The sequence below is a fragment of the Sphingomonas sp. CROZ-RG-20F-R02-07 genome (assembly GCF_022662335.1).
In the GTDB taxonomy this organism is placed as follows: Bacteria; Pseudomonadota; Alphaproteobacteria; order Sphingomonadales; family Sphingomonadaceae; genus Sphingomonas.
In genome coordinates, this window is record NZ_JAKNQJ010000006.1 from 111,813 (window position 1) to 168,263 (window position 56,451).

53 protein-coding genes and 1 riboswitch (2 of these 54 running past the window's edge) are annotated in these 56,451 nt (G+C 69.2%); of the genes, 20 read left to right on the top strand and 33 right to left on the bottom strand.

Features of this window, described 5'->3' with window-relative positions; all coding sequences use genetic code 11:
- Positions 1-2,179, top strand: the 3' portion of a protein-coding gene (locus L8H00_RS11140; RefSeq protein WP_242097386.1) for a CDC48 family AAA ATPase. 89 nt of this gene lie to the left of the window's left edge; only the last 2,179 of its 2,268 coding nucleotides appear in the window; its start codon lies beyond the left edge, outside the window; its stop codon occupies positions 2,177-2,179.
- Positions 2,180-2,255: 76 nt separating this feature from the next.
- Positions 2,256-3,056 carry a DUF72 domain-containing protein gene (locus L8H00_RS11145; protein ID WP_242097511.1) on the top strand — a complete coding sequence of 267 codons (801 nt, stop codon included), beginning with the start codon at positions 2,256-2,258 and terminating at the stop codon, positions 3,054-3,056.
- A 1,102-nt stretch (positions 3,057-4,158) separates the two neighbouring features.
- Here the strand turns inward: L8H00_RS11145 and L8H00_RS11150 are convergent.
- A complete protein-coding gene (locus L8H00_RS11150; RefSeq protein ID WP_242097387.1) occupies positions 4,159-5,133 on the bottom strand; it encodes an NAD(P)H-dependent glycerol-3-phosphate dehydrogenase in 975 nt (324 codons plus the stop codon).
- Positions 5,130-6,164 (bottom strand): tRNA (adenosine(37)-N6)-threonylcarbamoyltransferase complex transferase subunit TsaD, encoded by a 1,035-nt coding sequence (gene tsaD, locus L8H00_RS11155; RefSeq protein ID WP_242097388.1) that lies wholly within the window; start codon positions 6,162-6,164, stop codon positions 5,130-5,132. Before tsaD ends, L8H00_RS11150 begins: the two co-directional genes overlap by 4 nt.
- Positions 6,165-6,229: 65 nt before the next feature.
- Here tsaD and hemC point away from each other — a divergent pair, with 65 nt between their 5' ends.
- Genes hemC through L8H00_RS11170 form a run of 3 tightly spaced genes read left to right on the top strand, consistent with a single transcriptional unit; the run spans position 6,230 to position 8,725 of the window.
- Positions 6,230-7,141, top strand: a complete 912-nt coding sequence (gene hemC / locus L8H00_RS11160; RefSeq protein WP_242097389.1) for a hydroxymethylbilane synthase — start codon at positions 6,230-6,232, stop codon at positions 7,139-7,141.
- Positions 7,138-7,776 carry a uroporphyrinogen-III synthase gene (locus tag L8H00_RS11165; protein ID WP_242097390.1) on the top strand — a complete coding sequence of 213 codons (639 nt, stop codon included), beginning with the start codon at positions 7,138-7,140 and terminating at the stop codon, positions 7,774-7,776. The genes hemC and L8H00_RS11165 overlap by 4 nt, the downstream gene beginning before the upstream one ends.
- 31 nt (positions 7,777-7,807) lie before the next feature.
- On the top strand, positions 7,808-8,725 hold the full coding sequence (locus L8H00_RS11170) for an MICOS complex subunit MIC60 (protein ID WP_242097391.1): 918 nt from the start codon (positions 7,808-7,810) through the stop codon (positions 8,723-8,725).
- A 142-nt stretch (positions 8,726-8,867) separates the two neighbouring features.
- Here L8H00_RS11170 and L8H00_RS11175 read toward each other — a convergent pair whose 3' ends face one another.
- Both L8H00_RS11175 and L8H00_RS11180 read right to left on the bottom strand, forming a co-directional pair.
- Entirely contained in the window at positions 8,868-10,727 is a 1,860-nt protein-coding gene (locus L8H00_RS11175) for an AsmA family protein (RefSeq protein ID WP_242097392.1), read from the bottom strand.
- Between the two features lie 42 nt (positions 10,728-10,769).
- Entirely contained in the window at positions 10,770-10,931 is a 162-nt protein-coding gene (locus L8H00_RS11180) for a DUF1674 domain-containing protein (protein ID WP_242097393.1), read from the bottom strand.
- Between the two features lie 85 nt (positions 10,932-11,016).
- Here L8H00_RS11180 and L8H00_RS11185 point away from each other — a divergent pair, with 85 nt between their 5' ends.
- From L8H00_RS11185 to purH, 4 genes are read left to right on the top strand one after another with little or no spacing between them, the layout of a single operon-like run.
- Positions 11,017-12,297: a transcription antitermination factor NusB gene (locus tag L8H00_RS11185; protein ID WP_242097394.1), complete on the top strand. Its 1,281-nt coding sequence runs from the start codon at positions 11,017-11,019 to the stop codon at positions 12,295-12,297.
- 36 nt (positions 12,298-12,333) lie between these two features.
- The gene (gene rpe, locus L8H00_RS11190) at positions 12,334-12,993 is read left to right on the top strand and encodes a ribulose-phosphate 3-epimerase (protein WP_242097395.1); all 660 of its coding nucleotides are present in this window, start codon (positions 12,334-12,336) and stop codon (positions 12,991-12,993) included.
- Complete coding sequence (locus tag L8H00_RS11195) at positions 12,990-14,723, top strand: heparinase II/III family protein (RefSeq protein ID WP_242097396.1); 1,734 nt, start codon at positions 12,990-12,992, stop codon at positions 14,721-14,723. Before rpe ends, L8H00_RS11195 begins: the two co-directional genes overlap by 4 nt.
- A 17-nt stretch (positions 14,724-14,740) precedes the next feature.
- Complete coding sequence (gene purH, locus L8H00_RS11200) at positions 14,741-16,303, top strand: bifunctional phosphoribosylaminoimidazolecarboxamide formyltransferase/IMP cyclohydrolase (RefSeq protein WP_242097397.1); 1,563 nt, start codon at positions 14,741-14,743, stop codon at positions 16,301-16,303.
- Positions 16,304-16,306: 3 nt separating this feature from the next.
- Here the strand turns inward: purH and L8H00_RS11205 are convergent, their stop codons facing one another.
- The 7 genes from L8H00_RS11205 to L8H00_RS11235 all read right to left on the bottom strand — a co-directional run bounded on the left by L8H00_RS11205 (position 16,307) and on the right by L8H00_RS11235 (position 25,358).
- Complete coding sequence (locus tag L8H00_RS11205) at positions 16,307-17,824, bottom strand: oligosaccharide flippase family protein (RefSeq protein ID WP_242097398.1); 1,518 nt, start codon at positions 17,822-17,824, stop codon at positions 16,307-16,309.
- A gap of 85 nt (positions 17,825-17,909) precedes the next feature.
- Positions 17,910-20,675 carry a DNA polymerase I gene (gene polA, locus L8H00_RS11210; protein ID WP_242097399.1) on the bottom strand — a complete coding sequence of 922 codons (2,766 nt, stop codon included), beginning with the start codon at positions 20,673-20,675 and terminating at the stop codon, positions 17,910-17,912.
- A 57-nt stretch (positions 20,676-20,732) separates the two neighbouring features.
- Positions 20,733-21,842 (bottom strand): serine hydrolase, encoded by a 1,110-nt coding sequence (locus L8H00_RS11215; protein WP_242097400.1) that lies wholly within the window; start codon positions 21,840-21,842, stop codon positions 20,733-20,735.
- Positions 21,843-21,972: 130 nt separating this feature from the next.
- On the bottom strand, positions 21,973-23,553 hold the full coding sequence (nadB, locus tag L8H00_RS11220; RefSeq protein WP_242097401.1) for an L-aspartate oxidase: 1,581 nt from the start codon (positions 23,551-23,553) through the stop codon (positions 21,973-21,975).
- 182 nt (positions 23,554-23,735) lie between these two features.
- Positions 23,736-24,146 carry a tRNA(fMet)-specific endonuclease VapC gene (gene vapC, locus L8H00_RS11225; protein ID WP_242097402.1) on the bottom strand — a complete coding sequence of 137 codons (411 nt, stop codon included), beginning with the start codon at positions 24,144-24,146 and terminating at the stop codon, positions 23,736-23,738.
- Positions 24,146-24,367, bottom strand: a complete 222-nt coding sequence (gene vapB, locus L8H00_RS11230; RefSeq protein WP_242097404.1) for a type II toxin-antitoxin system VapB family antitoxin — start codon at positions 24,365-24,367, stop codon at positions 24,146-24,148. The genes vapC and vapB overlap by 1 nt, the downstream gene beginning before the upstream one ends.
- Before the next feature lie 67 nt (positions 24,368-24,434).
- A complete protein-coding gene (locus L8H00_RS11235; protein WP_242097405.1) occupies positions 24,435-25,358 on the bottom strand; it encodes an ABC transporter ATP-binding protein in 924 nt (307 codons plus the stop codon).
- A gap of 78 nt (positions 25,359-25,436) precedes the next feature.
- On the opposite strand from L8H00_RS11235, the gene L8H00_RS11240 reads away from it, so the two are divergent.
- Positions 25,437-25,670, top strand: coding sequence for a zinc-finger domain-containing protein (locus L8H00_RS11240; protein ID WP_242097407.1), 234 nt, complete (start codon positions 25,437-25,439; stop codon positions 25,668-25,670).
- 19 nt (positions 25,671-25,689) lie between these two features.
- Positions 25,690-27,111 carry a metalloprotease TldD gene (gene tldD / locus L8H00_RS11245; RefSeq protein WP_242097409.1) on the top strand — a complete coding sequence of 474 codons (1,422 nt, stop codon included), beginning with the start codon at positions 25,690-25,692 and terminating at the stop codon, positions 27,109-27,111.
- Between the two features lie 7 nt (positions 27,112-27,118).
- On the opposite strand, the gene L8H00_RS11250 is transcribed toward tldD, so the two are convergent.
- A complete protein-coding gene (locus L8H00_RS11250) occupies positions 27,119-27,409 on the bottom strand; it encodes a CcdB family protein (RefSeq protein ID WP_242097410.1) in 291 nt (96 codons plus the stop codon).
- Complete coding sequence (locus L8H00_RS11255; protein ID WP_242097411.1) at positions 27,409-27,654, bottom strand: type II toxin-antitoxin system CcdA family antitoxin; 246 nt, start codon at positions 27,652-27,654, stop codon at positions 27,409-27,411. The genes L8H00_RS11250 and L8H00_RS11255 overlap by 1 nt, the downstream gene beginning before the upstream one ends.
- Positions 27,655-27,705: 51 nt before the next feature.
- Here L8H00_RS11255 and L8H00_RS11260 point away from each other — a divergent pair, with 51 nt between their 5' ends.
- The 3 genes from L8H00_RS11260 (at position 27,706) to L8H00_RS11270 (ending at position 29,860) form a co-directional block, all read left to right on the top strand.
- Positions 27,706-27,909, top strand: coding sequence for a DUF2007 domain-containing protein (locus tag L8H00_RS11260; RefSeq protein ID WP_242097412.1), 204 nt, complete (start codon positions 27,706-27,708; stop codon positions 27,907-27,909).
- A 140-nt stretch (positions 27,910-28,049) separates the two neighbouring features.
- Positions 28,050-28,388 carry a P-II family nitrogen regulator gene (locus tag L8H00_RS11265; RefSeq protein WP_242097413.1) on the top strand — a complete coding sequence of 113 codons (339 nt, stop codon included), beginning with the start codon at positions 28,050-28,052 and terminating at the stop codon, positions 28,386-28,388.
- 17 nt (positions 28,389-28,405) lie between these two features.
- The gene (locus L8H00_RS11270; RefSeq protein ID WP_242097415.1) at positions 28,406-29,860 is read left to right on the top strand and encodes an ammonium transporter; all 1,455 of its coding nucleotides are present in this window, start codon (positions 28,406-28,408) and stop codon (positions 29,858-29,860) included.
- A gap of 352 nt (positions 29,861-30,212) precedes the next feature.
- Here the strand turns inward: L8H00_RS11270 and L8H00_RS11275 are convergent, their stop codons facing one another.
- The 5 genes from L8H00_RS11275 to L8H00_RS11295 form a co-directional block, all read right to left on the bottom strand.
- Positions 30,213-30,611, bottom strand: a complete 399-nt coding sequence (locus L8H00_RS11275; RefSeq protein WP_242097417.1) for a hypothetical protein — start codon at positions 30,609-30,611, stop codon at positions 30,213-30,215.
- Positions 30,608-31,036, bottom strand: coding sequence for a TIGR01244 family sulfur transferase (locus L8H00_RS11280; protein WP_242097418.1), 429 nt, complete (start codon positions 31,034-31,036; stop codon positions 30,608-30,610). Before L8H00_RS11280 ends, L8H00_RS11275 begins: the two co-directional genes overlap by 4 nt.
- Positions 31,033-32,802: a DNA helicase RecQ gene (recQ, locus tag L8H00_RS11285; RefSeq protein WP_242097420.1), complete on the bottom strand. Its 1,770-nt coding sequence runs from the start codon at positions 32,800-32,802 to the stop codon at positions 31,033-31,035. The genes L8H00_RS11280 and recQ overlap by 4 nt, the downstream gene beginning before the upstream one ends.
- Before the next feature lie 24 nt (positions 32,803-32,826).
- On the bottom strand, positions 32,827-33,795 hold the full coding sequence (locus L8H00_RS11290) for a hypothetical protein (protein WP_242097422.1): 969 nt from the start codon (positions 33,793-33,795) through the stop codon (positions 32,827-32,829).
- 125 nt (positions 33,796-33,920) lie between these two features.
- Positions 33,921-35,738: an ABC transporter ATP-binding protein/permease gene (locus L8H00_RS11295; protein WP_242097424.1), complete on the bottom strand. Its 1,818-nt coding sequence runs from the start codon at positions 35,736-35,738 to the stop codon at positions 33,921-33,923.
- Positions 35,739-35,840: 102 nt separating this feature from the next.
- Here L8H00_RS11295 and L8H00_RS11300 point away from each other — a divergent pair, with 102 nt between their 5' ends.
- Positions 35,841-36,071, top strand: coding sequence for a hypothetical protein (locus L8H00_RS11300; protein WP_242097425.1), 231 nt, complete (start codon positions 35,841-35,843; stop codon positions 36,069-36,071).
- Here the strand turns inward: L8H00_RS11300 and L8H00_RS11305 are convergent.
- The 5 genes from L8H00_RS11305 to crtY form a co-directional block, all read right to left on the bottom strand.
- Complete coding sequence (locus tag L8H00_RS11305) at positions 36,040-37,017, bottom strand: phytoene/squalene synthase family protein (RefSeq protein ID WP_242097427.1); 978 nt, start codon at positions 37,015-37,017, stop codon at positions 36,040-36,042. The two genes, L8H00_RS11300 and L8H00_RS11305, sit on opposite strands and share 32 nt — an antisense overlap.
- Positions 37,018-37,157: 140 nt before the next feature.
- A complete protein-coding gene (locus L8H00_RS11310) occupies positions 37,158-37,739 on the bottom strand; it encodes a TIGR00730 family Rossman fold protein (protein ID WP_242097428.1) in 582 nt (193 codons plus the stop codon).
- 74 nt (positions 37,740-37,813) lie between these two features.
- The gene (locus L8H00_RS11315) at positions 37,814-38,254 is read right to left on the bottom strand and encodes a PAS domain-containing protein (protein ID WP_242097429.1); all 441 of its coding nucleotides are present in this window, start codon (positions 38,252-38,254) and stop codon (positions 37,814-37,816) included.
- A gap of 41 nt (positions 38,255-38,295) precedes the next feature.
- On the bottom strand, positions 38,296-39,774 hold the full coding sequence (locus tag L8H00_RS11320) for a phytoene desaturase (protein ID WP_242097431.1): 1,479 nt from the start codon (positions 39,772-39,774) through the stop codon (positions 38,296-38,298).
- The gene (gene crtY / locus L8H00_RS11325; RefSeq protein ID WP_242097432.1) at positions 39,771-40,925 is read right to left on the bottom strand and encodes a lycopene beta-cyclase CrtY; all 1,155 of its coding nucleotides are present in this window, start codon (positions 40,923-40,925) and stop codon (positions 39,771-39,773) included. The genes L8H00_RS11320 and crtY overlap by 4 nt, the downstream gene beginning before the upstream one ends.
- Positions 40,926-41,061: 136 nt before the next feature.
- Here crtY and L8H00_RS11330 point away from each other — a divergent pair, with 136 nt between their 5' ends.
- The 4 genes from L8H00_RS11330 to L8H00_RS11340 all read left to right on the top strand — a co-directional run bounded on the left by L8H00_RS11330 (position 41,062) and on the right by L8H00_RS11340 (position 42,908).
- Positions 41,062-41,598 carry a GNAT family N-acetyltransferase gene (locus tag L8H00_RS11330; protein ID WP_242097433.1) on the top strand — a complete coding sequence of 179 codons (537 nt, stop codon included), beginning with the start codon at positions 41,062-41,064 and terminating at the stop codon, positions 41,596-41,598.
- A gap of 10 nt (positions 41,599-41,608) precedes the next feature.
- Complete coding sequence (locus L8H00_RS11335) at positions 41,609-42,355, top strand: sterol desaturase family protein (protein ID WP_242097434.1); 747 nt, start codon at positions 41,609-41,611, stop codon at positions 42,353-42,355.
- Between the two features lie 64 nt (positions 42,356-42,419).
- The gene (locus L8H00_RS18860) at positions 42,420-42,545 is read left to right on the top strand and encodes a hypothetical protein (RefSeq protein WP_267381854.1); all 126 of its coding nucleotides are present in this window, start codon (positions 42,420-42,422) and stop codon (positions 42,543-42,545) included.
- A 78-nt stretch (positions 42,546-42,623) separates the two neighbouring features.
- A complete protein-coding gene (locus L8H00_RS11340) occupies positions 42,624-42,908 on the top strand; it encodes a DUF427 domain-containing protein (protein ID WP_242097435.1) in 285 nt (94 codons plus the stop codon).
- A 54-nt stretch (positions 42,909-42,962) separates the two neighbouring features.
- Here L8H00_RS11340 and L8H00_RS11345 read toward each other — a convergent pair whose 3' ends face one another.
- The 5 genes from L8H00_RS11345 to L8H00_RS11365 all read right to left on the bottom strand — a co-directional run bounded on the left by L8H00_RS11345 (position 42,963) and on the right by L8H00_RS11365 (position 48,885).
- Positions 42,963-43,448, bottom strand: coding sequence for a GNAT family N-acetyltransferase (locus L8H00_RS11345; RefSeq protein ID WP_242097436.1), 486 nt, complete (start codon positions 43,446-43,448; stop codon positions 42,963-42,965).
- 15 nt (positions 43,449-43,463) lie between these two features.
- Entirely contained in the window at positions 43,464-45,404 is a 1,941-nt protein-coding gene (gene thiC, locus L8H00_RS11350) for a phosphomethylpyrimidine synthase ThiC (protein ID WP_277924392.1), read from the bottom strand.
- A gap of 42 nt (positions 45,405-45,446) precedes the next feature.
- Positions 45,447-45,557: riboswitch (TPP riboswitch) on the bottom strand.
- Between the two features lie 93 nt (positions 45,558-45,650).
- Entirely contained in the window at positions 45,651-46,664 is a 1,014-nt protein-coding gene (locus tag L8H00_RS11355) for a ferritin-like domain-containing protein (RefSeq protein ID WP_242097437.1), read from the bottom strand.
- A 24-nt stretch (positions 46,665-46,688) separates the two neighbouring features.
- Entirely contained in the window at positions 46,689-47,762 is a 1,074-nt protein-coding gene (locus L8H00_RS11360) for a ferritin-like domain-containing protein (protein WP_242097438.1), read from the bottom strand.
- Positions 47,763-48,024: 262 nt separating this feature from the next.
- Complete coding sequence (locus L8H00_RS11365) at positions 48,025-48,885, bottom strand: MipA/OmpV family protein (protein WP_242097439.1); 861 nt, start codon at positions 48,883-48,885, stop codon at positions 48,025-48,027.
- 218 nt (positions 48,886-49,103) lie between these two features.
- On the opposite strand from L8H00_RS11365, the gene L8H00_RS11370 reads away from it, so the two are divergent.
- On the top strand, positions 49,104-49,619 hold the full coding sequence (locus L8H00_RS11370) for a ferritin-like domain-containing protein (RefSeq protein WP_242097440.1): 516 nt from the start codon (positions 49,104-49,106) through the stop codon (positions 49,617-49,619).
- Between the two features lie 50 nt (positions 49,620-49,669).
- On the opposite strand, the gene L8H00_RS11375 is transcribed toward L8H00_RS11370, so the two are convergent.
- From L8H00_RS11375 to pheT, 5 genes are all read right to left on the bottom strand, one after another.
- Positions 49,670-50,434 carry a sulfite exporter TauE/SafE family protein gene (locus L8H00_RS11375; RefSeq protein ID WP_242097441.1) on the bottom strand — a complete coding sequence of 255 codons (765 nt, stop codon included), beginning with the start codon at positions 50,432-50,434 and terminating at the stop codon, positions 49,670-49,672.
- Positions 50,435-50,452: 18 nt separating this feature from the next.
- A complete protein-coding gene (gene rlmN, locus L8H00_RS11380; RefSeq protein WP_242097513.1) occupies positions 50,453-51,661 on the bottom strand; it encodes a 23S rRNA (adenine(2503)-C(2))-methyltransferase RlmN in 1,209 nt (402 codons plus the stop codon).
- Between the two features lie 62 nt (positions 51,662-51,723).
- Positions 51,724-53,289, bottom strand: coding sequence for a peptide chain release factor 3 (locus tag L8H00_RS11385; protein ID WP_242097442.1), 1,566 nt, complete (start codon positions 53,287-53,289; stop codon positions 51,724-51,726).
- A 101-nt stretch (positions 53,290-53,390) separates the two neighbouring features.
- Positions 53,391-54,272, bottom strand: a complete 882-nt coding sequence (locus L8H00_RS11390) for an aldose 1-epimerase family protein (RefSeq protein ID WP_242097443.1) — start codon at positions 54,270-54,272, stop codon at positions 53,391-53,393.
- A protein-coding gene (gene pheT, locus L8H00_RS11395; RefSeq protein WP_242097444.1) for a phenylalanine--tRNA ligase subunit beta crosses the window boundary here: on the bottom strand, positions 54,265-56,451 show its 3' portion. 240 nt of this gene lie beyond the right edge of the window; the window shows 2,187 of its 2,427 coding nt (coding positions 241-2,427); its start codon lies off the right edge, out of view; its stop codon occupies positions 54,265-54,267. Before pheT ends, L8H00_RS11390 begins: the two co-directional genes overlap by 8 nt.

Sequence of the window (56,451 nt, forward strand, 5' to 3'; positions counted from 1 at the left end):
CACGCTGCTGGCCGCGCTCCAGATCGGCGAAGGCGACGTGATCGAGATCGTCGGCAAGCAGTCGACACCCGCGCGTGCCGTTTTTCCCTATGACGAAGACGAGGGGCTGGACATCATCCGTCTCGACGGCCTCCAGCGCGCCAATGCCGGCGTCGGCTCGGGCGATTTCGTCGAGGTGCGCAAGGCCGAATCCAAGCCCGCGACGCGCGTCGTCTTCGCCCCCGCCCAGCAGAATCTGCGGTTGCAGGGATCGACCAACGCGCTGAAGCGCACCTTTCTGGGCCGGCCGCTGGCGCAGGGCGACGTGGTGACGACGGCGGGGCACCAGCGCGTCGGCAACGTGCCGCCGCACGTCCGCCAGTTCATGAACGCGCCCGCCTATGCGCTGCAGGAGATCCGCCTGCTGGTGGTGGCGGCCAGCCCCAAGGGCATCGTCCATATCGACGAGACGACCGAGATCGAGCTGCGCGCCGAATATGAGGAGCCCGCCGCCGCGCGCCGCGCCGACGTCACCTATGACGATATCGGCGGCATGGGCCAGACGATCGACCAGCTGCGCGAGATGGTCGAGCTGCCGCTCCGCTATCCCGAGCTGTTCCAGCGCCTGGGCGTCGATCCGCCCAAGGGGCTGTTGCTCTATGGCCCGCCGGGCACGGGCAAGACGCGGCTGGCGCGTGCGGTGGCCAACGAATCGGACGCGCAGTTCTTCCTCGTCAACGGACCCGAGATCATGGGCTCGGCGTACGGCGAATCGGAAAAGCGGTTGCGCGACGTGTTCGAGGAGGCGACCAAAAACGCGCCCTCCATCGTGTTCATCGACGAGATCGATTCGATCGCACCCAAGCGCGGACAGGTGTCGGGGGAGGCGGAGAAGCGCCTCGTCGCGCAGCTGCTGACGCTGATGGACGGGCTGGAGGCGCGCGCGAACCTCGTCGTGATCGCCGCGACCAACCGGCCCGAGGCGATCGACGAGGCGCTTCGGCGGCCGGGCCGGTTCGACCGAGAGATCGTGGTCGGCGTGCCCGACGAGCGCGGGCGGCGCGAGATCATCGGCATCCACACCCGCGGCATGCCGCTCGGCGACCGCGTCGATCTCGACGAGCTGGCGCGCACCACCTTCGGATTCGTCGGCGCGGATCTGGCGGCGTTGGCGCGCGAGGCGGCGATCGAGGCGGTGCGCCGGATCATGCCGCGGCTCAACCTGGAGGAGCGGACGATCCCCGCCGACGTGCTCGACGACCTGTCGGTGACGCGCGAGGACTTCCTGGAGGCGCTCAAACGCGTCCAGCCGAGCGCGATGCGCGAGGTGATGGTCCAGGCGCCCAACGTCGCCTGGACCGATGTCGGCGGGCTGGACGATGCGCAGATGCGGCTGAAGGAAGGCGTCGAGCTGCCGCTGAAGGACCCCGATGCGTTCCGCCGGCTCGGCATCCGCCCGGCCAAGGGGTTCCTGCTCTACGGCCCGCCGGGCACCGGCAAGACGCTGTTGGCCAAGGCGGTCGCGCGCGAGGCGCAGGCCAATTTCATCGCCACCAAATCGAGCGACCTGCTGAGCAAATGGTATGGCGAGAGCGAGCAGCAGATCGCGCGGCTGTTCGCCCGCGCACGGCAGGTGGCGCCGTGCGTGATCTTCATCGACGAGCTCGATTCGCTGGTGCCCGCGCGCGGCGGTGGCCTGGGCGAGCCGCAGGTGACCGAACGCGTGGTGAACACGATCTTGGCCGAGATGGACGGGCTCGAGGAGCTGCAATCGGTGGTGGTGATCGGCGCCACCAACCGCCCCAATCTGGTCGACCCTGCGCTGCTGCGGCCGGGGCGGTTCGACGAGCTGATCTATGTCGGCGTGCCCGATCGGGCGGGGCGGCGGCGGATCCTCGGCATCCAGACGCAGAAGATGCCGCTCGACGGCGACGTCGATCTGGACGTGGTGGCGGAGCGCACCGAGCGGTTCACCGGCGCGGACCTCGAGGATGTGGTGCGCCGCGCCGGGCTCGTGGCGCTGCGCCGCAGCCTGGAGAGCCGCAGCGTGACGATGGCCGATTTCGAGGCGGCGCTCACCGAGGCACGCGCCTCGGTGACGCCCGAGATGGAGCGCGACTATGCGCAGATGGCCTCGCGGTTGAAGCAGGACGCCGCCGCGATCCAGCCGATCGGCTTCGCCTTTCCGGCGCGGACCTAGACGCGGGGGATGGGGGCGCCGCGGCGTTCCCATCCCCCGCGTGGCGGCGCAGCGGCGGCGGCGCTATACCGGCACGATGACGCAGGCAGCGATTCGCATCGGCATCGGAGGCTGGACGTACGAGCCCTGGCGCGGGACCTTCTTTCCCGACAAATGGCCGCAGAAGCGCGAGCTCGACTATGCTGCCACACACGTCACCGCGATCGAGGTGAACGGCACCTATTATGGCAGCCAGAAGCCTGCAACCTTTGCCGCCTGGGCCAAGGCGGTGCCGGACGGATTCGTCTTCACGCTGAAGGCGTCGCGTTACTGCACCAACCGCAAGGTGCTGGCGGATGCGGGCGAATCGATCGCGCGCTTCACCGGACAGGGCATCGTCGAACTGGGCGACCGGCTGGGGCCGATCCTGTGGCAGTTCATGGCGACCAAGGCGTTCGATGCCGAGGATTTCGGCGCGTTCCTCAAGCTCCTGCCCGCCGAGCAGGACGGGATCGCGCTGCGCCATGCGGTGCAGGTGCGCCACGAAAGCTTCGCGGTGCCCGAATTCGTCGCCCTGTGCCGCGCGGCGGGGGTGGCGATCGTGTATGCCGATTCGGCCGACCATCCCGCGATCGCCGACGTGACGGGCGATTTCGTCTATGCCCGGCTGGAAAATGCCGAGGAGCCCATCCCCACCGGCTATGCGCCCGACGCGCTGGACCGCTGGGCGGAGGCCGCGCGGATCTGGGCGGGCGGCGGCCAGCCCGACGGGCTGCCCTATGCCGACCCGACCCCGCCGGAGCAACGCCCGCGCGAGACGTTCCTCTTCTTCATCAACGGCGCCAAGGTCCGCGCGCCGCATGGCGCGATGGCGCTGATCGAACGGGTGTCGGGGTAAGCGGCGGCGGGTTCGCGTGACCTGAAGGGGCGCGGGAGGCGGCGGTGGATCGTGGTCGGTCATCTAGGAGGGTCTCAAGTGGCTGTCGTTACCTGCTCACATCGGCTTGCCTCCTGATGACGCATGGTTCAGCGTCGGCTTTGCGGGTTCGGTTGCGCCTTTCTGCAGCAAGGGTACTTCTTCACTGAGTGGCTATTTGACAAGTCTCCGAACAAGATACGGCGCTCACCTCGTTGTGCTGGTTACCGCGCCGGTATTGCTCAGTGGCTGCTTCGGTAGTCGGTGGGCAAATTTGGATATCCGTTTGCGCCATAGTGGATGGCAGACAAGTCGTCAGCCGAACAATATGGAAGACCCGCTTCTTTGAGTCGTTCCCCACAGGAGGTTATGAGCAAGAGCTCGGCACGGCTTTAGTCGTTCCTGTAGGAAGCCATCAATATGTGTTCGGTCTGTTCAAGCTGTATCTTATGGGGGGCGCTTTCGAGTCTGGCATGGCAACCGCTCTGGACAACTACGAGTCGCTGAGGCGCCAGCGACTGAATTTAGGCTCGGCACCCAGTGGGCGAGAGTCTGAGAGAAACCATACAATTCAAGAACTGGGGTGGCGACGTGCCGCTATTTGTCAAAAACGGAAGATGGTTTTGGCCGGCGAGCTTGCCTTACTTTTGTTTATTTTCGGCAACTCAACGATCCAAAATCGCTTCGCCTCCTTATGCCGGGACAAAGTGCTAATTTAGGCGGACATAAGGTAACGATTAATCGGGTGACAATCGGTTTCAGCCCGGATCCTGCCGCCCCTGCCCGATCCCTGCCAGATCTTCCCGTTTTGCGCGGCAAGCCCTCTACCTTGGTTGGCGTCATCCCGCCAGGAGAGGACTTGTATCATGCAACCCCCGTCCGGGTTTCGGATTTTCGGAGAACAGCAAATGCAGAACAATCTTCTTTATGCGCTGCTCTCCTTGGACGCGTACAACGAGAGAGAGGGCACAGGTTTTCTATAAAAGTCTTGAAAACAAGGCCACATGTCTTTGTTCGTGGCGTAAACCAAATGAGAATACAGCTCGGTAAGGCAATAAGCGACGTCCAGCCCCCCCCCCGCCCCTCACCCCTCCGCGCGGAGCGGGCGCGCCAGCAAATCGCCGATCACGTCGCCGATCGCCGTGCCTTCCAGCAGCCGGCACACGGCCTGCGTCACCGGCATGTCGACGCCGGCGTCCGCGGCGGCCTCGCGCAGCACGGGGGCGGTGAAGGCGCCCTCCGCCACGGTGCGGCGGTCGGCGAGCAGCGCGGCGGCCGATCCGCCGCGGCCGAGGCCGAGGCCCAGCGAGAAGTTGCGCGAGGCGGTGGACGAGCAGGTGAGCACGAGATCGCCGAGCCCCGACAGGCCGCCGAGCGTCTCCGCCCGGCCGCCGCGCGCGAGGCCGAACCGCGTCATCTCGGCAAAGCCGCGCGCGATCAGCGCGGCGCGCGCGTTCTGGCCGAGCCCCGCGCCCTCCACCACGCCGCAGGCGATCGCGAGCACGTTCTTCACCGCGCCGCCGATCTCGGCGCCCACCACGTCGCTGCTGGCATAGGGGCGGAAATGCGGCGCGGCGAGCCGGTCGGCCAAGCGTTCGCGCAACGGTCCGTCGGCGCAGGCGAGCGTCACCGCGGTCGGCAAGCCGGCCGCCACCTCGTGCGCGAAGGTGGGGCCCGACAGCACTGCGATCGGCGCCTGCGGGTGCGCCGCGCGCGCGACCTCGCCCACCAGCCGCTTGCTGCCCGCCTCGATCCCCTTTGCGCACAGCACCAGCGCGGCGCCGTCCACCGGGGTTTGCGCCAGCACCGCGCCGACATGCTGCGCTGGCGCCACCACCAACAGCGCATCATGGCCGGCGAGATCGGCGAGATCGCCGGTCGCGCGGATCATGGGGGAAAGCGGCACGCCGGCCAGGAACGCGCGATTCTCGTGCGCGGCGTTGATGCCCGCCACCACCTCGGGCTCGCGCGCCCAGAGCAGCACGTCGCGCCCGCCATTCGCGGCCACCTGCGCCAGCGCGGTGCCCCAGGCGCCGCCGCCGATCACGCCGATCCTCATGCCTTCACTCCTGCGCCACGCACCGCCTCGGCCTCCGGATCGAGCGGCCAGCGCGGTCGCGCGGGCGTGTCGAGCGGGTCGGTCAGGCCTTGGGCGAAACGCTCGGCGCCCGCCCAGGCGATCATCGCGGCATTGTCGGTGCACAGCCACAGCGGCGGCGCGACGAAGCGCAGCCCGTGCGCCTGCGCCAGCGTCGCGAGCGCCGCGCGCACCGCGCCGTTCGCCGCCACCCCGCCGGCGACCACCAGCGCGTTCACGCCGCCGGCGCGCGCCAGCGCCCGCGTGGTGCGGTCGATCAGGCAGTCGATCACCGCGGCCTGGAACGACGCGGCGAGATCCTCGGGGCTATGCTGTCCGGCGGCGCGCGCCACCGCGCTCTTCAGCCCAGCGAACGAGAAATGCGGCTCGGCCGAACCCTTCAGCGGTCGCGGCAGCGGCACCGCGGCCGGATTCCCTCGCGCGGCGGCGCGCTCCACGGCGGGGCCGCCGGGGAAGCCCAGGCCCAGCAGCTTGGCGGTCTTGTCGAACGCCTCGCCCGCCGCATCGTCGATCGTGGTGGCGAGCCGGCGATAGCGGCCGACGCCCTGCACCAGCAGCAATTGGCAATGGCCGCCCGAGACGAGCAGCAGCAGATAGGGAAAGGCCAGATCGGGATCGGAGAGGCGCGGCGAAAGCGCATGGCCCTCCAGATGGTTGACCGCGACGAACGGCTTGCCCGCGGCATGCGCCATCGCCTTGCCGGTGACGAGCCCGACCATCACCCCGCCGATCAGCCCCGGCCCAGCGGTGGCGGCGATCGCGTCCACCTCCGCCAGCGCCATCCCGGCGTCCCGGAGCGCGGCGACGATGAGCGGCTCCAGCGCCTCGACATGCGCGCGCGCCGCGATCTCGGGCACCACGCCGCCGAACGGCGCGTGCGCCGCCTCCTGCCCGAGCAGCCGATGCGCCAGCACGCGGCCATCGCTGCGCACGAGCGCGGCGGCGGTTTCGTCGCAGGAGGACTCGATGCCCAGGATCACGGAAGGTCGCATGCCCAGCGACATAAGCGCTCGCCGCGCGCTTGTCGAAGCGCCCCGTGCTGGTCCATGGGCGGATCATGGTTCGGTTCAGGCTCGGCACGCGCGGTTCGGCGCTGGCGCTCGTACAGGCGGAGATGGTGCGAAGCGGGCTGTGCGCGGCGCATGGCTGGCCGGCGGACGGGGTCGCGATCGTGCCGATCCGCACCACCGGCGATCGGGTACAGGATCGCGCGCTGGCGGAGATCGGCGGCAAGGCGCTGTGGACGCGCGAACTCGATCGCGCGCTGCTCGAGGGCGAGGTGGATGCGTGCGTCCATTCGATGAAGGATGTCGAGACGGTGCGGCCGGCGGCGATCGCGATCGCCGCGATGCTGCCGCGCGCCGATGTGCGCGACCGATTGATCGGGGCGGATTCGGTCGCGGCGTTGCGCATGGGCGCGGTCGTCGGCACCAGCAGCCCCAGGCGGCGCGCGCAATTGCTGCGCCAGCGGCCCGACCTGCAAATCGTGCTGTTCCGCGGCAATGTGGGCACGCGGCTGGCGAAGCTCGCGACGGGCGCGGTGGATGCCACGCTGCTGGCGGCGGCAGGGCTCGACCGGCTGGGGCACGGCGCGACGGGCACGCCGATCGATCCGGCGGCGATGCTGCCCGCACCCGCGCAAGGCGCGGTGGGGATCGAGGTGCGCGCGGACGATGCGGCGGCGCTGACGCGGGTGGCGGCGATCGACGATGCGGCGACCAGCGCCTGCGTGGCCGCGGAGCGCGCGCTGCTCGCCGCCCTTCGCGCGGATTGCCACTCGCCGGTGGGGGCGCTCGCGACGCTTGTGGACGGGCGGCTGACGCTGCGCGCCGAATTGCTGGCCGAGGGTGGCGAGGCGCAGGTCGAAGGCGCGACGACGGGCGTGGTCGGCGACGATTCGGGCGCGCGGCTCGCCGCCGAACTGCTCGAACGCGCGCCTTTGGCGGTGCGGCGGCTGTTCGCGGCGTGAGCCGTGCGCTCGCGGTGCTGCGGCCGGAGCCGGGCAACGCGCGCACCGCGGCGGCGATCGAGGCGGGGGGGCATGTCGCGATCCGGCTGCCGCTGTTCGCGGTCGTGCCGCTCGCCTGGCAGCCCCCCGACCCGCACGATTACGACGCGCTGCTGCTCACCAGCGCAAATGCCGTGCGGCATGGTGGGCCGGGGCTCGACCGGCTGCGGGCGCTGCCCGTGCTGGCGGTGGGCGCAGCGACCGCGGCGGCGGCGCGCGCGGCGGGGTTCCGCGTCGTGGCGACAGGGGCGGGCGGGATCGACGCGCTGCCGGACGCGCGCGGGCGGTTGCTCCATCTGGGCGCGCGCGAGCGAATGACCCAGGCGGACCTGCCGGCCATCGCGGTCTATGCCGCCGAGCCGCTGCCCGTGGCGCCGGCGACCTTGGCGGCGCTGGCGGGGCAGGTGGCGCTGCTCCACTCCGCCCGCGCCGCGCGGGCGTTCGCGGCCCTGCCGCTCGATCGCGCCGGGGTTCGTGTTGCGGCGCTCAGCGCGGCCGTGGCCGCGGCGGCCGGAGCAGGGTGGGAGCGGGTGGCGCACGCGGCGCGGCCCGACGATGCGACCCTCGTCGCGCTGGCCCGGACGCTCACCGATTGACCGTGACGCCCGCGGCGGAGATAAGCGGGCCATGAGCGATGCCCGATCGATCGAGACCCGCCGCGCCAAGCGGCCAGGCGCCGCCGTGCTGATCGCGATCGGGATCCTGGGGCTGCTGGTCGGCATCGTGGCCGCGCTGCTGGCGGTGAAGGCCTGGCCGACCGCGCATGGCGCCGCGGCCGAGACGTCGACGACGCGGACGGTGAGCGGTTTCACCCCCGCGCAGCCGCTGGGCGTGGGGGAAAGCGCGCCGGCCAATCCCGCGGTCGATCCCGCCTTGCTCGCCACGCGCGAGACGGCGCTCGCCGCCGCACTGACCACGCTCGAGACGCGCACCGCGGCGGTCGCTGCCGATGCGGCCGCGGCGGGCGGCGAGGCGAGTCGGGCCGAAGCGCTGCTGATCGCGTTCGCCGCGCGTCGCGCGGTCGATCGCGGCGCGCCGCTCGGCTATCTGGAGGAACAGTTGCGCCAGCGCTTCGGCGCCGCCCAGCCGCGCGCGGTGCTCGTCATCGGCCAGATGGCGCGCGCGCCGGTGACGCTGGAGGATCTGCGCGTCGGGCTGGACGGCATCGGCACGGCGATCGCCACCGGCCATGGCGGCGAGGGCATCTGGGCGAGCCTGCAGCGCGAATTGGGCAGCCTCGTCATCCTGCGCTCGACCGGCTCGGCCTCGCCGCTGCCGGCCGACCGGCTGGCACGCGCGCGGCGCCTGCTCGACGGGGGCCAGGTGGAGGCGGCGCGCGCGGAGGTGGGCCGGCTGCCGGGCGCCGCGGTCGCGGTCAACTGGCTGGCGATGGCGAAACGCTATCTGCTCGCGCGTCAGGCGCTCGATGCGATCGAGAGCGCGGCGATCCTGGGGCAGGGCAACCCGCCCGTCCCGGCGGTGTCCACGCCGGCGGTCGCGCCCGCGGCTTCCACGTTGCCGGCGACCACCCCGCCGACGCCTTGAGGCGCGGCGCCCGGTTGGATAACGTGACGTCGATCCGTTTGCCCTGAGCTTGTCGAAGGGCCTGTGCGGACCGCGAAGGCGTGCACCGACAAGCTCAGCGCGAACGGATTTGGTGATCCGGTCACGCTCATGGCATCCCGTCCTAGCGCAGCGCGCGGGCGGCGAGCGCGGCGCAATCGGCATTGCCCGCGATCGGCCCCTGAGTCCCCTTGATCGCACGGCCGATCGCCTTAAAGATGTTGCCGACCGACTTGACTTCGGGCGGCACCACGATGGCGGGCGAGCTGATCGTGCCCCGCAGATAGGCCTCGCCCGGCAGGCGAAGGACGGCGCCCTGTTTGGGCGCGCCGGTCAGCACGACCGCGATCGTCTCGCCCGGAAAGGTGACCGTGCCGCGCCCCTTCATCTGGCTCTGCGTCGTATCGAGGATCAGCGGATCGACGCGGCCGGTGCCGCCCCGCATCGCCAGCCGTGCCACGACGCAGCGCAGCCCGGCGCTCTGGTCGCTCTTGGCCAGCAACGCGCGTCCGGCGTCGAAGCCCAGCGCGTCGGCGATCCGCCGGGGCAGCGTGCCGTCGCGCGCGACGAAGCCGACCGTGCCGTCCGCATGGCCGATCGCCGCGCGGATCGTCTCGCCCGGACCGCGGAGATGCGCGGTGGCGTCGATATGGCCGGTGAACGATCCCATGTCCGACGCGATCGCCACCGGCATGCTGCTCGCCAGCTTCACGTCGACGCGCACGATCGGCACCGCGCGGCCGCCTCGCTGGTCGACGCTCATCCGCCCCGTCACCAGCCCGTGCGGCAGCCGCAGCCGGAGCGGCGCGATGGTGAGCAACTGGTGGTCCATCGTCGCGGTGCCCGACAGCGCGACCAGCGACGAATCTCCGGTGTCGCTGACGATCCGGTCGACCGCGAAGCGGATCGTGCCGTCGGTGCGATCGATCTTGCCGATATCGACGGGCGTGTTGGGCACGATCCGCGGGCCGATCCGCGCTTCGAGCGCGGCGGCCTGCGCGCGGCCCTCCGACGACGACAGGTCGTTGAAGTCGAGCTGGCGCGAGGCGATCTGCCCCGTCAGCTTGGTGCGCCCGTCCTGCTTGTCGACGTTCAGCCAGCCGGACAGTTGCGAACGGCCGATCGTGCCGTCCAGCCGGGTGATCTCCCATTTGGGCCGATCGTGGCGGACATGCGCGGAAAGCGTCACCGCGCGCGTCTTGAACAGCCCGGCCTCGATCACCGCGTCGATCAGCTTCAGATCGGCGGCACGCGCCTGAACGTCGAGGCTCATCGCGTTGGTATCGAGCGGCCGGTCCATCGTGCCGCGCGCCGTCATCGCCAGCCGGTCGCCCGCAAGGCTGGCGGTGAAGGGCCAGGGCCGGGTGTCGGGGCCGATCGCCGGGCCGGCGAAATGCACCGCGATCGCGGCGCCGCGCACCGATCCGCGGCCATCGGCGCGCACCCCGCCCTTGGGATCGGACGCGACGTTCAGCGTCACCCAGCGGTCCTGCTTGCCGTCGCGATAGTCGATCACGCTGTTCGCGATCGTGAGGCCGCGTAGCGCATCGGAGCCGCTGCCGCCCTTTTTCTGCCCGCCGCGCTGCCAGTTGGTGCGGCCCTTCGCATCGCGCACCAGCACGAGATGCAGCCCCGAGAGCGTCACGTCGCGCGGCGCGAACCGCCCGATCAGCAGCGGCCATACCGAAAATGTGGCGCGCGCGCTGTCGAGCGTGACGAAATCGCCTTTGCCCGCCCATGCCGCCTGCGGGATGCGCACGCCGCGGATCGCGACAATGGGGGTGAAGCCGGGGCCGCCCACGCGCGTGATCTCCGCGATCGTCACCGGGCGGTCGAGCCGGGCGGACAGACGCCGCTCGATCAGCCCCTTCAACATTCCGAACGGAAAGAACGCGACGCCGACGATCGCCAGCAGGACGAGGCCGGCGAGCGCCAGCCCCAGGATCGTGGGCCAGCCTTTGGTGGCGAAAGCGCGCATGTGCATGGCGCGCCCGACGCTTCGGCGCGCGAAATCGTTCCGGATGCGTCAGAAATCGATCGCGATGCCCTTCAGCTCCCAATCGCCATAGCGGGTGGGATCGAGCCCCTGGGGATCCTTCGCCGGGCGTTCCATCGGCTCAGGCTGCGGCACGGGGGTATTCTTCGCCAGATGCGATGGCGGCTTCACATGGGCGGGGCGCTTGGCCATGGCGGGTCTTTCGGTTGCGGCGGTGTGTCGCCACATCGGTGCGTGCACCCGCTTTGCCAAGGACTCTCCGCCATGATCGTCGCTCGTGCCTGACCATACGCACGCTCCCGAGCCGCTGGGCGTTCCCACCAGACGGGCTGCGATCCGCCTGCTCGACGCGGTACTGCGGCGCGGCGAGCCGCTCGAATCGGCACTGGCGGGGGCGACGCGGATGATCCACGGGCCCGATCGCGGCCTGGCGCACGCGATCGCCGCGGAGACGCTGCGGCGGATCCCCGACCTCGATTCGCTGATCGATTCCGCCACGCAGCGCCCCCTGCCCGACGATGCGAAGGCGCGGATGGCGCTGCGGATCGCGCTCGTCCAGGTGCTGGTGCTGGGCACGCCCGCGCATGCCGCGATCGCGACCGTGCTGCCGCTGATGGACGGCGGCCCGCGCAAGCTGGTCCACGGCGTGTTCGGCACCTTGGTGCGCAGCGGCGTGCTGCTGCCGGAGGTGCCGACCCTGCCCGAGGCGGTCGCGCTGCGCTGGGATGCGGCCTGGGGGTGGGACATGGTGGAGGGCACCGCCGCGGCGATCGCCGCGCCGCCGCCGCTCGACCTGACGCTCGCCGATCCGGATGCAACCGAAGCCTGGCGGGAACGGCTGGGCGGCGAAAGCCTGATGCCGGGCCATCTGCGGCTGCGCGACCATGCGCCGGTGCAGGAGATGGAGGGGTTCGCCGATGGCGCCTGGTGGGTGCAGGACATCGCGGCCTCGATCCCCGTGCGGTTGCTGGGCGAGGGGGCGGGGCAGGTGCTCGACCTGTGCGCCGCGCCGGGCGGCAAGACGCTGCAACTCGCCACCGCCGGCTGGCAGGTGACGGCAGTGGATTCGTCGCAGGGGCGGATCAAGCGGCTGCGCGAGAATCTCCACCGCACACGCGCCAAGGCCGAGGTGGTGCGCGCCGACGTGCTCGAATGGGCGCCCGCCGCGCCGGCCGATGCGGTCCTGCTCGACGCGCCGTGCAGCGCGACCGGGATCGTGCGGCGCCATCCCGACGTGCTCCACCGCGTGCGCCCGTCGATCATCCGCGAGATGGCCGAGACGCAGGCGAAGATCCTCGCGCGGGCGGCGGACTGGGTGAAGCCGGGCGGCACGCTCGTCTTCGCGACCTGTTCGCTCGAGCCCGCGGAGGGCGAGGCGCAGATCGCGGCGTTCCTGGCAGCGCGCGGCGATTATGCGCTGGGGGCGCCCGATCCGGCGGCGCTGCCGCCGGGGATCGCGCCCACGGACGGCGGCGCGATCCGCACCTTTCCGGGCATGCTCGAAAAGGCGGGCGGCTGCGACGGGTTCTTCATCGCCAAGCTGGTGCGCAATGGCTGACTTGCCGCATCGCGGCCGGATGGTAGAGATAACCCCATGAATCCAGTCCGCATCGCGCCCTCGATCCTCTCCGCCGATTTCGCCCGGCTGGGCGAGGAGGTGCGCGCGATCGACGCGGCGGGCGCCGACTGGATCCATATCGACGTGATGGACGGGCATTTCGTGCCCAACATCTCGTTCGGGCCGGTGGTGATGAAGGCGATCCGCGGCGTCACCGCCAAGCCGTTCGACGTGCATCTGATGATCGCGCCGGTCGATCCGTATCTCGACGCCTTTGCCGAGGCGGGCGCGGACACGATCAGCGTGCATGTCGAGGCGGGGCCGCACATCCATCGCTCGCTTCAGCACATCAAGGGGCTGGGCAAGCGCGCGGGCGTGGTGATCTGCCCGGGCACGCCGGCCAAGGCGCTCGATTACCTGCTCGACAGCGCCGATCTCGTGCTGGTGATGAGCGTGAATCCGGGCTTTGGCGGGCAGAGCTTCATCGAGAACCAGTTGAAGAAGATCGAGGCGGTGCGCCGGATGATCGATGTGAACGGCCGCGCGATCGATCTGGAGGTGGATGGCGGTGTCGATCCGCGCTGGGCGCGCCGCTGCATCGATGCCGGTGCCGACGCGCTGGTGGCGGGCACGTCGGTCTTTCGCGGCGGCCCGGCGGCCTATGCCGCCAACATCGCCGCGCTGCGGGGCGGATGAACGACCTGACCCCCGATGCCGCGACCGACGGCATCCAGGAGGGCAAGCGGCTGATCCGCCTGGGCGGCGACAAGGCGTTGAGCCTGGCCGAGCGGCTGTCCGAACGCTTCCACCGGCTGACGTGGCGCACGCCGATCCACGGCATGCGGCTGAAGGGGCGCTATCCGCTGAAGCTGATCGCGGTGCCCGAGGACCCGATCATAGGCGACGTGCCGCGCGGGCGCGCGCTGATCGAGGGGATGCTCAGCCACCGCGGCGAACATCATGCGATCGAAACGCTCGATCTGGCCCGGCCCGTCTATGGCAAGGCGTTCGGCGACTATCTCCACGGCTTTGGCTGGCTGCGCGACCTGTCGACCGTGGCGACGCGCGCGCAAGGCGCGCCGATCGCCGAATATCTGATGGCGCGCTGGCTCGACCAGCATGCCGACAGCGTGGGCGGCGCGGCGTGGCGCGCGGATCTGTGGGGGCGGCGCATCCTCGCCTGGACGAGCCATGCGCCGCTGATCCTGTCGTCGACCGATCTGGTGTATCGCTCGAGCGTGCTGAACGCGCTCGCCCGTGGCGCGCGGCACCTCGATCGCGGCGCGGACAAGGCGCCGGCCGGGCCGCCGCGGATCGCGGCGTGGTGCGGCGTGGTGGCGGCGGGGCTGCTGATCCCGGGCGGCGATCCGCGCCGCGCGTTCGGCGAGGCGGGGCTGGTGCGCGCGCTGGCGGCGTCGCTGTTCGACGATGGCGGATCGGTGACGCGCAGCCCGGCGGCGTTGCTCGATTCGATCCAGTTGCTGGCGTCGCTGCGCGAGACCTATGCAGCGCGGCGGATCGACCTGCCCGAGCCGATCGGTGCCGCGCTCGGACGGATGGTGCCGGCGCTGCTGGGCGTCGCGCATGGCGATCGCGGGCTGTCGAGCTGGCAGGGCGGCGGCCCGGTGCCCGCGGACAGCGTGGCGGCGGTGATCGAGGCGACGGGCATCCGTACCCGGCCGCTGCGCCAGGCGCGCGACTGGGGCTATCAGCGGCTGGCGGCGGGATCGGCGGTGCTGATCGTCGACGCCGCGCCGCCGCCCGTGGCGCGCGTGGTGGAGGGTGGCTGCGCCTCGACGCTGGCGTTCGAATTCTCCGATGGTCCGGCGCGGATCGTCGTCAATTGCGGCGGCGCGCAGGCCGGATTGGCCACGCTGCCGCCAGCGCTCACCGCCGCGCTGCGGTCGAGCGCCGCGCATTCGACGCTGGTGGTGGCGGACAGCAATTCGACCGCGATCCATGCCGACGGCACACTCGGCCGCGGCGTCGCCGAGGTGGAGCTGAGCCGGCAGGAATCGGATGCCGCCAGCCGGATCGAGGCCACGCATGACGGCTATGTGCGCCGCTACGGCTTTCTTCATCGGCGGCAGCTGATGCTGACGGGCGACGGGCGCGAGCTGCGCGGCGAGGATGCGCTGCTGCCGCAGGGCCGCCGGCACCGCGGCGGCGCGACGCCGTTCGCGATCCGGCTGCATCTGGGCGCGGGTGTCGAGGCGTCGCCCACCGCGGACGGCATGGCGGCGATCCTGCGGCTGGCCGGCGGCGCGCTGTGGCAGTTCCGCTGCCGCGGCGGCAATCTCGCGATCGAGCCCTCGCTGTGGATCGACGGCGACGGCCGTATGGTGCCGACGCAGCAGATCGTCGTGTCGGGCGAGGCCGCGGCAGGCGGCGCGAGCGTGAGCTGGGCCTTGAAGCGCGCGCTCTGAACGGCCAGAGGGCGCGCATGACCAGCATCCCGATCCGCCGCGCGCTCCTCTCCGTCTCCGACAAGACGGGCATCGTCGAACTCGGCCGCACGCTTGCGGCGCACGGCGTCGAGCTGGTCTCGACCGGCGGCACCGCGGCGGCGCTGCGCGAGGCGGGGCTGGCGGTGATCGACGTGTCCGAGATGACCGGTTTCCCGGAGATGATGGACGGGCGCGTGAAGACGCTTCACCCGACCGTGCATGGCGGTCTGCTCGCGGTGCGCGACGATCCCGCGCATGCCGCCGCGATGGCCGCGCACGGCATCGGCGCGATCGATCTGGTGGTGGTGAACCTCTATCCGTTCGCGCAGACGGTCGCCAAGGGCGCCGACCGCGACACGATCATCGAGAATATCGACATTGGCGGGCCGTCGATGGTGCGCTCCGCCGCCAAGAACCACGCCTATGTCGCGATCCTCACCGACCCTGCGGATTATGCGCTGGTGGAAGGCGGCAGCACCAGCCTGGCGGACCGTCGCCGGCTGGCCGCCAAGGCGTTCGCGGCGACCGCGGCCTATGACGGGATGATCGCGCACTGGTTCGGCACGGTCGATCAGGGCGAGGCGTTCCCGGAAACGCTGCCGATCGTGCTCAAGCGCGGCGATGCGCTGCGGTATGGCGAGAATCCGCACCAGGCCGCTGCCTTCTACACCGCCGACAGCGGCGTGCGCGGGATCGGCCAGGCGAGCCAGATCCAGGGCAAGGCGCTGAGCTACAACAATCTGAACGACGCTGATGCCGCGCTGGAGCTGGTCGCCGAATTCCGCGACGCCCAGCCCACCTGCGTGATCGTCAAGCACGCCAATCCGTGCGGCGTCGCGACCGCATCCAGCCTCGCCGACGCCTATGCCGCCGCGTTCGCGTGCGACACCGTCTCGGCGTTCGGCGGGATCGTCGCGGTCAACCGGCCGCTCGACGGCGCCACCGCGCGCGCGATCGTCGAGATCTTCACCGAAGTCGTGGTGGCCCCCGATGCCGACGACGAGGCGCGCGCGCTGTTCGCCGCCAAGAAGAATCTGCGGCTGCTGCTGACGGGCGAGCTGCCCGATCCGGCGCGCGGGGGGCTCGCCGCCAAATCGATCGCGGGCGGCTGGCTGGTGCAGGGCCGCGACAATGGCACGCCGGACGACCTGCGCGTCGTCACGAAGCGCGCGCCGACCGCGCAGGAGCTGGCCGATTGCCGCTTTGCCTGGACGGTCGCCAAGCACGTCAAGTCGAACGCGATCGTCTATGCCAGGGACGGCAGCACCGCCGGAATCGGCGCCGGCCAGATGAACCGGCTGGAATCCGCGCGCATCGCCGCCTGGAAGGCCAAGGACGCGGCGGACAAGGCCGGCTGGGCCGCCCCGCGCACGATCGGCTCGGCGGTGGCGTCGGATGCGTTCTTCCCGTTCGCCGACGGGCTGATGGCGGCGGTGGAGGCGGGCGCCACCGCGGTGATCCAGCCGGGCGGATCGATCCGCGACGCCGACGTGATCGCGGCGGCCGATGCGGCGGGGCTGGCGATGGTCTTCACCGGCATGCGCCACTTCCGCCACTGATCCTCAGCGGGTCGGCGAGCCCTCGTACGGCAGCGTCGCCTCGTCCGCGCGCGGCACCGATCCGAACAACGCGCGATCGGCGGGGGCGAAGGCGAAGCGCCACAGGATGAACAGATAGGTGGCGGCGATGGCGGGCTCGCCGATCGCGAGCTCTGCCCATTCGTAGCGATGGGGCAGCGCGGTGAAGCAACTGCCCACTGCAATCGCCGCCAGCACCGCCCACAGCATCGGCCAGCGCCAGGGCGACACCGCGGCGGCCAGCAGCCGCGAGAGCAGCCGCATCTTGATGAGGCTGGTGCAGCCGAGCGACAGCATCAGCGCGACCGCCGGCCCCGCCGCCTGCCAGGCGGGCGGCCAGCCGAGCCGGCGCATCGCGAAGATCAGCGCCAGGCTCAGCGCGATCTGCACGCCCAGCATCGCCACCGAGATCATCAGGTTGCGGTGCCGCGCGATATAGACGAGCGCCGATTCGCTGACCGCGCCCGCCGAGGCGAGCACCTCGGCGATCAGCAGGAAGGCGAGCGCCGCGGTGCCCGCCACGAACTGGGGCCCGACCACGCCCATCACCGCTTCGCCCGGGATCGACCCCATGAGCGCGAGGCACCCCTGCGCCGCCATGATCCAGAACGCGACCTGGCGCACCTGCCGCGCGATCGCGCCGCGGTCGTCCACCGCCAGGCTCTGCGTGATGACCGGACCGAGGATCGGATCGAAGCTCGTCTTCAGCTTCTGCGGCAGCGAGGCGACCTGTTGCGCCATATAGTAGATGCCGACGATCTTGGGCGCGAACAACAGCCCGAGGATGAAGCGATCGACGTTGCGCGTGCCCCATTCGAGCGCATCGGCGCCCGCGAGCGGCACATTGGCACGCGTCAGCCGGGCGAGCGGCGCGATCCGCGGCTTCCAGCCCCGCGGCAGGCCATAGCTGCGCAGAAAGGGAACGAGGCTCGCGATCAGCGCCGCGCTCATCGAGGCGACATAGGACAGCACGAGGCCGTTGCGGATGGTGACGAACGAAAACGCCCAGGCGGCGATCGAGATCGTCCAGGGCTCCACCACCGCACGCGCGGTGACGGTCGCCTGCACGTTCAGCCGATAGGCGAGCGCGGCGAGGCTCACGTCGGACCAGGCGACCGCGACGATGATGCACGGCAGATAGCGATCGAGCCCGCGCACCGCGGTGTTGGGATACATGATCTGCGGAAACAGCCACAGCACGAAGCTGGCGGCGATCGCCGCCAGGAACGCGACCGCCATCGCATCCCACACCACCATGTTGGCGGGCTGGTCGCTCGATGCGAGCGCCTGGGCGAGCCCGCGCTTCAGCCCCAAAGTCGCGACGAGCGCGGCGAGTTCCACCACCACGACCGCGATGGCGAAGCGCCCGACCAGATCGGGGCCGTAGATGCGGCCGGCGATGAACAGGAACGGGATGCGCGCGGCGAGGCGCAGCACGAACCCCGCGATGTTCGTCCGCCCGCCCTTGGCGAGCGTGTCGATATCCCCCTTGGCTTCGGTCATCGCCGCGCGGTCGCCACCGCAAAGCCGCGCCGCCGGCCGGGCTCGCGCGAGTCAGCCGGACGCGGCCGGCCGCCGCGCTGCGCCGTCAATGCGCCGCGCCCCAGCTCGCGCCGGTGCCGATCTCGATGCCGAGCGGCACCGACAAGGTGACCGCGGGTTCGGCCGCCGTCGCCATCACGCGTTCGATCACCACGCTTGCCGCCGCCACGTCCGCTTCGGGCAGTTCGAACACGAGTTCGTCGTGCACCTGGAGCAGCATGCGGACGTGACCCAATCCCGCCGCCTCCAGCGCGGGTGTCATCCGCACCATCGCGCGCTTGATGATGTCGGCGCAGGTGCCCTGGATCGGCGCGTTGATCGCGGCGCGCTCGGCGCCCTGGCGTTCACCCTGCACCTTGGACTTGATCCGCGGGAAATGCGTCTTGCGGCCGAACAGCGTCGTCGTGAAGCCGCGCGCGCGGACCTCTTCCAGCGTTTCGGCGATATAGCGGTTGATGCCGGGGAAACGCTCGAAATAGGTGTCGATCATCGTCTGCGCCTCGTCCGCGCTCACGTCGAGCCGGCCGGCGAGGCCCCAGCGGCTGATGCCGTAGAGGATGGCGAAGTTGATCGTCTTGGCGCGCCCGCGCGTGTCGCGATTCACCTCGCCGAACAATTCCATCGCGGTCAGGCTGTGGATGTCGTCGCCGTTCGCAAAGGCGTCGCGCAGCGCGGGCACGTCGGCCATGTGCGCGGCCAGACGCAATTCGATCTGCGAATAATCCGCCGACAGGATCACATGGCCCGGCTCCGCCACGAACGCGTCGCGGATCTGGCGGCCGGTCTCGGTGCGGATCGGGATATTCTGCAGATTGGGATCGGTCGACGACAGCCGCCCGGTCTGTGCGCCGGTCAGGCTGTACGAGGTGTGCACGCGGCCCGTGGCCGGGTTCACCTGCGCCTGGAGCGCGTCGGTATAGGTGGATTTCAGCTTCGAGAGCTGGCGCCATTCGAGCACCTTGCGCACGATCTGCGCGCCCGGCTCTTCGGTGCCCTTCAGGTCGCGCGCGATGCGTTCGAGTTCGGTGACGTCGGTGGAATAGACGCCCGATTTGCCCTTGCGGCCACCCTTCAGCCCCATGCGCTCGAACAGCACGTCGCCCAGCTGCTTGGGGCTGCCGATCGTGAACGCGCTGCCCGCCAGCGCATGGATCTCGGTCTCCAGCCCGGCGATCTGCTCCTGGAAGGTGGCGGACAGGGTAGCGAGCTTCGCGCTGTCCACCTTGATTCCCAGCATCTCCATGCCGGCGACGACGGGGACGAGCGGCCGATCGACCATCTCGTACACGCGCGTCGCCTGCTCGTTCGGCAGCCGCGCGCGAAAGCGTTTCCAGAGGCGATAGGTGACGTCGGCATCCTCGGCGGCGTAGCGCGTCGCCGATTTCAGATCGACCTCATGGAAGCCGCGCTGCGTCTTGCCGGTGCCGACCACGTCCTTGAACGCGATGCAGCTGTGCGACAGATGCGTGGCGGCGAGTTCGTCCATGCCGTGGCCGTGCAGCCCGGCATCGAGATCGAAGCTCATCACGATCGTGTCGTCGAACGGCGCGACCGCGATGCCCAGGCGGCCGAGCACGATCATGTCGTATTTGAGGTTGTGCCCGATCTTGAGGACCGCCGGATCCTCCAGCAACGGCTTTAGCCGAGCGAGCGCGACGGCGCGGTCGAGCTGGACCGGCGTCTCGGCGAGCAGGTCGGTGGTGCCGTGGCCGAGCGGGATATAGCAGGCCAGATTGGGGTGAAGCGCCATCGACACGCCGACCAGCTCGGCACGCGTCGCGTCGACGCCCGTCGTCTCGGTATCGACCGCGATCCAGCCCTGGTGCCGCGCGACCGCGATCCAGCGATCCAGCGCATCCTCGTCCACCACCGTCTCGTACGCATCGTGATCGCAGGGCGGATCGGCCGCGATCGGCACGTCCGCGGGTGCGGCGACCGGCGCGTCGGCAACCTGCCCCAGCTTGGCGAGCAGCGTCTTGAAGCCGTGATGTTCGAGGAACGCACGCAGCGGCGCGTCGGGAATGCCCTTCAGTTCGAGTTCGTCCAGCGGCTCGGGCAGCGCGACGTCGCAGCGCAGCGTCACCAGCGCGCGGCTGAGGCGCGCCATATCGGCATGCGCGATCAGATTGTCGCGCAGCTTGCCCGGCTTCATGCCTTCGGCCGCCGCCAGCACCGCGGTGAGGTCGCCATGTTCGAGGATCAGCTTGGCGGCGGTCTTGGGGCCGACGCCCGGCACGCCCGGCACGTTGTCGACGCTGTCGCCCATCAGCGCCAGAACGTCGCCGAGCTGGCCGGGCGCGATGCCGTGGAATTTCTCCGCGACATGCTCCGCGCCCAGCCGACGGTTGTTCATCGTGTCGTACATGTCGAGCCCGGGCTCGATCAGCTGCATCAGATCCTTGTCGCTCGACACGATCGTCACCGCCCAGCCCTGCGCCAGCGCGGCCTTCGCATAGCAGGCGATGATGTCGTCCGCCTCCAGTCCCTCGGTTTCAATGCAGGGGATGGAGAAGGCCCGCGTCGCGTCGCGGATCATCGGGAATTGGGGGACGAGATCCTCGGGCGGGGGCGGGCGGTGCGCCTTGTACTGGTCGTACAGCTCATTGCGGAAGGTCTTCGACGATTTGTCGAGGATCACCGCCATGTGGGTGGGGCCGTCGGCCGCATGCACCTCGTCCGCCAGCTTCCACAACATGCTGGTATAGCCATAGACCGCGCCGACCGGCTCGCCATGCGTGTTGGTGAGCGGCGGCAGCCGGTGATAGGCGCGAAAGATATAGCCGGAGCCATCGACGAGATAGAGGTGGGGCATCGCCGCCGATCTAGCGGATCGCGGCGCGCAGGACCACCCGATCCGAGGGGCCGCGGCTCAGTTCGCCGAACCGCCTCCGCCGGCGGCATAGCCCGCCACCGCGCTCGCCACCGCCTGGATCAGCAACTGGCGGTCGTGCATCGGGCGCCGCGTGTCGCCGATCATCACCGCCAGCGCATAGCGGCGGCCGTCGGGCGCGGTGAGCAGGCCGACATCGTTGAAGCCGGCGTTGCGCGCGCCCAGATCCTGGCCCGTGCCGGTCTTGTGCGCGATGCTCCACCCGGGCGGCAGCGCGGCACGCAGCCGGGCGCGGCCGGTGAGCGAGGCGCCCATCGTGTCGAGCAGGATCCGCGTCGAGGTTTCCGACAGCAACTCGCCGCGCGCCAGCCGCGCCAGCGCATCGGCGATCGCCACCGGCGCGGCGCCGTCGGGCGGATCGCCGACATAGGCGTCGAGCGCGGCGGCGCGCGCCTCGGGCGTCAGGCGCGCGCGCGCGATCTCGAAATTGTTGCCCTGCGCATAGGAGGGCTGCCAGGTCAGCCCCGCCGTCCGGCTTTGCAGCAGGCGCTCGCCGGGGCCGAAATGGATGTCGCCCAGCCGCTTGGCGGCGATCATCGCGCGCACCGCCGGGGGCCCGCCGACATAGGTGAGCAGCCGGTCGTTCGCGGTGTTGTCGCTCTGCGTCAGCGCGCGCGTCAGCAGGCCGCCGACGGTGGTGTGATAGCCATCGCCCTTCACCAGCATCGCCACCGGCTGGTGGAACAGCGTGATGTCCTCGGGCCGGACGACGATCGGATCGTCGAGCCGCGCCTTGCCCGCGTCGCGCAGGCTGAGCAGCGTGATCGCCACCCACAGTTTCGAAACCGATTGCTGCGGCAGCAGCTGGTGGCCGCCTGCCTCCACCGTCCAGCCGGCATCGACCGCGCGCACCGCGATGCCCACCTTGCCCCCGAAATCTTGCCGCAACTGCGCGATCTGGCGCGCGAGCTGTTCGGGCGCGCGCGGGCCGGTGCGCGGGGCGGGCGGCGGCACCGGGATCGACACGACGACGGGTGTGTCGCGGCCGGGCGCGGCGCCACTGGATCCCGGCCGCGACGACGATCCGCACGCGCCAAGCAGCGCCAGCATTCCGATCAGACCCAGACGGCCGAAGCCCTTCGACTGCATAATATTCCCGACGCAGCGCAACGTGGGATCGATCCTTATCGGTGGATCGACCATCCGGAACATGGCGTTGCGCCACTTGCGGCGAACCGCGCCACGCACGGGCTCAACCGAGGATCCGGCGCCCATGGCCTTATGGCACCAGCACGGTATCCACCGCCTCCGCCGCGGTTTCGGGCCAGTCGAGCGTATAGTGGAGCCCGCGGCTTTCGTGGCGGTGTAGCGCTGATCGCACGATCAGCTCGGCGGTCTGCAGCAGGTTGCGCAGCTCGATCAGATCGGGCGTCACGCGGAAATGGCCGTAATAATCCTCCACCTCATGCGTCAGCAGGCGGATGCGGGCCTGCGCGCGCTGCAACCGCTTGGTGGTGCGCACGATGCCGACATAGTTCCACATGAACCGGCGGATCTCGGTCCAGTTCTGCTTGATGACCACTTCTTCGTCCGAATCGGTGACGCGGCTTTCGTCCCATGGGCGGATCACGGGGACGGGCGGCAGCGCGTCCCAATGCGCGGCGATATGATCGGCGCAGGACTCGCCGAAGACGAAACATTCGAGCAGCGAATTCGACGCGAGGCGGTTGGCGCCGTGCAGCCCGCTCTCGGTGCACTCGCCCGCCGCGTACAGGCCGGGCAGGTCGGTGCGGCCGTCGCGGTCGATGACGATGCCGCCGCAGGTATAATGCTGCGCGGGCACGACCGGGATCGGCTGCGTCGTCATGTCGATGCCGAGCCCGATCAGCTTCTCGTAGATGTTCGGGAAATGCGCCCTCACGAATTCGGGCGGCTGGTGGCTGATGTCGAGATGGACGTAATCGAGGCCATAGCGCTTGATCTCGGCGTCGATCGCGCGCGCCACCACGTCGCGTGGCGCGAGCTCCATGCGCTCGGCGTCGTAATAGGACATGAAGCGCTTGCCCGTGGTCGGGTTGATGAGTCGCCCGCCCTCGCCGCGCACCGCTTCGGTGATGAGGAAGTTCTTGACCTCGAGATTGTAGAGGCAGGTCGGGTGGAACTGCATCATCTCCATGTTGCTGACCCGGGCTCCCGCCCTCCACGCCATCGCGATGCCGTCCCCCGTCGCGCCGCGGGGCGCGGTGGAGAAGAGATAGGTGCGGCCCGCGCCGCCGGTGGCGAGGATCGTCGCCTTCGCGGTGTACAGATTGACGTGCCCGGTGCCGCGATCGACCGCATAGACGCCCCAGACATTGCCCGCGCCCGAATAGCGTTCCTCATGCCGCCCGGTGGCGAGATCGATCGCGACCTGATCGGGGACGAGGGTGATGTTGGGATGCGCCTCAGCCGCGCGTTGCAGCGCCTCCTGCACCGCCCATCCCGTCGCGTCGGCGACATGGACGATGCGGCGGTGGCTGTGGCCGCCCTCGCGGGTGAGGTGGAGCGCGTTTCCTTCGGTGGCGAAGGGGACGCCGAGCTGCGTCAGTCGCTCGATCGCGGCGGGCGCGCCCTCGACGACGAACTCGACGATGTCGCGGTCGTTGAGGCCGGCGCCGGCGACCATCGTATCCTCGACATGATGCTCGAACGTGTCGCCGGGTTCGAGCACCGCGGCGATCCCCCCTTGCGCCCAGGCGGTGGAGCCCTCGTTCAGCGCGCCCTTGGCGAGCACGGTGACCTTGAACCGGTCCGCCAGATTGAGCGCCGCGGTAAGCCCCGCCGCACCCGAGCCGACGATCAGGACGTCGCTGGCGCTCATGCCCGCGCGCCCGAAGTGGAGGGGGCGAAGTGGAGGAAGTGGAAGAAGTGGAGGACCGAACGCATGGTTCGATATGCCCCCGGAAGGAGCGCGGATGCGGGGGTGCGGCGACGGCGTGGAGCGACGGTCATCGCGTCACCCTGCCACAGCGGAGGGTGCGTAGGACAGAGCGGAGATGGGGCTCACGCGGCGGCGGGCAGCCAATCCTCGCAGCGCAGCCCGTCCACCCGGCGGAATTCGCCCAGATTGCCGGTGACGACGATAAGGCCGCGGCTGCGCGCATGCCCGGCAATGAGCACGTCGTAACCGCCGATCGATCGGCCTTCGCGTTCCAGCGTCGCGCGGATGTCGCCGGCATGCGCTGCCGCCTCGGCATCGAACGCCATGACCTCCAGCCGGCTCGCGAACCGCTCCACCTCCGTCCGGTTGTCGATCGGCCGTGCCGACTTCGCGGCGCCGTGCAGCAGCTCGGTCAGCACGATGGTCGAGATCGCCAGCCCGTCGGTTTCGGCGTTGAAGCGCGCACGGATGCTCTGCGGGCGATCGCGCAAGACCCGGATGCAGAGATTGGTATCGAGCATGTAGCGGAGCATCAGAAAGCTTCGCGATCCTGGGCCTCGGGCTGTTGGCGCTCGCCCAGATCGATGCCCGACGCGGCGAAGAAATCGTCCCATGTGCGATCGGCCGGAACGATGATCCGTCGCACCCCGTCGCGAAGGACGGCGACCTCGCGCACGCCATCGGGGAACGCCACATCCTTGGCGAGCCGCACCGCCTGGGATCGGTTGGAGAGAAACACCGTCGTCCGCGTCATCGTCTGCCTCCTCGCGTAATGTGGGACGCGCAAGGGGATATGTCAATGGGATATACTTCGTGGATGGTTACCCGTTCGATGCCCGCGTCAGGCTCAGGAACACGTCTTCCAGATCGGCTTCCTTGGTCGACACGTCGACGATCCCGAAGCCGCTGCCCTGCACCGCGGCGAGCACCTCGCCCGCGTTCACGCGGTCCTTGGCATAGGTGATTTCCAGCGTGCGCATGCCCTTCAGCGCGATCTTCTGGAAACAGGCATTGGCGGGCACCGTCTCCACGTCGCGATCCACCGTCAGCGAGACGATCTTCTCCTGCGCCTTGCCGACCAGCTCGCGCGTCGGCTCGTTGGCGATCACGCGGCCATGGTTGATGATCGCGATCCGGTCGCAAAGCTGTTCGGCCTCTTCGAGATAATGCGTCGTCAGCACCACCGTCACGCCCTGGTCGTTCAACGCGCGGACATAGGTCCAGAGCTGCTGACGCAGTTCGATGTCGACGCCCGCGGTCGGCTCGTCGAGCACGAGCACGGGGGGCGAATGGACCATCGCCTTGGCCACCATCAGCCGCCGCTTCATGCCCCCCGACAGCGTGCGGGCATAGGCGTTGGCCTTGTCCTCCAGATGCACCGCGCGCAGCAGCTCCATCGAGCGGCGCTCGGCCTTGGGCACGCCGTAGAGGCCCGCCTGGATGTTCAGCGTCTCGACCGGGGTGAAGAACGGATCGAACAGGATCTCCTGGTTGACGATCCCGATCGACGCTTTGGCGTTCCTGGGATGCGCGTCGATGTCGAAGCCCCAGATCGCGGCGCGGCCGCTCGTCTTGTTGACCAGCCCGGCCAGGATGTTGATGAGCGTCGACTTGCCCGCGCCATTGGGGCCGAGCAGCCCGAAGATCTGCCCGCGCGGCACGTCGAAGCTCACCCCGTCGAGCGCGCGCTTGCCGCCCGCATAGGTTTTGCACAGATTGTCGATGGCGATCGCGGCTTCGGTCATGACGGGGGGAATAGGCGCGTGGGCGGGCACCCTCAACCGGTTATTGCCCGGCGGATGCACGCTTGCTATCGCGACGCCATGCTTCCGCCTCCCGAACTCTCCCGCGTCTCGCAACCCCGCGTCGCCTGCGACGGGGCGACCGACATTCCCGGCGGCGCCGCGCTCGGCCATCCGCGCGTGTGGCTGCAGATCGACGAGAGCGGCTATGTCGATTGCGGCTATTGCGACCGGCGCTTCGTGCTGATCGGTGGGCCGGCGGACGGGGTGGATCCGGCGACGCTGCCCGATCACGGGGATGGCGCGGGGCGCTGAGCCGCCTATATCGGCGGGCATGACCGATCCCCGCAGCTTTCTCTACCGCGACGCGCTCGATCCCGAGCAGGCGCAGGCGCTGACCGCCAAGGCGCTCGCCAACGCCGACGACGGCGAACTCTATCTCCAGTATCGCCGCTCCGAAGCCTTCGGGTTCGACGACGGCCGGTTGAAGACCGCGAGCTACGACACGCATTCGGGCTTCGGCCTGCGCGCCGTATCGGGCGAGACGACTGCGTTCGCGCATGCCAACGAGCTGTCGCCCGCCGCGATCCGCCGCGCTGCCGAGACGATGACGCTGATCGATCCGGCGAAGGGCGCGCGGCCCGCCCCGCCGCGCGGCACCAACCGGCGGCTCTACACCGATGCCGATCCGCTCGACCTCGTGCCGTTCGCGGACAAGGTGAACCTGTGCCAGACGATCGACGCCGCGGCGCGCGCGCGCGATCCGCAGGTGGCGCAGGTGTCGGTCAGCCTGTCGGGCAGCTGGAGCGTGGTCGAGATCGTCCGCGCCGACGGCTTCGTCGCGACCGACGTCCGCCCGCTGGTGCGGCTGAACGTGTCGATCGTGGTGGAGCGCAACGGCCGCCGCGAAACCGGCAGCTACGGGATCGGCGGGCGCTATCTCTATGACGACCTGTTCGCGCCCGAGACCTATGATCGCGCAATCGATGCCGCGCTGGCGCAGGCGCTGACCAATCTCGACGCGATCGCGGCGCCCGCGGGCGAGATGACCGTGCTGCTCGGGCCGGGCTGGCCGGGCATCCTGCTGCACGAGGCGATCGGCCACGGACTGGAAGGCGATTTCAACCGCAAGGGCACGTCCGCCTTTTCGGGCCGGATCGGCGAGCGCGTCGCGGCACCGGGCGTGACCGTGGTGGACGACGGCACGCTGATGAACCGCCGCGGATCGCTGTCGATCGACGACGAGGGCACGCCGACGCAGGAGAATGTGCTGATCGAGGACGGCATCCTGAAGGGCTATATCCATGATCGCCTCAACGCGCGCCTGATGGGGGTCGAACCCACCGGCAATGGCCGGCGCGAGAGCTTCCAGCATGCGCCGATGCCGCGGATGACCAACACCTTCATGAAGGCGGGCAACGACGATCCCGCCGAGCTGCTGTCCCGCATGAAGCGCGGCATCTTCGCGCGCGCGTTCGGCGGGGGTCAGGTCGATATCGTCTCGGGCAAGTTCGTGTTCAGCTGCACCGAGGCGTTCCTGGTCGAGGACGGCAAGCTGGGCGCGCCGATCAAGGGCGCGACGCTGATCGGCGATGGTCCCAGTTCGCTGACGAAGGTGCGCGGCATCGGCAACGACTTCGCGCTGGACGAAGGCATCGGCATCTGCGGCAAGGGCGGGCAGAGCGTGCCCGCGGGCGTGGGCCAGCCGACCCTGCTGGTGGACGGGCTGACGGTGGGCGGCACGGCGACCGGGTGAGCGCCGCTCAGTAACCCGAGATCAGCATGTCGAGCGCGGCCTTGATCCGATATTCCTCGGCGGTCAGATTGGCGACGATGCTCTCGATATCGCGGACCGCGATGCTGCGGGCGAGCGGCGTCACCATCGCGAGGCGGCGGCCATCGATCGTGAAGACCGGCAGCAGGCGGTCGGGTGCCGCCGGATCGGGTGTTCGAAGCGGCACCACGAGGCGCGTCGCCAGACCGCTGAGCAGATCGGACTGACAATCGATCACGAGAACGTCGCCACGCACGCGACAGACGTCGAATTGAGCCACTATAGCGGCTCCAGATGCGCGAGCGGATCGCCCTCCGCTTCGTACCGGCGATTGAAGCCTTGGAGCCATTCGCGGTTGTCCTCGCGCCACATCTGTTCGCGTCGCCGCTTCGTCTCGATCCGCAACGCGTCTTCCGTGATCCGCGACAGGTTGAGCCCCGCCTCGCGCGCTGCGGCGATCACGCCCGTATCGATCGACAGATTGACCGATTTGCGCTTGCCGGCCGTTATGGGATCATGCTTCATGCGCTCGATGTATGCGCACGGTCTGCGCGCGTCAATCGGAGCGCCGACCCTATGAGCATCGCCGAACTCGGCCGTTTCAGCCGCAACGAAGCGCATATCCTTGTCGGACGGCTGGCCAGCGAAGGGATTGAGGCGATTGCGTTCGACGGCGAGACCTCGATCGGGGACGGCAGCTATCTGCTGATCCCGGTGCGCGTGATGGTGGACGATGCGGATCTCGCGGCGGCCAAGCGGATCGTCGCCGACGCTGCCTGATTTTCGGGCAGACCCGTCCGCCTGCCTAAAAAATTTACCGATCGTTCACGAATCCGCCGACGCTACGCCCCGAATCCCGGTCTGTCCCACTTGGCACGATGGTTGCTGGAGATATTCCGGGACATAGGGAAGGGGCACCGGTGAAGCTGGTCATCGCCATCATCAAACCGTTCAAGCTGGACGAAGTGCGCGAGGCGCTGACCGAGATCGGCGTCGCGGGCATGACGGTCACCGAGGTCAAGGGGTTCGGTCGCCAGAAGGGCCAGACCGAGATCTACCGCGGTGCCGAATACAGCACCAACATGGTGCCGAAGATCAAGATCGAGGTCGTCTGCGCCGAGGCGCTGGCCGACCGCGTCGTCGAGGCGGTGCAGGCATCGGCCAACACCGGCGCGATCGGCGACGGCAAGATCTTCGTGCTCGACGTGGGGCAAGCGGTGCGCATCCGCACCGGCGAAACCGACGATTCCGCACTTTGACAGGATTGGGGGGACCAATGAAGCCGACACAGAAGATCGCGCTCGCGCTGGGCGGCCTTGGCGCTGCGGCGCTGCTGGCGCACCCGGCCTTTGCGCAGACGCCCGCCGGCGCGGTCGCCGGCCAGATCCCGAAGGCCAGCGTCGACAAGGGCGACACCGCCTGGATGCTTGTCTCCACGCTCCTCGTGCTGATGATGTCGGTGCCGGGGCTCGCGCTGTTCTATGGCGGCCTCGTGCGCACCAAGAACATGCTGTCGGTGCTGACCCAGGTGCTGATGATCGTCTGCCTGGTTGCGGTGATGTGGGTCACCTTCGGCTATTCGATGGCGTTCACCGGGCATAACGCGTTCTGGGGCGGCCTGTCGAAGGCGCTGCTGATCGGCGTCGACGCCAACAGCCAGGCGGCGACGTTCTCCAACGGCGTCTACATCCCCGAATATGCCTATATCTGCTTCCAGATGACGTTCGCGTGCATCACGCCCGCGCTCTTCGTCGGATCGGTGGCGGAGCGGGTGCGGTTCTCGCCGCTGATGCTCTTCGTCGCGCTCTGGGTCACGTTCGTGTATTTCCCGATCGCGCACATGGTCTGGTATTGGGGCGGCCCCGACGCGATCGCCGCCGCGGCGATGAAGGGCACCGCTGCGCTCGACGCGCAGAATCTCGACGCCGGCTGGCTGTTCCAGAAGGGCGCGCTCGATTTCGCAGGCGGCACCGTGGTGCACATCAACGCCGGCATCACCGGGCTGGTGATGGCGCTGCTCCTCGGCAAGCGCACCGGTTATCCCCGCGAGCCGATGCCGCCGCATTCGCTGACCATGACGATGATCGGCGCCTCGCTGCTGTGGGTGGGCTGGTTCGGCTTCAACGCCGGCTCCAACCTCGAATCCAACGGCGTCACCGCGGTGGCCTTCATCAACACCTTCGTCGCCACCGCCGCGGCCGGCCTGTCGTGGCTGCTGTGCGAACAGATCGTCCGCGGCAAGCCGTCGCTGCTGGGCGCGGCCTCGGGCGTGGTCGCCGGGCTCGTCGCGGTGACGCCGGCCAGCGGCTATGCCGGGCCGATGGGGTCGGTGGTGCTGGGCCTGATCGTCTCGCCGATCTGCTTCTTCTTCGTCGCCAAGGTGAAGACGAAGTTCGGCTATGACGACAGCCTCGACGTGTTCGGCGTGCACTGCGTCGGCGGCATCACCGGCGCGATCCTGACGGGCGTGCTCGTCTCGCCGAAGCTCGGCGGCCAAGGTATCGCCGATTATGCGAGCAAGCCCGGCACGCTCGCGGTCGGCAGCTACGACATGCTGGCCCAGGTGTGGATCCAATGCCAGGCCGTGATCGTGACGCTCGCCTGGTCGAGCATCGGCGCGACCGTGCTGTACCTGCTGATCGACAAGACCTGGGGCATGCGCGCGTCGGTCGAGACCGAATATGACGGCCTCGACATCGCCGAGCATGGCGAGCGCGCCTACCATTATTGAAGCCATCGGGCGGGCGCCCCGCAAGGCGCCCGCCCCACGATGTTCCTCCTGCGGACACACCTGGCCGGTGCGGCGACGCACCGGCCTTTTTTTGTGGCGCGGCGGTGGGCTGGCCCGATCAGGGCCTCGCGAGCGATCGGGTTCACGCGAAGGCGCGAAGACGATGCGTTTTGGGCCATCGGTCCTCAAACCCCTGGGCTCGTGACGATCATGACCGGGCGCAACAGTTTCGCGTCTTCGCGTCTTTGCGCGAACCCGGCGTCTTGGCCGGCATGCGCCGCGAGAGAAACGTCGCCGTGCCGGCCGCTGCGCAATATCCGAGCACGCATCGCGCCTGGGCGATGACGTCAGATCAGGGCGCCATCCGCCGCACGTCGAGCACGTCGACGCCCGCCAGCGCCACGTCGCCCAGCCGGCGGTCGCCCGTTTCCACGACGATCCCGCCGGCGGTCGAGCGGACCGCGCTCCAGCCGATTTCGTGGACCGCATGGCGCCGGCCCCGGCGGCGCAGCACGGCGAGGCGCGCATCTTCGCCCACCACCAGCGCGGCGGCGCCGTCGGCGCCCACCACCGCGTTGCGCGCGGCGAAGCGGGGCAGCGCGCTCTCGGCGGCGCTCGCCGCCTCTTCGGGGCTGTCGATCCGGTCGCCGCCGCGGCGCAGCGCCATGCGGACAAGGAGCCCGATCGCAAACAAGGCCGCCACCGCGAGCACCGCCAGCGCCGCGATGCTCGCACTGGGCGGCGCGGTCATTGGCCTCCCGCCAGCGCGTCGAGCGTCGGCCGGATGCCGGACAGGTCGTAGCCGGCCTGCTGCGCCTGCGTCACCAGCAGCTCGGGATTGCGCCCCGCCTTGGCCGCGGCCAGCGCCCACAGGTTGCACGAGCGCGTGCCCGAGCGGCAATAGGCGAGCACGGGACCCTCGGCCGCGACGAGCGCGTCCGCCATTGCGTCGAGCTGCGGGTGCGAGAAGCCGGCATGGGTCACGGGAATGGCGGTATAGGCGAGGCCCGCGGCCTCGGCCGCGGCGCGGATTGCGGCGCCGCTCGGCTGGCCGGGCTCCTCGTCGTCGGGCCGGTTGTTGATGACCGCCTTGAAGCCCGCGGCGGCGATTGTCGCCATATCCTCGGGCGCGATCTGCGGCGCGACGGCGATGCTCTCGTTGATGGTCCGGATCATGCCGCGTCTCGAATGACGTTGAGGAAGGCCTCGCCATAGGCGTCGAGCTTGCGCGCGCCAATGCCCGAGAGCACGCCCAGCGCCGCGCGGCTGGCGGGGCGCTGCGCCGCCATGCCGCGCAACACCGAATCGTGGAAGATCACATAGGGCGGAACGCCCGCCTCCTTGGCCAGCTCGCGCCGGCAGGTGCGCAGCGCCTCGAACAGCGGATCGTCGACCGGGTTGGGCACCGCGCCCGCCGCGCCGCGCTTGCGGGGCACGCGCTTGGGCGGCACCACCACCGAAAGCTGCGCCTCGCCCTTCAGGATCGCGCGCGCGGCGGGGCCGAATTCCAGCCCGCCATGATCGTTGGCGCGCAGCGCGTCGCGCAGCAGCAGCGCGCGCGCGACCGGCTTCACCAGCGCCGCCTCCTCGCCCGCGGCGATGCCCCAGACGGACAGCGCCTCATGGCCGTTCATCAGGCTGCGCTCGGTCGAGGCGCCGGTCAGCACCTGTTCGATATAGCCGACGCCAAAGCTCTGGCCCGTGCGAAACACCGCGGAGAGGAATTTCCTCGCCACCTCCGTGACGTCGACGGCATCGGGGCTGCCCAGGCAATTGTCGCAATTGCCGCAATCCTCGGCACGGTCCTCGCCGAAATGCTTCAGCAGGATGCGGCGGCGGCAGCCGGCGGTCTCGACCAGCGCGCCGAGTGCCGCCAGCCGCACGCGCTCGCCCGCCTGGCGTTCGGGCTCCACCTCGGCGATGCGCTGGCGGGCACGGACGAAATCCTCCGCGCCCCAGAACAGATGCGCCACCGACGGATCGCCGTCGCGGCCCGCGCGGCCGGTTTCCTGATAATAGGCCTCGATCGACTTGGGCAGGCCGGCATGCGCGACGAAGCGGACGTCGGGCTTGTCGATCCCCATCCCGAACGCGACCGTCGCGCAGATCACCATGTCTTCGCTGGCGACGAAATCGGCCTGGTTCTTCTGGCGGATGTGCGGCTCCAGCCCGGCATGATAGGCGCGCGTCGGGCGGCCGGTGCGGCCCAGCGCCTCGGCCAGCTTCTCGGTGGCGGCGCGGGTCTGCGCATAGACGATGCCGGGGCCGGGCTGCGCCGCCACGATCGCGGCGATCTGCTGGTTGGTGTTGGCCTTGGGGCTGATCGCATAGCGGATATTGGGGCGATCGAAGCCCGAGACGATCAACCCGTCCTGCGGCAGCCCGAGCTGTTGCAGGATGTCAGCACGGGTATGCGCGTCGGCGGTGGCGGTCAGCGCGAGCCGCGGCACATCCGGAAACGCGTTCATCAGCGGCGCGAGCAGCCGGTAATCGGGGCGGAAATCATGGCCCCATTCGCTGACGCAGTGGGCCTCGTCGATCGCGAAGAGGTTCAGCGGCGCGCTGGCCAGCAATTCGCGGAACGACGCGGTCGAGGCGCGCTCGGGCGCGATATAGAGCAGATCGAGCGCGCCCGCCTTGAACCGCGCGATCGTCTCGCCGCGATTCTGGTCGACGCTCGTCAGCGTGGCGGCGCGGATCCCCACCGCCTCGGCGGCGCGGAGCTGGTCGTGCATCAGCGCGATCAGCGGCGAGACGACGACGCACGTCCCCTCCATCATCACCGAGGGCAATTGGTAGCAGAGCGACTTGCCCGCGCCCGTCGGCATCACCGCGAGCGTGCCCTGATGCGCCAGCACGCGATCGACCACCTGGCGCTGGACGCCGCGAAAATCGGGAAAGCCGAACACGCGCTGGAGCGTGGGAAGGGGATCGGGGTGCATCACAGGCTTAGGTAGCGATCCGCTTCACGATGTCGAGCGGTGCACGGCCGAGAGAATCGGATAGCCGAGCCGGTCGAGTACCGCTTCCGCCTCGTCGGCGAAATCGCGGTAGCGCGTCTCGGCCAAACAGCGCGGGGGTTCGGTGTGCTCGAATTGCGTGCATCGCGTCACCGGCGCGCCGCCGATTCGGCGGCGCAGGACCGCCATCGCTTCTGCTCCCGCGCCGATCCGGCTTGCGTCGGCGACATAGGCGATACAGGCACCCTTCGGCTCGGGGTTGCGCGTGTTCTCGCATGCGGCGCGGGCCTTGACCGCGTCATCGGCGAACAGGGATTTGAGGTTCGGATCTGCCGAGACGTCGCGGCTCGTGCCATGGTCGAACGCGAAGACCCGCGGCGGCGCCCAGGTGCTCGCACACGATCCGAAACCGCAATCGAAGCGATCGTCGGCGAGGACGAAATCGGCGGTCCCGTGCCCCGAGCGATCGGTGGGGAAGGGCACGCGCGATACCGGATCCACGCGGCAGAAGGTGGCGTTGCCGCTCCCGGCAGCGCCATGGTTCAGCCGCGCCGCGGCAAACCCTTTGGGCTCCGCATAGGCAATCTGGATCGACACGCATCCGCCGGATCCGCCGGCGTCCGTAAGGATGACGAGCGAAGGATGCGGATCGTGCGGCGACAGCCGGCCAACCGCATAGCGGAAACCCAGCCCCGGATCGCTGGTGATCCGCAGAGGCGGCGCGCCGTCCCGCGAGCGGACCATGGCGACGAGGTAGCGCGTATCGCCATCGGCATCGCCGAAGCAGGCGGGATGCCCCAGCCGCTGCGCGCCGCAGCTTGTCTCCGCGATGTCGATCCACGTCCCATCGACCGCGATCCGCCGATCCATGCCGGGCTCCGCTTCGACGAAGCGGTCGAGGGGGAAGGGTTCGGGATTCGGCGCTGCGCCGAGTAGAAGGCCGATCGAAAACAGCGCCGACCGACCACGCCACATTGCACCGCTCCTGAGGATCAACATGGCTTAACCGCGTGCCCGCTTCGGTTCAACCGCGGAACGGCGCGGTCATCCCGGTTTCGATCGACGCCCGCGAGCCAGCGTTTCCTCGCGGCGCGCCGGACCTACTCCGCCGCCAGCGCCTCCTCGCGCTCGTGCGCCTGGCGCGCCCACATTTCGGCATAGAGGCCGCCGCGGCGCAGGAGTTCGGCGTGGCTGCCGCGTTCGGCGATGCGGCCGGCGTCGAGGACGACGATCTGGTCGGCATGGACCACGGTCGACAGGCGATGCGCGATCACGATCGTGGTGCGGCCGCGCTCGATCCGGCGCAGCGTGTCGAGGATGTCCGCCTCGGTCCGGCTGTCGAGCGCGCTGGTGGCTTCGTCGAGGATCAGGATCGGCGGGTTCTTCAGCAGCGTGCGCGCGATCGCCACGCGCTGCTTCTCGCCGCCCGACAGTTTCAGCCCGCGCTCGCCGACGCGGGTGTGATAGCCCTGCGGCTGGCGTTCGATGAAGCCGGCGATCGCGGCGCCGCGTGCGGCCTCCTCGATCTCGGGCATCTCGGCGCCTTCGCGGCCATAGCCGATATTGTAGCCGATCGTGTCGTTGAACAGCACCGTATCCTGCGGCACGATCCCGATCGCGGCGCGCAGCGACGCCTGGGTGACGTGCGCGACGTCCTGGCCGTCGATCGTCAGCCGCCCCGCGGTCAGGTCGTAGAAGCGGTAGAGCAGCCGCGCGAGCGTCGACTTGCCCGCACCCGACGGCCCGACGATCGCGACGGTGGTGCCCGGCCGCACCTCCAGATCGATGCCGCGCAGGATCTCGCGGCCGGGATCATAGCCGAAATGCACGTCCTCGAAGCGGATCGCACCACGCCCTACGACCAGCGGCACCGCGTCCGGCGCATCCACGACGTCCGCGGGCGTGTCGATAAGGTCGAACATGCTGCCCATGTCGATCGCGCCCTGGCGGATGGTGCGATACACCATGCCGAGCAGGTCGAGCGGGCGGAACAGCTGCGAGAGCAGCGTGGACACGAACACCACGTCGCCCGCCGAGAACCGCCCCTGCGACCAGCCCCAGGCGACATAGGCCATGCCGCCGCCGAGCATCGCGTTGGTGATGAGCGCCTGGCCGACGTTCAGCCACGCGAGCGAATTCTCCGATTTCGTCGCGGCCTGCGCATAGGCGGACACCGCGTCCTCGTAGCGCTTGGCCTCGCGCGCCTCGGCACCGAAATATTTGACCGTCTCGAAATTCAGCAGCGAATCGACCGCATGCGCCACCGCGCCGGTGTCGAGATCGTTCATCCGCGTGCGCAGTGCGTTGCGCCAGTCGGTCACCCAGCGCGTGAAGGCGATATAGCCGATCACCATCACCACGGTGACCGCCGACAGCCCGATGCCGAAGCTATGCCAGAAGATGCCGAGCACCAGGGTGAGCTCGAGCACGGTGGGCGCGATGTTGAAGAGCAGGAAATACAGCATCGTATCGATGCTCTTGGTGCCGCGCTCCACCACCTTGGTGACCGCGCCGGTGCGGCGCTCGAGATGGAAGCGCAGCGACAGCGCGTGGAGGTGGCGGAAGACGTTGGCGGCCAGACGGCGCGTCGCCTCCTGCCCGACGCGTTCGAAGACCGCGTTGCGCAGATTGTCGAACAGCGTCGTCGAGAAGCGCGAGGCGGCATAGCCGATCACCAGCAGGATCACGAGCGTGGCGAGGCTGCGGTCGCCGCTCGCCATCCGGTCGACCGCATATTTCAGCGTATAGGCCGAGCCGAACACCTGGACGAGCTTGGACGCCACGACGAAGACCATCGCCACGACGATCCGCGCGCGGAGCATCGGTTCTCCGGCGGGCCAGAGATAGGGCAGGAAACGGCGCAGCGTCGGCAGCAGCGGCTGGTCGGCGCGCGAAGAGGGGTGGGTTTGCGGTGGCATCTTCCGCCCATGTAGGGCGCGACGGCCCGTGGCGAAACCGTGACCGGCGGAACATCGCGCGCCGACATGCGCTTTTACCGACAGGCGGCGGGAGTTGGTGCGATGGGACCGATGGTCTTCGTGATGGCGATCATGGGCTGCGGCGACGGCAACGCCGCCTGCACCCAGGCCAGGATCGTCGCGACGCATTATGCCAGCATGGCGCAGTGCCGCGCCGCGCTGCCCGCACAGCTCGCGGAAAACAGCGATCTCTCCTATCCCGTGATCGCTGCCGATTGCCGCGCGAACGGGCCCTTGCTCGTCAAGGCCGAGGCGAAGACGAACCGGGGCTGAGCACCGGGCGGCGCCAGAGGTCCGTCGGTCGTGGTGTCGGCGGATAGGCGCGCCGTCGGGCCGCCGCCTGGCGCGCGGCAGTGGCGATGAACCCGATCTTGGCAAGCGTCGACGTTCCCACCCGCTCGTCCCAGGCGCGCTCGCCCCGATCGGCCACATGGCGGCCGATCGCCCCATAGATCCCGGCGGCGGCCAGCACCGCCCAGGCCGAGCGGAACGGCAGGGCGGGCGTCCCGTAGCGCGCGCTCCGCTCGAAGGCCGCGGCCCGGTCGGCAAGACGCCGGGCGAGGATGGCGAGCGCGGGGCGGTGCTCGGGCGCCATGATCCGGTCGGCCGGGATCGCCATTTCGGCCAACCAGTCTGCGGGCAGATAGCAGCGGCCGACCGCGGCATCCTCGCCGATGTCGCGCGCGATATTGGCGAGCTGGAAGGCGAGCCCGAGATCGCAGGCGCGGTCGAGCGTGGCGGCGTCGTCGGGACCGACGCCCATCGCCACCGCCATCATGCAGCCGACCGCGCCGGCGACATGGTAGCAATAGCGGTAGAGATCATCCTCGGTGCGCGGGCGCCAATCCGCGGCATCGAGCGCGAAGCCGGCGATCAGGTCGCGCGCGAGCGCGGGCGGCATCCGCGTTTCGGCGGCGACGATCCGCAGCGCGTCGAACGGCGCATCGCCGACCACCCGCCCCGCCAGCGCGGCTTCGGTCTTGGCGGTCAGTTCGGCAAGCCGTGCCGGCGCGTCATCGACGCGCGTCATGCCATGGCCGTGATCCTGCCCGTCGGCGATGTCGTCGCACGCGCGGCACCAGGCATAGAGCAGCCATGCGCGTTCGCGGGTCGGGGGATCGAACAGCCGGCTGGCCGCGGCGAAGCTCTTCGACCCGCGCGCGATGGATTCGCGCGCGGCGGCTACGGTCGCTTCGCGAGTGGGGAGAGGGCTGGTCACCTACCTCGCACTTCGAACCACCCCGGCGGAGGCCGGGGCCCAGTGGGGAGACGGAGCTTGGTTGGCGATGCGGCTCGTTCCCAAAGCCTTTCCAACTGGGCTCCGGCCTCCGCCGGGGTACGGCCCTGGTGTGGGGCGCCTCACAGCTCCGCCGCCTTCATCGCCACGATCGGCCGCGCGGGCACATGCGCAGCCATGCGTTCCAGCAGCACCGCCAGCGTGTCCGCCACGATCAGCAGGTCGCGGTGTTGCGCACGCAGGAAGCCAACATCGCCCATCTTTTCCCAGAAGGCGACAAGGCCATCATAATAGCCCGCGACGTTCAGCAGACCCACCGGCTTGGCGTGATAGCCGAGCTGCGCCCAGCTCAGCGCTTCCCACAATTCGTCCATCGTACCGGTGCCGCCGGGGATCGTGACGAACCCGTCCGACAGCTCGGTGAACGCGGCCTTGCGCTCGTGCATGCCCGCCACGACGTGCAGTTCGGTCAGGCCGCGATGTGCCACTTCGGCATCCACCAGCGCCTGCGGGATCACGCCGATCACGTCGCCCCCGGCGGCGAGCGCGGCATCGGCGACGGCGCCCATCAGCCCCAGCCGGCCGCCGCCATAGACGACGCCGATGCCGCGCTCCGCCAGCGTGCGGCCGATCGCGCGCGCGGATTCGATATAGACGGGATCGGCAGGGGTCGCGGATCCGCAATAGATGGCGAGACGTCTCATCGAGGCTGCGCTGGTCATGGCCGCAGCGCTAGGCGAAGCGTCGACGCCTCACAAGCGGCGCACGGCCGGGGCCGTCATCGGTACAGCGCGGTCACGTCCTGTTTGATGCCGTGCAGCCGGACGGTGCGGCCGTTCTCGCAGGCCGGGACCGCGATCAGCCGCATCCAGCGTTCCGGCCCGGTGACGGGCCGGATCCGCGCGTCGAGCGTGAAGCCGCGCCGGTGCCGGATGGCATGCGCGCGCAGCCGCTCAAGGACGGCGCGCGATTCCTCGGCATAGAGCGCCAGCGCTTCCTGGCGCCGCACCGCGATGCCGCGGGGCAAGCCGAAGATGTCGTACACCGCATCGGACCAGGTCAGCGCATCGTCGGGCAACGCGCATGTCCACGGCCCGGTCGTGGCCGCCTCCACCGACGCCGGGCCCGATCCGCCATGCACCAGCCCCAGCGCAAACCGCTGCCCCGATTCGGCGAGCGGCCAGCTATGGTGGAGCGGCAGGGGTTCGATCGGCTTCACCGGGGGTTTGTACCCGCAAAGGTCTTAACGGCGGGTTTGGCCTATCGTCCCTCTTCCAGCATCAGCGCCGCGGTGGCCTTCGCGCTGCCCACCACACCGGGGATGCCGGCGCCCGGATGCGTGCCGGCGCCGACGAAATAGAGGTTGGGGATCGCATCGTCGCGGTTGTGGACGCGGAACCACGCGCTTTGCGTCAGCACCGGCTCCAGGCTGAAGGCGCTGCCGAGATGCGCGTTGAGGTCGGTCGCGAAATCCTTGGGCGCATAGCTGAATTTCGTCACGACCCGCTCGTGGATGTCCGGGATCAGGCGGCGGCCGATCTCGTCCAGGATGCGCTTTTCGAGGATCGGGCCCACCTCGTCCCAGTCGACCGGGAACTTGCCCATGTGCGGCACCGGGGCGAGCGCGTAGAAGGTCGACATGCCCTCGGGCGCGAGCGCCGGATCGGTGACGGTCGGATGGTGGAGATAGAGCGAGAAATCCTGGCTCAGCACGCCGTGATCGTAGATGTCGGCCAGCAGCCCTTTGTAGCGCGGGCCGAACAGGATCATGTGGTGCGGGATGCCGGGCCAGGTGCCCTTGATCCCGAAATGCACGACGAACAGCGACGGGCTGTACCGTTTGCGCTCCAGCCGCCCGCGCGTGCGCTGCGCGCTGCGCGAGGTCTTCAGCAGGTCGCGGTAGCTGTGCATCACGTCGGCGTTGGTCGCCACCGCATCCGCCGCGCCGTGCCAGCCGCTCGCGCACGTCACCCCCGTGGCACGGTCGCCGAGCGTGTCGATCGAGACGACTGGATCGCCCAGCCGCAGCGTGCCGCCCAGCCGCTCGAACTGCGCGACGAGGCCCGCCACCAGCCGGTTGGTGCCGCCGCGCGCGAACCACACGCCGCCATCGCGCTCCAGCTTGTGGATCAGCGCATAGATCGCGCTCGTCGTCATCGGGTTGCCGCCCACCAGCAGCGTGTGGAACGACAGCGCCTCGCGCAGCTTTTCGGACTGAACGAAGCTCGACACGATCGAATAGACCGACCGCCACGCCTGATATTTGGCGAGCGCCGGTGCGGCCTTTATCATCGAGGCGAAGTCGAGGAAGGCGACATGGCCGAGCTTCTCGTACCCCTCCTTGAACACGCCCGCCGAATAATCGAGGAACTTCAGATAGCCCGCCCAGTCCTCCGGGTTGAGCTTCGTGATCTCCTGGCGCAGCAGCGTGTCGTCGTTGGTATAGTCGAAATTGGTGCCGTCGGCCCAGTTGAGCCGGTAGAAGGGGGTAACGGGCTCGAGCGTCACGTCCTCGGCCATGTCGCGGCCCGAAAGCGCCCATAATTCGCGCAGGCACTCGGGATCGGTGATGACGGTGGGGCCCGCATCGAAGGTGAAGCCGTCGCGCTCCCAATAATAGGCGCGCCCGCCGGGCTTGTCGCGCGCCTCCACGATGGTGGTGGCGATGCCGGCGGATTGCAGCCGGATCGCGAGCGCCAGCCCGCCGAAGCCCGAACCGATGACGATCGCGGTCTTCATGCCCGGATCGCCTTGATCGCGCGGGCGATCGGGACCGGCGGCTTGCCGGTGAGGATGCGTGCCTTGTCCATCAACGTCGATCGTCCTGCATAGAAGCGCCCGATAAGCCCCGGCGACAGGCGGTAGAAGCGCTCGAGCACACGGTATCGCTCCGCGGGTTCGGCCGCCTTGAACAACATCGTGTCGAGCATGCGGTAAAAGCCGCGGCGCTGCCATGTCTGCCGCGCGAAGCGGTGCGTCGTGTCGTGAAGATCGAGCCCGGCGAAATCGCGCCGCGTCGCGATCAGCCGCGCGGTGCGCACCGCATCGGGCAGCGAATAGCCGGTCGTCGGATGGAACAGCCCGGCGCGCATCCCCGCCTTGGCGACGCGCGCACCGCCCGATCGCCAATAGGCCTCGAAATCGCCGCCCATCGCCACCGGCAGCACGCCCGATTCGGCATGGCCGCGCGCGGTGACGGTCCAGCCGGCGGCGGCGGCATAGGCCTCGATCCGGCCGTCCAGCGCGTCATGGTCGATCGCGGTCGTGTCGCTGTAATAGGTGTCCTCGACGAACATCCGGTCGGGCCCGAACGGCAGCAGATAGACGAAGCGATAGCCGTCGATCTGCGCCACGCGCGCGTCCATCACGGTCGGCCGTTCATGGCCGTGGGGCTCGGCCAGCACCAGTTCGCGGCCGACGAATTTCTGCCAGCCGCAATCGAGCAGCGAGAGATCGGCGGGGCCGCGGGCGTCGATCACGCCCGTCGCCTCCACCCGGTCGCCGTCCGCCAGCACCACCGCGGTGGCCGATGCGCCCAGCACCTTGCGGCCCAGCATCAGCGCGTGCGCCGGCAGCGCGGCGCGCACCGCCTGGTCCAGCCCGGCGCTGTGGACCGAATAATAGGTCGCATCCACGCGGCGCGCGTGATGCGGGAACGCCACCTCGTAGCCGCGCCAGGCATGCGCGACGATCGGCGCCAGCAGCGGCCGGTCGCGCGCGTCGATGTCGCTGCCGAAGAACGACCAGACATGGTTGCCGCCGATCCGGTCGTCGCCCTCGATCAGCCGCACGTCGAGGGCGGGATGGCGCGCCTTCAGCGCCAGCGCGATCAGCGCGCCGGCAAGCCCGCCGCCGACGATCGCGACGTCGCAAGGAAGCGTGGAGGCCATGCGCCCGTCTAGCGCGCGCGGGGCGGCTTGCGCAGGCCCAATCGTACGCGCCGGTGACTCAGGTTATATTCGCACCGACCAGACCCGGTTCCGGCGGGGGATGGCGCCGGCGCCGCGCCGCGCTAGCATGACGCCGATGCACGCGCCGACGCTCACCACCGCCCGCCTGACGCTGACGGCCTATACGCCCGACGACCTGGAGGAATGCGCCGCGATGTGGGCGGAGCCCGCGGTCTATACGATGATCGGCGGGAAGCCGCGATCGCGCGAGGAGGTGTGGATCCGGCTGTTGCGGTCGATCGGGCAATGGGCGGCGTTCGGCTATGGCTCCTGGGTGGTGCGCGCGCGCGACGACCGTCGCTGGATCGGCGAGATGGGGCTGATCGAGGCGCGCCGCGCGATCGTCCCCGCGATCGACGATGCGCCCGAGGCGGGGTGGACGATGACCGGGGCGGCGCACGGCCGGGGCTATGCGCGCGAGGGGCTGGCCGCCGCGCTCGGCTGGGTCGATGCGCGGGGCCTGGCGCGGACGCGCTGCATCATCGATCCGGGCAACGCGCCCTCGCTCCGCCTGGCGGCGCATCTCGGCTATGCGCCCTGGGCGGAGGGGCAATATCACGACAAGCCGATCCGCATCCTCGAACGGATGGCGGGCGCGGGCGCAAAGGCGTAAGGGCGCGGGGATGACGCTCGCCCTGATCCTCTCCGCGCTGGCGATGACGGTGATCGTGGGCGTGCGCTATCTGATCGTCTCCGGGCTCTTCGCCTGGGGCACGCGGGCGCGGCATCCGGGGCTCTATCGCGGGCTCGATCGGCAGATGCGGCGCGAGATCGGCTGGAGCCTCGCCTCGGCCGCGATCTACGGCGTGCCCGCGGGGCTGGTCGCCTGGGGTTGGCAGAATCGCGGATGGACGCGGATCTATGCCGATCTCCACGCCTGGCCGCTCTGGTACTGGCCGCTGTCGGTGCTGCTCTACCTGCTCGCGCACGATACGTGGTTCTACTGGACGCATCGCTGGATGCACCGCCCCAAGCCCTTCCGCATGGCGCATGCGGTGCATCATGCGAGCCGCCCGCCGACCGCCTGGGCGGCGATGGCGTTCCATCCGATCGAGGCGCTGACGGGGGCGTTCGTCATTCCCGTGCTGGTGTTCCTGATCCCGATCCATATCGGCGCGCTGGCGGTGGTGTTGAGCGTGATGACCGTGATGGGCGTCACCAACCATATGGGGTGGGAGCTGTTTCCGAGGGCGCTGTGGGCCGGGCCGCTCGGCGGCTGGCTCATCACCGCGAGCCACCACCAGCGCCATCACGAGCAATATGGCTGCAATTTCGGCCTGTATTTCCGGATCTGGGACCGGATCTGCGGCACCGACAAGGGATTGGGCGATTTCGCCCGCGCGCATGCCAGGGCCCGCGACCGGACCTGATTGGGCTTTCACCGGCGAAGCGTGTAGGCCGGACACGGGCTTCCCGCCCGCGAAGGATGCCGCCATGGCCAAGGGCCAGATGAAATCGAACAAGGAAGTGCGCAAGCCCAAGGCGGTCAAGCCGCCCAAGGGCAACGCCTCCAACCCTACCACCAAGGGCAAGCCCGCGACGCCGCCGACGTCCGACTGATCCGCCGGACACCCGGAGCCCTGCGGTGCGTTCCCCTCCGACGGCGCGCGTACCGCGTCGCCGGGCAGGAGGAACGTCATGGCCGAGGCACGCTGGAACGACATGCTGATCGCGCGGAGCGACGACATCGTGGTCGTGGAGGGCAATTCCTATTTCCCGCGCGACTCGGTCGAGCCGGACGTCCTGCGCCCCAGCGCCACGACGAGCATCTGCCCCTGGAAGGGCACCGCGCATTACTACACGCTAGCCGTGAACGGCGCCGAGAACCCCGACGCCGTGTGGTATTACCCCGATCCCAAACCCGCCGCCGCCGAGATCGCCGGGCGGGTGGCGTTCTGGAAAGGCGTGGTGGTGCGGGATTGAGCGGGCGCACCCACGTACACGGTGATGCGCGCCCTTTGTCACGACGTGGGTTCGTTACGTCCGGACGAGAGGCAGGCGCATCGCCACGTCGCAGCGATCGTAGCTGTGGCCGAAGCGCGCCATGATCGCCGCGTCGTGTAGAAAGCCGGCGCGCTCATAGAGGTGGATCGCCGCTTCGCAGGCGTGGTTGGTGAGCAGGTACAGCGTCTCGATGCCGGGCAATTCTTTCGCCCGTTCGATCAGTGCCGCGAGCAGCAACGCGCCTGCCCCCGATCCGCGTGTTTCGGCACGGACGCCCATTTTGGTGAGCTCATAGGCGCCGGGTTCCGTTTGCATCAGCGCGCCCGCGCCCACGATCCGGCCATCGGGCGCGGCGATGAAGAGGATCACTCCGCCTTTGTCGACGATCGCCTCGCGCGGGTGCGCAAGGACGTGGCGGTCATGGTCCTCGAGCACGAACATATCCTCGATCCACGCCGCGTTGATGGCGTGGAAGTCCGCGGCGCGGGCATCGTCATAGGGCAGGATCGTGAAAGCCATGGTGTTGGGGTCCCCTTACTCCGCGGCTGGCAGATACACTTCGCTGCCCCTCGCGCGAAAGGTTTCGCGCATCTGCGCCATGCCGGCTTCGGCCTCTTCGACGGGGATGAACATGGCGTCTGCCGGGCCGGGCTTCGCGGCGAAGTCGCGGCGGGCGGGGCCGCCGTCGTCGCCCAGCGCGGCGTTGTGCGCGGCGCGGCCGGCGGCGAAGTCGCGCACCTCCTGCGTGATCTTCATCGAGCAGAATTTCGGGCCGCACATCGAACAGAAATGCGCGGTCTTGGCGCCCTCGGCCGGCAGCGTCTGGTCGTGATAATGCTCCGCCGTGTCGGGATCAAGCGACAGGTTGAACTGGTCGCGCCAGCGGAATTCGAAACGCGCGCGGCTCAGCGCGTCGTCGCGCATCCTCGCGGCCGGGTGGCCCTTGGCGAGATCGGCGGCGTGCGCGGCGAGCTTGTAGGTGACGACGCCCGTCTTCACGTCGTCGCGGTCGGGCAGGCCCAGATGCTCCTTGGGGGTGACGTAGCAGAGCATCGCGGTGCCGTACCAACCGATCATCGCAGCCCCGATGCCGCTGGTGATATGGTCGTAACCGGGTGCGATGTCGGTGGTCAGCGGCCCCAAGGTGTAGAAGGGCGCCTCGCCGCAGACCTGAAGCTGCTTTTCCATATTCTCCTTGATCTTGTGCATCGGTACATGGCCGGGGCCCTCGATCATCACCTGCACGTCCTGCGCCCAGGCGCGGTGGGTCAGTTCGCCCAGCGTGTAGAGCTCGCTGAATTGCGCCTCGTCGTTCGCGTCGGCGATCGAGCCGGGGCGCAGCCCGTCGCCGAGACTATAAGCGATATCGTACGCCTTCATGATCTCGGTGATCTCGTCGAACCGTTCGTAGAGGAACGACTCGCGATGATGGCTGAGGCACCATTTCGCCATGATGCTGCCGCCGCGGCTCACGATCCCGGTCACGCGCCTGGCGGTCATGGGGATATAGGCGAGGCGGACGCCGGCATGGATGGTGAAATAATCCACGCCCTGCTCGGCCTGCTCGATCAGCGTGTCGCGGAAGATGTCCCAGGTCAGTTCCTCGGCCACGCCGCCGACCTTTTCGAGCGCCTGGTAGATCGGCACGGTGCCGATGGGCACCGGCGAGTTGCGGATGATCCATTCGCGCGTGTCGTGGATGTTGCGTCCGGTCGACAGGTCCATCACCGTGTCCGCGCCCCAGCGGATCGACCAGACGAGCTTGTCGACCTCGGCCGCGACGTTGCTGGCCACCGCCGAATTGCCGATATTGGCGTTGATCTTGACAAGGAAGTTGCGACCGATCGCCATCGGCTCGGATTCGGGATGGTTGACGTTGCTGGGGATGATCGCCCGGCCGCGCGCCACTTCGTCGCGGACGAATTCGGGCGTGACGAAATCGGGGATGCTCGCGCCGAACGACTCGCCGTCGCGGACGTGATCCTTGCGCATCGCGCGGCCGAGATTCTCGCGCGTGGCGACATATTCCATCTCGGGCGTGACGATGCCGCGCCGGGCATAGTGCATCTGGCTGACATTGGCGCCGGCGCGCGCGCGCAGCGGCCGTTTCACCACCTGGGGGAAGCGTGCCACGCCGCCCGAACGATCGGGCCCGATTCGACCATTGTCCTCGGGCCGCAATTCGCGTGCGCCGTAGGGTTCGACGTCGCCGCGCGCCTCGATCCAGGTGCGGCGCAATGGCGGCAGGCCGGCGGCGATGTCGATCGTTGCCTTCGGGTCGGTATAGGGGCCGCTGGTATCGTAGACGCGCAGCGGCGGCTCGGTGCAGGAGGGATCGAGTATGATCTCGCGCATCGCCACGCGGTGTTCGCCGACATGGATCTTGCGGCTGCCGCGGATCGGGCCGGTGGTGACGCCGATCGGCGCGTCCGCCGCGTGGATAGCGGCCCCATCGGCTTTGTTCGAGACAGGCATAAGTCGCGCTCCAATAGGTCGGAGCGAGGACGATGGCGGCGGGAGCCGGAACCGCTCCCTCCCTCCGCCGGTGTCAACCGGATCAGGTTCAGCGGGTCATGGGCTCCTGCCCAATTCTCAAGCGCGGATCGAAGCGCTCCCCCGGGGATGGTCGGAGCATAAGCGCGCGACCGCGCCCACGCCAACGAAAAAGAGCCGCGCGATCCCGGGATCGCGCGGCTCGTCTCGAACGCGGTGGCGGGGCGATCAGGTGTTCGCCGTGCTCGCCACGATGTTGCCGTTCAGGCCGTTCGGGAAGAACCCGCCCGAACTGGAGATGGCGGCGTTCAGATAGACGATGTGCAGCACCTGGCTGGTCGTGCGGCCGAACACGATGCTGTTCGAATCGGTCGGCACGATGTTGGCCGAGCCGTCCGCATTGGTGATGCCCTGATCGTCGTCGCTCGATCCGTCGACGGCGTCGCGGACGTCGCTGATCTTGTTGGCATAGGTGACGAGCGCGGGGACGGTGAGCCCCTTGCGGTACAGCACGGTGCGGATCAGGCCGGCGTGATAGGCCTCGACTGCGAGGATGCCGGCGGCGGCCTCGGTATAGGTCTTGTTCACCAGCAGCGGGGCGGCACCCTTGTACGCGCTGACGCCGACGTCCTCGAAGATGAACGCGCCGAGCAGGAAGCTTTCGTCCGACGCATAGGGATCGAAGGTGGTCGCGTTCGGGTTGGGGCTCCCCGGGCCGATGATCTTGGCCGCCAGCGCCGCCTGGCTGAAGGCGCCGGAGGAGGTGCTGCCATCGATGTTGATCGACGGCAGCGAGACGGCGGCCGAACCGAGCGCGGAACGAAGGAAATTGACGTGCGCCACCTCGTCCGCCGCGATTTCGCGGGCATAGGCCGCCACGATCGGATCGGTGAACGTCACCGCGCGGCCGCCGGTCACGGTGCCGACCGTGCCCGTGCCCGAGATGCTCGCCGACGACAGGCCGGTGCCGTACACCGCAAAGGAGTAGAAGCTTGCCTCGAGATATTCGAGGTTCAGCGCGAAGTTCAGCACGTCGATATCGACCTGCGCCGTGGTGGCGGTCGCCGTCGGGGTGGGCGTGGGGGTCGGCGTCGGATTGTTGTCGTCACCGCAGGCGGCGAGCAGCGACAGGCCGCCGACCGCGGCGGTGGCGCCGCCGGCATATTTCAGAAAGGTGCGGCGTTCGGCGCGACGCTTCTCGGTCGCCGCCATGATTTCCATCATCGTGTTCGTATCGGTCATCGGATCTCTCCCGAATGCAAGGGCTTACGACTGCAGCGTGCTGGTCTTGATGTTGCCGTTCACGCCGTTCGGGAAAAACCCGCCTGCGGTAATGGCCGCCTTGGACAGGTAGACGATGTTCAGCACCGAGCCGGGCGTGCGGCTATAGGCCAGACCATTGGAGTCCGTCGGCACGATGTTGGTCGCGTTGGCACCGTTGATCGTGGAGCTGGCGATGCCCTGGTCGTCGTCGCTCGATCCATCCAGGCTGTCGCGTGCGTCCGAAATCGCCGTGGCGCTCGTGATGAGCGCGGGGATGGGGGTGCGCGCCGGATAGGTGCCGCCACCATAGGCCGCCGGGATCGCCGTGCCGCCGCTGCTGGTGCCACGTGCGTACAGGACGGTACGGACCAACGAGGCGTGATAGGCCTCCACCGCCAGGATGCCGGCTGCGGCCGACAGATAGGTGGCATTGGAGATCAGCGGCGAAGCGCCCTTATAGGCGGTGACGCCGACGTCTTCGAAGATGAACGCACCGAGCAGGAAATTGTCGTCCGATGCGTAGACGTCGAAGAAGCTCGTCTGGGTGTTGCCGGTGCCCGCATCCGGGATGAGCTTGGCTGCACGCGCAGCCGTGCTGAACGCGCCGGTCGGCGTGATACCGACGTCGATCGTCGGTTGCGCGACGGCGGCCGAGGTAAGCGCCGAGCGCAGGAAGTTGACGTGGTTGATCTCGTCCTGCGCGATTTCCTTGGCATAGGCCGCAACGACCGGATCCTGGAAGTTCACCGCACGCGCGCCGGCATTGTAGGTCGCCGACGTGGTATAGCCGTTCGTGCCCGTGCCCGTCGTCATCGACGCGGCGATAGGGGTGCCGAACACCGCATAGGAATAGAAATTCGCCTCGAGATATTCGAGATTCAGCGCGAAATTCAGGATGTCGAGATCCTGCTGCGCGCCGATGTTCGCCGCCGACTGGGCGGATGCCGCACTGGCGAAGGCGAAAGCACCCGCGCCAACGGCCGCGGCGCCTAGCGCGGTAGTGAAGAAAGCGCGGCGATCGTTCCGCCGTTCGACGCGCGCGTCAAAGGCCTCGATCAGTTTCTGACTGTCGGACATACTGGCAACCTCCCTCTGGGATTTCGTTGTGAGTCGCAGACTAGTTGAATTTCAATATGTTGCAAGCAGGAGATGCAGCTAGATACTTGAAAAACATCTACGATTACTTGGAGAAAACACGAATGCCCATGCCGCAAAGCGATGCGGGGACAGGGCGGGGACCGATCATCCTGCGCAGATACGCATCGACCCGCCATGCGGATGCATGACGGGTCGAACTTATTTTCGAAATCCACGCGCCGCGTCGGCGGCGGCGGAAAAATCAGAAGGTGTAGGCCAGGCCCAGCGCGCCGTACCAATTGTTGCGGCTGCCCTCGATGCTGACGAGCGGGCTCGCCGCGAAATCGTTCATCAGATGCGAATAGGAGACGCCGCCGACGACCGACAGACCGTGGAGCAGCGTGCCGGTGATCGAATAATTGCCGAGCGCGGTGAGGTTATAGTTCTTCCAGCCCTTGTTGGCGTTGAACACGGGCAGGCCCGAGCGCGCCGAACCGAACGCATCGACGCCGAAATAGCTCTGCGCGTAACCGCGGCCGGCATAGTTCGCGCTGCCCGACAGCGCGACATAGGCCTTGGTGCTGAGCGGCGTGCCGTAGTTGATCGTCGGGGTGACGACATAGCTGTCGTAGATGTTGGTCACGTCATGGACATAGGTGACGTTGACCGACAGCTTGTCATAGGGGCTGGTGATGACGCCGGTCTTGCCGATGCCCACGAAGCCGCCGAGTTCCACCGCGAGCTTCTTCTTGCCGAGCGCCTCGACGCGGGCATCGTCGATGCGGCTCACCCGGTTGAAATTGAGGCTGACCACCGGTCCGAGCTGGAAGTCCCACACCGGGCCGGGGGCATTGCGGATGAGATCGAGCGAGAACTGCGTGCCGGCAACCGCGAAGGCATAGCCGTCATACACGCCCTGCGCCTGGACGATGCCGGTGATCTCGTTGTGTCGCGAGCCGTCATAGCTGGGCACGGTGGCGACGCCGGCGCCCACGGTGACGCGGTTGGCGTTCAGGTCGATCGCCTGACCGCCGCCGGCGCTGCTGTCCTGCGCCATGGCGGCGGCGGGGGCGAAAAGGGCGGCGGAGGCCGCGGCGAACAGGACGAAGGTGGATCGGCGCAAGGCGAGGGCTCCAGAAGATGTTTCAGTTCCGAAACGCCCCCTCGGCGCGTTGGCTCCACCGCGATACCGATCCCGACCCAGGTGTTGCATAACAGCATCACCCCACCGCCCGCGCTGCCCCCGAAAAACTCTTTGAACGCGGGCGGGACCCTGAGGGCGCGTGCGCGTTACCGCTTCAGACGGCAGCGCCGTCGATCCACTTGAAAGGACATCATGTCATGGGTTTGTTCAGCAAGGACATCGCGACGTTCGACGACCTGTTCCACCACCAGCTCCAGGACGTCTATTATGCCGAGAACCAGATCACCAAGGCGCTGCCGAAGATGATCGAAAAGGCGACGGCCCCGGCGCTGAAGGCGGGCTTCGAGCAGCATCTTCGCGAAACCGAAGGCCAGATCCAGCGGCTCGAGAAGATCTTCCAGCTCCGCGGCGAGGAAGCCAAGGCGGTCACCTGCCCGGCGATCGACGGCATCATCAAGGAGGCCAACGAGGTGGCCGGCGACATCGCCGACAAGGCGGTGCTCGATGCGGCGCTGATCGCCTCGGCGCAGGCGGTCGAGCATTACGAGATCACGCGCTACGGCACGATGATTACCTGGGCCAAGCAGATGGGCCGCGACGACATCGCCGCGATCCTGAAGGAAACGCTCGACGAGGAATATGCGACCGACGACAAGCTGACCGATCTGGCGACCAGCCAGGTGAACGCGAAGGCCGAAGCGGTCAGCGCCTGAGCCCAGGGCCGGGCCGCGGGGAGCATGCCCGCGGCCCGGCCTCGTTTCCCTCAGAGCCCGTAGGCGCGGCGGAAGAAGACGATGGTCGTGGCGCCCGTCACGATCAGCGTCCACCAGCGGATCGCGCGCGGCGAGAGACGGCGGCCGAGATGCGCGCCCGCCCATCCGCCGACCACCGCCCCGACCAGCATCGGCAGGCACGCCGTCCAGCGCACCAGTCCGGTCGCCGCGAACACGATCGCCGCGGCGAAATTGGCCACCGCCAGCATCAGCGTGCGCGGCGCGAACAGCGCGCGCGGGGTGGCGTTGGCGAGCAGGCCGTAGATGGCGGTCGTCATCAGCCCCACGCCACCACCGAAATAGCCGCCATAGACGCCGAGCAGCGATTGCGCCGCGACGAGCGTGCGCGGCCCGAGCGTGACGCGCGCGTGAAGCCATGCCGACGCCCGGCCGCCGAACGCGATCACGAGAAACGCCATCAGCAACAGCCAGGGAATGATGACGTCGAACAGGCCGCTGGGCGTCGCGTAGAGAAGCACGCTGCCGATCAGCCCGCCAACGAAGGTGATGGCCGAGAGCAGTCGGATGGACACGCCGGCGACAGGCCCGAGTTCGTCGCGGAACGCCCAGGCGCTGGTGGCGGCGCCCGGCATCAGCGCCACGTTGCTGGTTGCGTTGGCGAACCGCGCATCGAGGCCCATGCCGAGCGTGAGCGCCGGGATCGTCGCGAACGTGCCGCCCCCCGCCAGCGCGTTCATCGCGCCGCCGATCAGCCCCGCGCCCGCCGCCAGCGCGATCGTGCCCGGATCAGCCATGGGGAGCGGCCGCGTGAATCAGGCCGGCACCGACTGTTCGGATTGCGCCTGCGCATCGCGCGCCGCGCGGCTGATCTTTTCGGAGGCGGTCTTCAACTGGCCGCACGCCGCATCGATGTCGCGCCCGCGCGGGGTGCGTACCGGTGCGGAGATGCCCGCCTCGAACACGATGTCCGAAAACCGCCGCACGCGCTCGGGCGTGGAGCATTGATAGGGCGCGCCGGGCCAGGGGTTGAAGGGGATCAGGTTCACCTTGGCCGGCAGCTTGTATTTGCGCAGCAGCCGGACGAGCTCGTGCGCATCGGCGTCGCTGTCGTTCTTGTCGCGCAGCATGACATATTCGAACGTGATTCGCCGGGCGTTGTTGGTGCCGGGGTAATCGGCGCACGCCTGGAGCAGCTCCTCGATGCCATATTTGCGGTTGAGCGGCACGATCTCGTCGCGCACTTCCTTCGTCACGGCATGCAGCGAGACGGCGAGGTTCACCCCGATTTCGGCACCCGCACGCGCCATCATCGGCACGACGCCGCTGGTGCTGAGCGTGATCCGCCGGCGCGACAGCGCGAGCCCGGCGCCGTCCATCACCAGCTTCAGCGCGTCGCGGACATTGTCGAAATTGTAGAGCGGCTCGCCCATGCCCATCATCACGATGTTGGTCAGCATCCGCCCCTCGGGATGGCTTGGCCATTCGCCCAGGCCGTCGCGGGCGAGCATCACCTGGCCGACGATCTCGGCCGCGGTCAGGTTGCGGACGAGGCGCATCGTGCCGGTGTGGCAGAAGGTGCAGTTGAGCGTGCAGCCCACCTGACTCGACACGCACAGCGTGCCGCGGTCCGCATCGGGGATGAAGACCATCTCGTAATCCTGCGCATCGTCCGAACGCAGCAGCCATTTGCGCGTGCCGTCGCTCGACACCTGCGCCTCCACCACCTGCGGGCGGCTGATGACGAAGCGCTGTTCGAGCCAGGGGTGCATCGCCTTGGCGATATCGGTCATCGCCGAGAATTGCGTCGCGCCCCGGTTGTAGATCCAGTGCCAGAGCTGCTTGGCGCGCAGCTTGGCCTGTTTGGGCTCGAGCTGCGACGTCTCGAGCGCCATGCGCAGATCGTCGAGCGACAGGCCGAGCAGGTCGATCCGCCCATCGGCACGCGGCACGAGGGCGCGCGGGACGGGCACGGGATCGATGTGCCCGGGGATGGGCATGAGGGCGGTGGCGGCGGGCATCATCGCCACATAGCGCGGAACGCAGGATTTTTCCACTGTGCCGGCCATGCCGGCGGAAGAGCGCGTCAGCGTTCCCGCGTGGCCGCGAAACGCACCTTGGGATAGCGGTCCGCCGCATAGCCGACGTCCCACGCGCTCTTGGCTAGGAACACCGGGTTGGCGTCGCGATCCTTCGCCATCGAAGACCGGTTGAGATCGGTGAAATTCTTGAGATCGGCCGGATCCTCCGCCGACACCCAGCGCGCGGTGTCGAACGGGGCGGGCTCCAAAGCGGCGGCCACCTTATATTCGGCGTCGAGCCGCGACAGCAGCACCTCGAGCTGCAACTGACCGACCACGCCGATGATCCAGTTCGAGCCGATTTCGGGATAGAAGACCTGGGTCACGCCCTCTTCGGCCATGTCGTCCAGCGCCTTGCGCAACTGCTTGGTCTTGGTGAAATCCTTCAGCACCACGCGGCGCAGGATCTCGGGCGCGAAATTGGGCAGGCCGGTGAAGCGCACCGCGGCGCGTTCGCTGAGCGTGTCGCCCACCCGCAGCGTGCCGTGATTGGGGATGCCGATGATGTCGCCCGGAAACGCCTCGTCCGCCAGCTCGCGATTCTGCGCGAAGAACAGGATCGGCGAATGCACCGCGATCGGCTTGCCGTGCCCGGTGGGGGTAAGCTTCATGCCGCGCTTGAAGATGCCCGAACACAGCCGCATGAACGCGATCCGGTCGCGGTGGTTGGGGTCCATATTGGCCTGCACCTTGAACACGAAGCCGGTCACCTCGGCCTCGTCGGGCGAGACGGGTGCGGGTTCGGCGGGCTGCGCGCGCGGCGGCGGCGCGAAGTCGGCGAGCGCCGCGATCAGCTCGGCCACGCCGAAATCCTTGAGCGCCGAGCCGAAATAGACCGGCGTCAGGTCGCCGCCGCGATAGGCCTCGGCATCGAAGGCGGAATAGGCGCCCTGCGCCAGCTCGGCCTCCTCGACCAGCTTTACGAGCCCGTCCGCGCTCAGCACATCGGCGAGCTTGGGATCGTCGAGCCCGTCGAACGCCAGCGGCGTGCCGAGAAATTCGCGGCTGCCGCCCTCGGGCCGGCTCAGCGTGTTGGCATAGAGGTCGTACACGCCCTCGAATTCGCCGCCCATGCCGACCGGCCAGCTCATCGGGCACACGTCGAGCTGCAGCATCTCGGCCACCTCGTCGAGCAGTTCGAAGCCGCTGCGGCCCTCGCGGTCCACCTTGTTGACGAAGGTGATGATCGGCACGTTGCGCAGGCGGCACACCTCGAACAGCTTGCGCGTCTGCGGCTCGATCCCCTTGGCCGCGTCGATCACCATCACCGCCGAATCGACCGCGGTCAGCGTGCGATAGGTGTCTTCGGAGAAATCCTCGTGCCCCGGCGTGTCGAGCAGGTTGAAGGTGATGCCCTGGCGTTCGAACGTCATCACCGACGAGGTGACCGAGATGCCGCGCTGCTGCTCGATCTTCATCCAGTCGCTCCGCGCCCGCCGCGTCTGGCCGCGGGCCTTCACCTCGCCCGCCAGATGGATCGCGCCGCCGAAATAGAGCAGCTTTTCGGTCAGCGTCGTCTTGCCGGCGTCGGGGTGCGAGATGATCGCGAAGGTGCGGCGGGGGGATGTCATCGTGATGTCCGGTCAGGAGGAGAACGAGCGGGAAAGTCCTGCCCCGCCTCGTTCCGAACGACGGCGCGCGACGCGAACGGGAAGGGGGGCGGCGCCGCGCGTCAGGGCACCAGCGTGACGCTCATGCCGATCCGCATCGTCTCGCCCGCCGCCACTTCGAACACGCCGGGCTTCGCGCGGAAATCGCCGGTGAAGCCCTCGGGATCGGCGATGCCGTGCCATGGCTCGACGCAGACGAAATGCGCGCCGGGCTTGGTCCACACGCCCAGCCGCGGCGTGTCGGGAAAGGCGATGTGGAGCGTGGGGCCATCGGCGGCGCCATAGACGACCGACTGCGATTCGATCGGATCCCACACCAGCGCGTCATGTTCGAACAGCGCATCGGCCAGGTGCAGCGTGCGGCCGTCGAGCGGCGAGGCGCGGGTCTCGGCCGCGATCAGCCCGTCGGGCGCGATCTCGCGCAGCCGGGCGGGCTCGTCGCGTTCGAACAGGATGCGGTGCGCGTCGCGCGCCCGGCCATAAGGCAGCGGCCAGGCGAAGGCGGGATGGAAGCCGAATTGCGCGGGCATCGGCGCGTCGCCGCGGTTGGTGATCGCCGCCGCCAGCGTGATCGTCGCGCCTTCGATCCGATAGGTGAGATCGAGCGCGAACGGGAACGGATAGTTGGCGCGTGTCTGCTCACTGTCGGTGAGGCGCAAGGTGACCGATGCGGCATCCTGCGACACCACGTCGAACAGCGAATGGCGTGCGAACCCGTGCTTGGGCATCGGATATTCGGTGCCGCCCAGCCGGATCACGCCGCCATTGGTGACGCCGATCGCGGGAAACAGGATCGGCGCATGGCCGGTCCAGAAGGCCGGGTCCGCATCGGTCATCAGCGCGCGGCCCTGCGCATCGCGCAGATGCGTCAGTTCGGCGCCATAGCTGTTGATCGCTGCCGACAATTCGGCGCTCGCGATTTCGATCATCTGCGGATCAGCCACGTAAGCTCGCTCCCAATTTGGCGGCGGCGGCGACCACCTTGTCCGCCACCGCCTTCAGTTCGGCCTCGGTAAAGCTCTTGTCGCCCGGTTGCAGGACGATCTCGATCCCGAGCGAGGTCTCGCCGTCGCGCGCGAACCGGTCAAACACGCGTGCGGCCACGATCGCGGCCTTGTCCGCGCCCTTCACCGCGCGCACCAGCGCGTCGGCGGCAAGGCCTTCGGGCACCAGGAACGCAAAATCGCGGCGGACGGGCTGGAGCGCGGGCGGCGCATAGGCGGGGCGCATGAAGCCCCCCGCTCCATCCTTGCCGCCACGCTTGGCCGGCAACGCGTCGAGATACAGTTCGACCGCCGCGACCGCGCCGTCGAGATCGAACGCCTTCAGCACGCGCGGGTGGAGCATGCCGAACGCGGCGAGCACGGTCTTCGGCCCTAGCCGCAGCGTGCCCGACTGGCCGGGATGCCACGCCGAATCGGCACCCGCCGCTTCGGGGCCCACCACCTGCAGATTGTCGACCGGCGCGCCCGCCGCGGCGAGCAGCGCGATCGCCTCTGCCTTGGCATCATAGGCGTCGAACGTCGCCTTGCCCTCGCGCCAGCCGCGCGCGCGGCGCTCGCCCGCCAGCACCACGCCCAGCGTCGGCCGCTCGGCATCCGCCAGATAGCGGCGGCCGATCTCGAACAGGCGCAGGCTCGTCGTGCCGCGCCTGGCGTTGCGCGCGGCGGCGGCGAGCAGGCCGGGCAGCAGCGACGGACGCATCACGCGCAGCTCTTCGCTGATCGGATTGGCCAGCCGCCACGTGCCGCCGCCGAACGGCGCGGCCTCGGCATCCGACACGAAGCTCCACGTCACCGCCTCGTTCAGCCCGCGCGCCGCGGCGGCGCGGCGCACGCGGCGCTCGACGCGCTGTTCGGGCGTGGCGGTCGGGCGCGCGACGCCGGGCGTGCGGGGCAGGGGGACGGAGGCGACCTTGGCGATCCCCTCGATCCGGATCACCTCCTCGACCAGATCGGCGGGCCCGTCGACGTCGCGGCGCCAGCTCGGCACGTTCACCGGCCAGGCGCCTTCGATCGTTGCGAACAGCGCGTCGCTGAACGCGTCCGCGCTTCGGATCGCGCCGACCGTGAAGCCGAGCGACAGCAGGATCCGCGCCTGCCGCTCCGGCGCGACATAGAGGCCACCCAGATCGGCGCAGAGCCGGGGATCATAGATAATGGTGCGCGGCGCGACGGGCGCCTCGCCCGAGCGGGTGATCGCGCTGGGCGTGCCGCCGCAGATCTCGAGCACCAGCCGGGTCGCGATCGACAGGCCGGTATCGAGAAAGGCGGGATCGACGCCGCGTTCGAAGCGGCTGCGCGCATCGCTCGTCAGCGTCAGCGCCTGTCCGGTGCGCGCGATATGGTCGGGATCGAAATAGGCGCATTCGATCAGCACGTCGGTCGTGTCGTGGCTGACGCCGGAATGCGCGCCGCCCATGATCCCGCCGATGTCGTGCACCTGCACGCCGTCCGCGATCACGGTCATCGCGGGGGTGAGCGTATAGGTGCGGCCGTTGAGGGCCTGGACCTGCTCGCCGGGCCGCGCCTTGCGCGCGACCAGGCCGCCCGACAGCTTCGCGCGGTCATAGACGTGGAGCGGCCGGCCGAGATCGATCATCACGTAATTGGTGATGTCGACCAGTGCGGAGATCGGCTTCTGTCCGATCGCGATGAGCCGGCGGCGCATCCATTCGGGCGATTCGCCATTGGTGACGCCGGCGACCGATTGGCCGAAAAAGGCGGGGCAGCCCGCCGGATCGTCAGTGCGCAGATCGGGCGCGGGGCCGTCGCCATCCACGGGGGGCAGCGACAGCGGCTTCAGCGTGCCGAGCCCCGCCGCCGCCAGATCGCGCGCGATGCCGCGCACGCCCATGCAATCCTGCCGGTTCGGCGTGATGCTCACGTCAATCACCGGATCGGTGAGGCCGGCATAATCGGGATAGGGCGTGCCGACGGGCGCATCGGCGGGCAGCTCGATGATCCCGTCATGGTCGTCGCCCAGCTCCAGCTCGCGCGTCGAACACATCATGCCGTTCGATTCGACGCCGCGGATGCTCGCCACCTTCAGCGTCACGTCGAGGCCGGGGACATAGGCGCCGGGCGCCCCGAACACCCCCACCAGCCCGGCGCGCGCATTGGG

Coding starts and splice junctions, on each gene's coding strand:
- L8H00_RS11145 (WP_242097511.1), top strand. CDS start 2,256: ATGACGCAGGCAGCGATTCGCATCGGCATCGGAGGCTGGACGTACGAG.
- L8H00_RS11150 (WP_242097387.1), bottom strand. CDS start 5,133: ATGAGGATCGGCGTGATCGGCGGCGGCGCCTGGGGCACCGCGCTGGCG.
- tsaD (WP_242097388.1), bottom strand. CDS start 6,164: ATGCGACCTTCCGTGATCCTGGGCATCGAGTCCTCCTGCGACGAAACC.
- hemC (WP_242097389.1), top strand. CDS start 6,230: ATGGTTCGGTTCAGGCTCGGCACGCGCGGTTCGGCGCTGGCGCTCGTA.
- L8H00_RS11170 (WP_242097391.1), top strand. CDS start 7,808: ATGAGCGATGCCCGATCGATCGAGACCCGCCGCGCCAAGCGGCCAGGC.
- L8H00_RS11175 (WP_242097392.1), bottom strand. CDS start 10,727: ATGCACATGCGCGCTTTCGCCACCAAAGGCTGGCCCACGATCCTGGGG.
- L8H00_RS11180 (WP_242097393.1), bottom strand. CDS start 10,931: ATGGCCAAGCGCCCCGCCCATGTGAAGCCGCCATCGCATCTGGCGAAG.
- rpe (WP_242097395.1), top strand. CDS start 12,334: ATGAATCCAGTCCGCATCGCGCCCTCGATCCTCTCCGCCGATTTCGCC.
- L8H00_RS11195 (WP_242097396.1), top strand. CDS start 12,990: ATGAACGACCTGACCCCCGATGCCGCGACCGACGGCATCCAGGAGGGC.
- purH (WP_242097397.1), top strand. CDS start 14,741: ATGACCAGCATCCCGATCCGCCGCGCGCTCCTCTCCGTCTCCGACAAG.
- L8H00_RS11205 (WP_242097398.1), bottom strand. CDS start 17,824: ATGACCGAAGCCAAGGGGGATATCGACACGCTCGCCAAGGGCGGGCGG.
- polA (WP_242097399.1), bottom strand. CDS start 20,675: ATGCCCCACCTCTATCTCGTCGATGGCTCCGGCTATATCTTTCGCGCC.
- L8H00_RS11215 (WP_242097400.1), bottom strand. CDS start 21,842: ATGCAGTCGAAGGGCTTCGGCCGTCTGGGTCTGATCGGAATGCTGGCG.
- nadB (WP_242097401.1), bottom strand. CDS start 23,553: ATGAGCGCCAGCGACGTCCTGATCGTCGGCTCGGGTGCGGCGGGGCTT.
- vapC (WP_242097402.1), bottom strand. CDS start 24,146: ATGCTCCGCTACATGCTCGATACCAATCTCTGCATCCGGGTCTTGCGC.
- vapB (WP_242097404.1), bottom strand. CDS start 24,367: ATGACGCGGACGACGGTGTTTCTCTCCAACCGATCCCAGGCGGTGCGG.
- L8H00_RS11235 (WP_242097405.1), bottom strand. CDS start 25,358: ATGACCGAAGCCGCGATCGCCATCGACAATCTGTGCAAAACCTATGCG.
- L8H00_RS11240 (WP_242097407.1), top strand. CDS start 25,437: ATGCTTCCGCCTCCCGAACTCTCCCGCGTCTCGCAACCCCGCGTCGCC.
- tldD (WP_242097409.1), top strand. CDS start 25,690: ATGACCGATCCCCGCAGCTTTCTCTACCGCGACGCGCTCGATCCCGAG.
- L8H00_RS11255 (WP_242097411.1), bottom strand. CDS start 27,654: ATGAAGCATGATCCCATAACGGCCGGCAAGCGCAAATCGGTCAATCTG.
- L8H00_RS11260 (WP_242097412.1), top strand. CDS start 27,706: ATGAGCATCGCCGAACTCGGCCGTTTCAGCCGCAACGAAGCGCATATC.
- L8H00_RS11270 (WP_242097415.1), top strand. CDS start 28,406: ATGAAGCCGACACAGAAGATCGCGCTCGCGCTGGGCGGCCTTGGCGCT.
- L8H00_RS11275 (WP_242097417.1), bottom strand. CDS start 30,611: ATGACCGCGCCGCCCAGTGCGAGCATCGCGGCGCTGGCGGTGCTCGCG.
- L8H00_RS11280 (WP_242097418.1), bottom strand. CDS start 31,036: ATGATCCGGACCATCAACGAGAGCATCGCCGTCGCGCCGCAGATCGCG.
- recQ (WP_242097420.1), bottom strand. CDS start 32,802: ATGCACCCCGATCCCCTTCCCACGCTCCAGCGCGTGTTCGGCTTTCCC.
- L8H00_RS11290 (WP_242097422.1), bottom strand. CDS start 33,795: ATGTGGCGTGGTCGGTCGGCGCTGTTTTCGATCGGCCTTCTACTCGGC.
- L8H00_RS11295 (WP_242097424.1), bottom strand. CDS start 35,738: ATGCCACCGCAAACCCACCCCTCTTCGCGCGCCGACCAGCCGCTGCTG.
- L8H00_RS11300 (WP_242097425.1), top strand. CDS start 35,841: ATGGGACCGATGGTCTTCGTGATGGCGATCATGGGCTGCGGCGACGGC.
- L8H00_RS11310 (WP_242097428.1), bottom strand. CDS start 37,739: ATGAGACGTCTCGCCATCTATTGCGGATCCGCGACCCCTGCCGATCCC.
- L8H00_RS11320 (WP_242097431.1), bottom strand. CDS start 39,774: ATGAAGACCGCGATCGTCATCGGTTCGGGCTTCGGCGGGCTGGCGCTC.
- crtY (WP_242097432.1), bottom strand. CDS start 40,925: ATGGCCTCCACGCTTCCTTGCGACGTCGCGATCGTCGGCGGCGGGCTT.
- L8H00_RS11330 (WP_242097433.1), top strand. CDS start 41,062: ATGCACGCGCCGACGCTCACCACCGCCCGCCTGACGCTGACGGCCTAT.
- L8H00_RS11335 (WP_242097434.1), top strand. CDS start 41,609: ATGACGCTCGCCCTGATCCTCTCCGCGCTGGCGATGACGGTGATCGTG.
- L8H00_RS18860 (WP_267381854.1), top strand. CDS start 42,420: ATGGCCAAGGGCCAGATGAAATCGAACAAGGAAGTGCGCAAGCCCAAG.
- L8H00_RS11340 (WP_242097435.1), top strand. CDS start 42,624: ATGGCCGAGGCACGCTGGAACGACATGCTGATCGCGCGGAGCGACGAC.
- L8H00_RS11345 (WP_242097436.1), bottom strand. CDS start 43,448: ATGGCTTTCACGATCCTGCCCTATGACGATGCCCGCGCCGCGGACTTC.
- thiC (WP_277924392.1), bottom strand. CDS start 45,404: ATGCCTGTCTCGAACAAAGCCGATGGGGCCGCTATCCACGCGGCGGAC.
- L8H00_RS11355 (WP_242097437.1), bottom strand. CDS start 46,664: ATGACCGATACGAACACGATGATGGAAATCATGGCGGCGACCGAGAAG.
- L8H00_RS11360 (WP_242097438.1), bottom strand. CDS start 47,762: ATGTCCGACAGTCAGAAACTGATCGAGGCCTTTGACGCGCGCGTCGAA.
- L8H00_RS11370 (WP_242097440.1), top strand. CDS start 49,104: ATGGGTTTGTTCAGCAAGGACATCGCGACGTTCGACGACCTGTTCCAC.
- L8H00_RS11375 (WP_242097441.1), bottom strand. CDS start 50,434: ATGGCTGATCCGGGCACGATCGCGCTGGCGGCGGGCGCGGGGCTGATC.
- rlmN (WP_242097513.1), bottom strand. CDS start 51,661: ATGATGCCCGCCGCCACCGCCCTCATGCCCATCCCCGGGCACATCGAT.
- L8H00_RS11385 (WP_242097442.1), bottom strand. CDS start 53,289: ATGACATCCCCCCGCCGCACCTTCGCGATCATCTCGCACCCCGACGCC.